This window comes from Flavisphingomonas formosensis, assembly GCF_009755815.1.
In the GTDB taxonomy this organism is placed as follows: domain Bacteria; phylum Pseudomonadota; class Alphaproteobacteria; order Sphingomonadales; family Sphingomonadaceae; genus Flavisphingomonas; species Flavisphingomonas formosensis.
This window is the reverse complement of sequence record NZ_WRPK01000006.1, coordinates 286870-344540: the sequence shown is the minus strand read 5'-3', so window position 1 is coordinate 344540 and position 57671 is coordinate 286870. Positions and strand designations below refer to the sequence as shown.

At 64.1% G+C, this 57671-nt stretch carries 51 protein-coding genes (2 of these 51 only partly in view); 11 read left to right on the top strand and 40 right to left on the bottom strand.

Features of this window, described 5'->3' with window-relative positions:
- From GQY20_RS18300 to GQY20_RS18205, 20 genes are all read right to left on the bottom strand, one after another.
- Window positions 1-1105, bottom strand: partial view of an NAD(P)/FAD-dependent oxidoreductase gene (locus GQY20_RS18300; protein ID WP_157218558.1) — the 5' portion only. Its footprint begins 221 nt before the window's first position; only the first 1105 of its 1326 coding nucleotides appear in the window; the start codon lies at window positions 1103-1105; the stop codon falls past the left edge of the window.
- Between the two features lie 26 nt (window positions 1106-1131).
- The gene (locus GQY20_RS18295) at window positions 1132-2589 is read right to left on the bottom strand and encodes an aldehyde dehydrogenase family protein (RefSeq protein WP_157218648.1); all 1458 of its coding nucleotides are present in this window, start codon (window positions 2587-2589) and stop codon (window positions 1132-1134) included.
- A gap of 7 nt (window positions 2590-2596) precedes the next feature.
- Window positions 2597-3772, bottom strand: a complete 1176-nt coding sequence (locus GQY20_RS18290; RefSeq protein WP_157218557.1) for a DSD1 family PLP-dependent enzyme — start codon at window positions 3770-3772, stop codon at window positions 2597-2599.
- Between the two features lie 30 nt (window positions 3773-3802).
- A complete protein-coding gene (locus tag GQY20_RS18285) occupies window positions 3803-4669 on the bottom strand; it encodes a GNAT family N-acetyltransferase (protein ID WP_157218556.1) in 867 nt (288 codons plus the stop codon).
- A 197-nt stretch (window positions 4670-4866) separates the two neighbouring features.
- Entirely contained in the window at window positions 4867-5577 is a 711-nt protein-coding gene (locus GQY20_RS18280) for a cupin domain-containing protein (RefSeq protein ID WP_157218555.1), read from the bottom strand.
- Window positions 5574-6242: a haloacid dehalogenase type II gene (locus GQY20_RS18275; RefSeq protein WP_157218554.1), complete on the bottom strand. Its 669-nt coding sequence runs from the start codon at window positions 6240-6242 to the stop codon at window positions 5574-5576. Before GQY20_RS18275 ends, GQY20_RS18280 begins: the two co-directional genes overlap by 4 nt.
- Window positions 6243-6391: 149 nt before the next feature.
- Window positions 6392-7306, bottom strand: coding sequence for an ornithine cyclodeaminase family protein (locus GQY20_RS18270; protein WP_157218553.1), 915 nt, complete (start codon window positions 7304-7306; stop codon window positions 6392-6394).
- Window positions 7307-7470: 164 nt separating this feature from the next.
- A complete protein-coding gene (locus GQY20_RS18265; RefSeq protein ID WP_157218552.1) occupies window positions 7471-8079 on the bottom strand; it encodes a hypothetical protein in 609 nt (202 codons plus the stop codon).
- A complete protein-coding gene (locus tag GQY20_RS18260) occupies window positions 8076-8780 on the bottom strand; it encodes a HupE/UreJ family protein (RefSeq protein WP_157218551.1) in 705 nt (234 codons plus the stop codon). Before GQY20_RS18260 ends, GQY20_RS18265 begins: the two co-directional genes overlap by 4 nt.
- Window positions 8777-9145 (bottom strand): hypothetical protein, encoded by a 369-nt coding sequence (locus GQY20_RS18255; protein ID WP_157218550.1) that lies wholly within the window; start codon window positions 9143-9145, stop codon window positions 8777-8779. Before GQY20_RS18255 ends, GQY20_RS18260 begins: the two co-directional genes overlap by 4 nt.
- Before the next feature lie 24 nt (window positions 9146-9169).
- Window positions 9170-9910 (bottom strand): DUF4198 domain-containing protein, encoded by a 741-nt coding sequence (locus GQY20_RS18250; protein WP_157218549.1) that lies wholly within the window; start codon window positions 9908-9910, stop codon window positions 9170-9172.
- Between the two features lie 208 nt (window positions 9911-10118).
- The gene (locus tag GQY20_RS18245) at window positions 10119-11912 is read right to left on the bottom strand and encodes an ABC transporter ATP-binding protein (protein ID WP_157218548.1); all 1794 of its coding nucleotides are present in this window, start codon (window positions 11910-11912) and stop codon (window positions 10119-10121) included.
- Window positions 11909-12736, bottom strand: coding sequence for an ABC transporter permease (locus GQY20_RS18240; protein ID WP_157218547.1), 828 nt, complete (start codon window positions 12734-12736; stop codon window positions 11909-11911). The genes GQY20_RS18245 and GQY20_RS18240 overlap by 4 nt, the downstream gene beginning before the upstream one ends.
- Complete coding sequence (locus GQY20_RS18235) at window positions 12733-13713, bottom strand: ABC transporter permease (protein ID WP_408641123.1); 981 nt, start codon at window positions 13711-13713, stop codon at window positions 12733-12735. Before GQY20_RS18235 ends, GQY20_RS18240 begins: the two co-directional genes overlap by 4 nt.
- Window positions 13710-15254, bottom strand: a complete 1545-nt coding sequence (locus GQY20_RS18230) for an ABC transporter substrate-binding protein (RefSeq protein WP_157218546.1) — start codon at window positions 15252-15254, stop codon at window positions 13710-13712. Before GQY20_RS18230 ends, GQY20_RS18235 begins: the two co-directional genes overlap by 4 nt.
- 189 nt (window positions 15255-15443) lie before the next feature.
- On the bottom strand, window positions 15444-15671 hold the full coding sequence (locus GQY20_RS18225) for a hypothetical protein (protein WP_157218545.1): 228 nt from the start codon (window positions 15669-15671) through the stop codon (window positions 15444-15446).
- Window positions 15672-15836: 165 nt separating this feature from the next.
- Window positions 15837-16226, bottom strand: a complete 390-nt coding sequence (locus GQY20_RS18220) for a four-helix bundle copper-binding protein (RefSeq protein WP_157218544.1) — start codon at window positions 16224-16226, stop codon at window positions 15837-15839.
- 557 nt (window positions 16227-16783) lie between these two features.
- On the bottom strand, window positions 16784-19366 hold the full coding sequence (locus GQY20_RS18215) for a TonB-dependent receptor (RefSeq protein WP_157218543.1): 2583 nt from the start codon (window positions 19364-19366) through the stop codon (window positions 16784-16786).
- A 293-nt stretch (window positions 19367-19659) separates the two neighbouring features.
- On the bottom strand, window positions 19660-20523 hold the full coding sequence (locus GQY20_RS18210; RefSeq protein ID WP_157218542.1) for a cupin domain-containing protein: 864 nt from the start codon (window positions 20521-20523) through the stop codon (window positions 19660-19662).
- 190 nt (window positions 20524-20713) lie between these two features.
- Window positions 20714-22369, bottom strand: a complete 1656-nt coding sequence (locus GQY20_RS18205) for an AMP-binding protein (protein WP_157218541.1) — start codon at window positions 22367-22369, stop codon at window positions 20714-20716.
- A gap of 406 nt (window positions 22370-22775) precedes the next feature.
- Here GQY20_RS18205 and GQY20_RS18200 point away from each other — a divergent pair, with 406 nt between their 5' ends.
- Window positions 22776-24179, top strand: coding sequence for an aldehyde dehydrogenase family protein (locus GQY20_RS18200; protein ID WP_157218540.1), 1404 nt, complete (start codon window positions 22776-22778; stop codon window positions 24177-24179).
- Between the two features lie 57 nt (window positions 24180-24236).
- A complete protein-coding gene (locus GQY20_RS18195) occupies window positions 24237-24875 on the top strand; it encodes a glutathione S-transferase family protein (protein ID WP_198351048.1) in 639 nt (212 codons plus the stop codon).
- A gap of 380 nt (window positions 24876-25255) precedes the next feature.
- Here GQY20_RS18195 and GQY20_RS18190 read toward each other — a convergent pair whose 3' ends face one another.
- A complete protein-coding gene (locus tag GQY20_RS18190; RefSeq protein ID WP_157218539.1) occupies window positions 25256-26104 on the bottom strand; it encodes a cupin domain-containing protein in 849 nt (282 codons plus the stop codon).
- 218 nt (window positions 26105-26322) lie between these two features.
- Window positions 26323-26820, bottom strand: coding sequence for an antibiotic biosynthesis monooxygenase family protein (locus tag GQY20_RS18185; protein ID WP_157218538.1), 498 nt, complete (start codon window positions 26818-26820; stop codon window positions 26323-26325).
- 181 nt (window positions 26821-27001) lie between these two features.
- Between GQY20_RS18185 and pdxR the strand changes: the two genes are divergently transcribed.
- Window positions 27002-28495 (top strand): MocR-like pyridoxine biosynthesis transcription factor PdxR, encoded by a 1494-nt coding sequence (pdxR, locus tag GQY20_RS18180; protein WP_198351047.1) that lies wholly within the window; start codon window positions 27002-27004, stop codon window positions 28493-28495.
- Window positions 28496-28713: 218 nt separating this feature from the next.
- Here pdxR and GQY20_RS18175 read toward each other — a convergent pair whose 3' ends face one another.
- The 8 genes from GQY20_RS18175 to GQY20_RS18140 all read right to left on the bottom strand — a co-directional run bounded on the left by GQY20_RS18175 (window position 28714) and on the right by GQY20_RS18140 (window position 40199).
- Window positions 28714-29502 (bottom strand): SDR family oxidoreductase, encoded by a 789-nt coding sequence (locus tag GQY20_RS18175; protein ID WP_157218536.1) that lies wholly within the window; start codon window positions 29500-29502, stop codon window positions 28714-28716.
- A 30-nt stretch (window positions 29503-29532) separates the two neighbouring features.
- Window positions 29533-30879, bottom strand: a complete 1347-nt coding sequence (locus tag GQY20_RS18170) for an amidohydrolase family protein (protein ID WP_157218535.1) — start codon at window positions 30877-30879, stop codon at window positions 29533-29535.
- Window positions 30873-32174, bottom strand: coding sequence for a CoA transferase (locus tag GQY20_RS18165; RefSeq protein ID WP_157218534.1), 1302 nt, complete (start codon window positions 32172-32174; stop codon window positions 30873-30875). Before GQY20_RS18165 ends, GQY20_RS18170 begins: the two co-directional genes overlap by 7 nt.
- Window positions 32175-32293: 119 nt before the next feature.
- Entirely contained in the window at window positions 32294-33313 is a 1020-nt protein-coding gene (locus tag GQY20_RS18160) for an AraC family transcriptional regulator (RefSeq protein ID WP_198351046.1), read from the bottom strand.
- Between the two features lie 153 nt (window positions 33314-33466).
- Window positions 33467-34576: an amidohydrolase family protein gene (locus tag GQY20_RS18155; RefSeq protein WP_157218532.1), complete on the bottom strand. Its 1110-nt coding sequence runs from the start codon at window positions 34574-34576 to the stop codon at window positions 33467-33469.
- A 310-nt stretch (window positions 34577-34886) separates the two neighbouring features.
- Entirely contained in the window at window positions 34887-36686 is a 1800-nt protein-coding gene (locus GQY20_RS18150) for an acyl-CoA dehydrogenase C-terminal domain-containing protein (protein WP_157218531.1), read from the bottom strand.
- A gap of 52 nt (window positions 36687-36738) precedes the next feature.
- On the bottom strand, window positions 36739-39063 hold the full coding sequence (locus GQY20_RS18145) for a 3-hydroxyacyl-CoA dehydrogenase/enoyl-CoA hydratase family protein (protein WP_157218645.1): 2325 nt from the start codon (window positions 39061-39063) through the stop codon (window positions 36739-36741).
- A complete protein-coding gene (locus GQY20_RS18140; protein ID WP_157218530.1) occupies window positions 39063-40199 on the bottom strand; it encodes a thiolase family protein in 1137 nt (378 codons plus the stop codon). The genes GQY20_RS18145 and GQY20_RS18140 overlap by 1 nt, the downstream gene beginning before the upstream one ends.
- Window positions 40200-40407: 208 nt before the next feature.
- Between GQY20_RS18140 and GQY20_RS18135 the strand changes: the two genes are divergently transcribed.
- From GQY20_RS18135 to GQY20_RS18120, 4 genes are read left to right on the top strand one after another with little or no spacing between them, the layout of a single operon-like run.
- The gene (locus tag GQY20_RS18135; protein ID WP_408641125.1) at window positions 40408-40803 is read left to right on the top strand and encodes a DUF2147 domain-containing protein; all 396 of its coding nucleotides are present in this window, start codon (window positions 40408-40410) and stop codon (window positions 40801-40803) included.
- Between the two features lie 52 nt (window positions 40804-40855).
- The gene (locus GQY20_RS18130) at window positions 40856-42181 is read left to right on the top strand and encodes an OmpP1/FadL family transporter (protein ID WP_232476137.1); all 1326 of its coding nucleotides are present in this window, start codon (window positions 40856-40858) and stop codon (window positions 42179-42181) included.
- Window positions 42181-43893, top strand: a complete 1713-nt coding sequence (locus GQY20_RS18125; RefSeq protein WP_157218529.1) for a long-chain-fatty-acid--CoA ligase — start codon at window positions 42181-42183, stop codon at window positions 43891-43893. The genes GQY20_RS18130 and GQY20_RS18125 overlap by 1 nt, the downstream gene beginning before the upstream one ends.
- Complete coding sequence (locus GQY20_RS18120; RefSeq protein WP_157218528.1) at window positions 43883-44281, top strand: MerR family transcriptional regulator; 399 nt, start codon at window positions 43883-43885, stop codon at window positions 44279-44281. Before GQY20_RS18125 ends, GQY20_RS18120 begins: the two co-directional genes overlap by 11 nt.
- A 92-nt stretch (window positions 44282-44373) precedes the next feature.
- Here the strand turns inward: GQY20_RS18120 and GQY20_RS18115 are convergent, their stop codons facing one another.
- Window positions 44374-44610 (bottom strand): DUF5818 domain-containing protein, encoded by a 237-nt coding sequence (locus GQY20_RS18115; RefSeq protein ID WP_157218527.1) that lies wholly within the window; start codon window positions 44608-44610, stop codon window positions 44374-44376.
- A gap of 16 nt (window positions 44611-44626) precedes the next feature.
- Window positions 44627-44797, bottom strand: a complete 171-nt coding sequence (locus GQY20_RS18110; protein WP_157218642.1) for a DUF1328 family protein — start codon at window positions 44795-44797, stop codon at window positions 44627-44629.
- A 279-nt stretch (window positions 44798-45076) separates the two neighbouring features.
- Here GQY20_RS18110 and GQY20_RS18105 point away from each other — a divergent pair, with 279 nt between their 5' ends.
- Window positions 45077-45883: a TorF family putative porin gene (locus GQY20_RS18105; RefSeq protein ID WP_157218526.1), complete on the top strand. Its 807-nt coding sequence runs from the start codon at window positions 45077-45079 to the stop codon at window positions 45881-45883.
- A gap of 58 nt (window positions 45884-45941) precedes the next feature.
- Here the strand turns inward: GQY20_RS18105 and GQY20_RS18100 are convergent, their stop codons facing one another.
- The gene (locus GQY20_RS18100) at window positions 45942-46340 is read right to left on the bottom strand and encodes a glycine zipper domain-containing protein (RefSeq protein ID WP_157218525.1); all 399 of its coding nucleotides are present in this window, start codon (window positions 46338-46340) and stop codon (window positions 45942-45944) included.
- Between the two features lie 232 nt (window positions 46341-46572).
- Here GQY20_RS18100 and GQY20_RS18095 point away from each other — a divergent pair, with 232 nt between their 5' ends.
- Entirely contained in the window at window positions 46573-46878 is a 306-nt protein-coding gene (locus GQY20_RS18095) for a hypothetical protein (RefSeq protein ID WP_157218524.1), read from the top strand.
- Between the two features lie 28 nt (window positions 46879-46906).
- Here GQY20_RS18095 and GQY20_RS18090 read toward each other — a convergent pair whose 3' ends face one another.
- Window positions 46907-47866 carry a CorA family divalent cation transporter gene (locus tag GQY20_RS18090; protein ID WP_157218523.1) on the bottom strand — a complete coding sequence of 320 codons (960 nt, stop codon included), beginning with the start codon at window positions 47864-47866 and terminating at the stop codon, window positions 46907-46909.
- Window positions 47867-48278: 412 nt separating this feature from the next.
- On the opposite strand from GQY20_RS18090, the gene GQY20_RS18085 reads away from it, so the two are divergent.
- Window positions 48279-48788, top strand: a complete 510-nt coding sequence (locus tag GQY20_RS18085) for an EF-hand domain-containing protein (protein ID WP_157218522.1) — start codon at window positions 48279-48281, stop codon at window positions 48786-48788.
- A 252-nt stretch (window positions 48789-49040) separates the two neighbouring features.
- On the opposite strand, the gene GQY20_RS18080 is transcribed toward GQY20_RS18085, so the two are convergent.
- The 4 genes from GQY20_RS18080 to GQY20_RS18065 all read right to left on the bottom strand — a co-directional run bounded on the left by GQY20_RS18080 (window position 49041) and on the right by GQY20_RS18065 (window position 52322).
- Window positions 49041-49535 carry a hypothetical protein gene (locus tag GQY20_RS18080; RefSeq protein ID WP_157218521.1) on the bottom strand — a complete coding sequence of 165 codons (495 nt, stop codon included), beginning with the start codon at window positions 49533-49535 and terminating at the stop codon, window positions 49041-49043.
- Entirely contained in the window at window positions 49510-50367 is an 858-nt protein-coding gene (locus GQY20_RS18075; RefSeq protein ID WP_157218520.1) for a hypothetical protein, read from the bottom strand. The genes GQY20_RS18080 and GQY20_RS18075 overlap by 26 nt, the downstream gene beginning before the upstream one ends.
- Before the next feature lie 2 nt (window positions 50368-50369).
- Window positions 50370-50849 carry a hypothetical protein gene (locus tag GQY20_RS32205; protein ID WP_198351045.1) on the bottom strand — a complete coding sequence of 160 codons (480 nt, stop codon included), beginning with the start codon at window positions 50847-50849 and terminating at the stop codon, window positions 50370-50372.
- A gap of 120 nt (window positions 50850-50969) precedes the next feature.
- Window positions 50970-52322: a UDP-glucose dehydrogenase family protein gene (locus tag GQY20_RS18065; protein WP_157218519.1), complete on the bottom strand. Its 1353-nt coding sequence runs from the start codon at window positions 52320-52322 to the stop codon at window positions 50970-50972.
- Between the two features lie 286 nt (window positions 52323-52608).
- Between GQY20_RS18065 and GQY20_RS18060 the strand changes: the two genes are divergently transcribed.
- Window positions 52609-57141 (top strand): beta strand repeat-containing protein, encoded by a 4533-nt coding sequence (locus tag GQY20_RS18060; protein ID WP_157218518.1) that lies wholly within the window; start codon window positions 52609-52611, stop codon window positions 57139-57141.
- Here GQY20_RS18060 and GQY20_RS18055 read toward each other — a convergent pair.
- Window positions 57131-57541 (bottom strand): GtrA family protein, encoded by a 411-nt coding sequence (locus tag GQY20_RS18055; RefSeq protein ID WP_232476146.1) that lies wholly within the window; start codon window positions 57539-57541, stop codon window positions 57131-57133. The two genes, GQY20_RS18060 and GQY20_RS18055, sit on opposite strands and share 11 nt — an antisense overlap.
- Window positions 57542-57546: 5 nt before the next feature.
- Window positions 57547-57671, bottom strand: partial view of a glycosyltransferase family 2 protein gene (locus GQY20_RS18050; RefSeq protein WP_157218516.1) — the end only. 886 nt of this gene lie beyond the right edge of the window; the window shows 125 of its 1011 coding nt (coding positions 887-1011); its start codon lies off the right edge, out of view — the gene reads right to left on this strand; it ends in the stop codon at window positions 57547-57549.

Here is a 57671-nt window from a genome sequence, read left to right as displayed (position 1 = left end):
CGAACCCTGCCCAGCTGGCGACCATCGGCATGCCTGCAAGCGCCGGGACCAGCTTGCCAGCGCGCTTGAGCGTCAGGCGCACCGTCGTGGGATCGGCAACGGGATCGAGGATACGCATCGCCTCCATCGGCGTCGGCCTATCGAGCCGCCAGCGCGACAGGGTCTCGTGGCCGGCACGAAATCCGTGCAGGCCGCCCGGCGACACCTTCTTCCAGCGCTTGCGAAACATGGGGATGAATTGGCGGTTGAAGCGGAGAAATTGCAGTGTCGGATCGACCTGGGCCCGGCCGCTTATCGCCAGCGTGTGGGCCCCTTCGCCGCGCCGGGTGATCGAAATCGAATCGCTGTAGAAGGCATCGGGCAGCGTCAGCGGGCCGGTTCCCACTGCCAGGATGGTCTGGCGCACCGTCGCCTGGGGAAAGCGGATCCCGAGCTGGTTGAAGAACGACGACGCCCAGGCGCCTCCGGCATGGATCACCTGTCGCGTGCGGATCGTCCCGCGCTCGGTGATGACCGCGCTGACCGCGCCGCCAGTGGTCTCGATGCCGCGCGCCGCGCATGCCTGATGCACGGTGCTGCCCAGCGCCATCAGCGCCTTCGCCACCGCCGGCACGGCGCGGCCGGGATCGGCGATCCCGTCATTGCTGGAATGCACGCCGCCGCGCCAGCGCTGGCCGGTGAAGGCGGCATGCTCGCTCGCCTCGTCGCTGGTCAGCATGCGCGTCTTGACCCCGACCGAACGGGCATATTCGCCCCAGCGCGCCCAAGGCTCGAGTTCCTCGTCGAGATTGCTGACATAGAAGAGCCCGCAGCGGCGAAAGCCGGTATCCTCGCCGCTTTCCTTGCCGAATGCGGCCCACAGATCGAGCGCCTTGGTCGCCAGCGGCAATTCGCGCTCGTCACGGTTCTGCTGGCGGCACCAGCCCCAGTTGCGGCTCGACTGTTCGCCGCCCACCACGCCTTTCTCGACCAGCGCGACCTTCATTCCGCGCCGGGCCATGTAATAGGCCGTGAACGTGCCGATGATCCCACCGCCGATGATGACGGCGTCCGCTTCGTCCGGGAGCGTGGGCGTGGAAGCGATGAAGCGCAGCGGGGCGGGCATGGTGACAGATCTCCAGTGACGGGCGGTCAGGCGAAGCCGAGGATGGCCTTGACCTCCAGATATTCCTCGAAGCCGAAAGCCCCATATTCGCGCCCGTTGCCCGAGCGCTTGTAGCCGCCGAACGGCGCATGCGGGTCCCAGGCGGGATTGTTGAGGTGGACCTGCCCGGTGCGAATCCGGCGTGCCACGTCGCGAGCGCGGTCGATGTCCTTGCCGTGGACATGGCCGCCGAGGCCGAAGATCGTGTCGTTAGCGATCGCAACCGCCTCGTCGACATCATCATATGGGATGATGACCAGCACCGGGCCGAAAATCTCTTCCTGCGCCACGCGCATGCCGGTTGCGACGTTCGAAAAGATTGTGGGGCGCGTGAAGAAGCCGCGCTCGAGCCCGTCGGGTTGTCCCGGTCCGCCGCACACCAGCACGGCGCCCTCCTCGATCCCGGCCGCGATCATCGCCTGCACGCGTTGGAACTGCGCGCGGTTAGCGATCGGGCCAAGCACGGTCGCATCCTCGCCGGGATCGCCGATGACGATCGCCTCGACCGTCCGACGCGCGATCGCTTCCACCTCCGCCAGCCGGTCGCGCGGCACGATCATGCGCGTCGGGGCGCTGCACGACTGGCCGACATTGCGGAAGGCCGCCATCACGCCGAGCGGCACCACGCGATCGAAATCGGCGTCCGGCAGCAGGATGTTGGGCGACTTGCCACCCAGCTCTTGCGTCACGCGCTTGACCGTCGGCGCGGCGGCCTGCGCTACCAGCACGCCGGCGCGGTTCGATCCGGTGATGGAGATCATGTCGATGTCGGGGTGCGCGGCCAGCGCGGTGCCGACCTCGGGCCCGGTGCCGTTGACGAGGTTGAACACACCCGCGGGCGCGCCGGCATCGTGCATGATCTGCGCGAACATCAGCGCGCTGAGCGGAGACAATTCGCTCGGCTTCAAGATCACGGTGCACCCCGCCGCCAGCGCGGGCGCGACCTTGGCGGTGATCTGATAGAGTGGCCAGTTCCATGGCGTGATCAGCGCGCACACCCCGATGGGCTCGCGCACGATGGCGGTGGTCCCCCGCATCGTGAGGAAGTCATAGTCGCGCAGCACGTCGATCGCCGCCTGAACATGCGCCGCCGCCAGCGGCACATGCGCGGCACGGGCATGACTGATCGTCGCGCCCATCTCGAGCGTCAGCGTGCGCGCGAGCGGCTCGGCGCGCTCGAGGATCAGCGCATGGATCCGCTCGAGCAGCGCGATGCGATCGGCGACGGGCGTGGCGGCGAAGCCGGGGAACGCCGCGCGCGCGGCCAAGGCCGCGCGATCGACATCGGAGGCGGTGCCACCCACAATCTCGGCCACCTGTTCGCCGCTCGCCGGATCGATCACCGGCAGCCTTTCGTGCCCGGCAACCGGCACCCATTCGCCTCCGATATAGGCACGATCGAGCTTCTCGAAGACGGCGTACCGCGCGTCGGCCACGTTGGTCATCATCTCCTCACCAGCCCCGCATGCGCGGCCAGACGGCGGTCACGTCGCGGCTTCCGGTCACGATCACGTGATAGGCGTCATGCTGCGCGCCGGTGGCGCAGGCATGGTTGGGAAGGATGCGGACGCGCGTGCCGAGCGGCAGGTCCGGGAGCGTGGCGCCGCTGCCCGGGCGTGCCTTGATGATGCCATGCTCCTGGCTCGCGTCGCCGATGATCAGGTCGGCAAAGGGCTTGCCGTCGATGTCGCACACCAGGCCATATCCCTGGTCCACCGGGTGCCGCTGGGTCCCGCGATCGCGCGACATCGCCATCCAGCCCGCGTCGGTCAGAATCCAGCCCTTCTCCGGGCGGTGTCCGATCACCGTCGCCACCACCGACAGCGCGATGTCGTCCAACTCGCACACGCCGATACCGTGCATGACCAGATCGAAGAACATGAACACGCCGGCGCGCACCTCCGTCACGCCGTCGAGATTCTTCGCGAAATGCGCCGTTGGCGTCGATCCGACGCTGACCACAGGCAACGCATGTCCAGCGCCGCGCAGCTTTTCGGCCGCGAGCACCGCCGCCGCGCGCTCCTGCTCGGCAGCTTCCGGCAGACCCACACCGCCCCGCGCGGCATAGGATTCGCCAGCGTGAGTCAGCACCCCGCGCAGATCGACCCCTCCGTCCTTCAGCGTGCCGGCGATCGCCACAAGTGCCGGATCATCGGGCAGCACGCCGCCGCGATGACCGTCGCAATCGATCTCGATCAGCACGCCCGGCATGACGCCGCCGTCCCGCGCGGCCTCGACCAGCGCGCGCGCCTGGTCGAGCGAGTCGATCAACACCGACAGATCGATGCCGCGCGCCACAAGCTCGCGCGTGCGGTGGATCTTGTCGGGTGACAGCCCAACCGCATAGGTGATGTCGGTGAAGCCGGCAGCGGCGAAATAATCCGCCTCGGCCAGCGTCGAAACGGTGATCGGCCCCACCCCTTTCGCGAACAGCCGCCACGCCACGTCGATTGACTTGGCGCTCTTCACATGCGGGCGAAAGGCGACGCCGAGCGCGTCGAGATGCGCGCGCAGCCGCGCGACGTTCCGGTCGAGCTTCGCCACGTCGAGCACCAGCGCAGGCGTCTCGACCGTATCGAGACTTGGGGCTGCATCGGCTTCAGCCGGTTGGAGAAAGGTCTGGATCATGGATCAGCTCTTCCGGGCCTCGATTTGGGTTCAACCGAGCGATTGATTGGAAAGCGCGAATAACGTCGCATCCGGATCGCCTTGTGGCGGCGCACCACGCGACATGGCAACCACGCGATCGGTCTGCGGCAAGCCGACGGTGCCGAGCCACGGGCCGAGCCCGCTCGCCTCCGTCACGTCTATCCGCACGAAATCGCCGACATGACGCGCGGCGAGCGCAGCTATCAGCGCCTTGGCGTCGCGCACGTCGCGAGCCGCCACCGGCCCGACCACAAAACCTCGCCCCCAGCGGCGCACGCAGCCATAGCCCATGAGACGGCCATCGCGCTCGATCACCAGCACATCGGCGACGCCGAAAAGCGCATCGAGCAGAGCACCCCGGTCCATTCCCGAAGCGGCCCGATCAAGCGCATTCAGCGCTGCGCGATCATCGGGCCGCGCAGCGCGCAGCGACACGCCCGCATCGATCGTCGGCGCCGCTTCCAGCACGGCCTGGTGTTGCTGGACCACCCCGCAGGGTTCGAAATCCAGCCGCTGATAGAGTCTCTCGCCGTCGAGAGTCGAATTGAGGATGATCGTGCGCCCGGCTGCATCGGCGAGCAGCGCGTCCATCAGCCGGGCGCCGATGCCACGGCGCTGGGCATTCGACGCGACGATGATCATGCCGGCCGAGGCATAGTCGTCGCCATAGGGCCACCACAAGGCGGTCCCGACCAGCCGGCCATCCAGCTCGACCGCGAAACCACGCCCCAGCGCCAATGCAAAGGCCCAATCCTCGGCGCGATAGGGCCATTTGAGCGCCTGCGACAGCGCGAGCGCCTGCGGGATGTGGCCAGCGTCCAGCGGCACGACGTCACCCGGAGCGGAAATCGGAGCAGTGTGGGCGGAGCTGGACATCGAAGCACTCATCCATTCGATTTCGAGACGTCGCAACAGGGCGACCGCATCATTAAGCCCGTTTGCGTTGGCAACACCTTCCAAAAGTCATGGCGGAGTCGCGTTGTCATGCGGCGATCGGCACCAGTCGCGGCAGATACTGCCGCGACTAATGCCGCCAACGTGCACGCCGAAGGCGCGCAATCGCGGCAATCCGCTCATCCCGCCGGCCGCTGGTTCGCGTAGATCTTCCTCACATATTCCTCGCTCAGCCACGCGCAGCCATCGCCGCGCACGAACAGGCAGACATCTCCCGCCGAGAAACTGACGCTGCCATGCGCGTCGGCGAAGCTGACCTTGCCGTCCAGCAGGTACATGAGCTCGACCTGTCGATAGGGTATCTGGCGGCGATGGTAAGGGGTCGAATCCCAGATGCCGCACGCGAACTCGCCATTGGCCGAGATATAGTCGCTATGCGATCGGCAGGCGGGCGTTGGCCCGATCAGATTCTCGGCCAGCGGCGGATTGGACGGGGCAAGCGGCGCATCATGATCGATCGCGAGCGGCTTGGTGGCGTTTCCGGGAGCGGTGGTCGGCGCCGAATAGATCACCGCCAGCAGATCGTCCGAAGCGCGCCAAGCGAAGCTGCTGCCGATGGGCAGCACGGCGCCGGTTCCGGCATCGACCGGCAGCGTGCCGGCTTCGCCTTCGATTTCCAGACGGCCTTCGAGAATTAGCACGAACTCGTCCGCGGGAAGCGCCTGTACCCGACCCGCCCCCCGCAGCGCGATCGCCGCGACCTGGGCATCGCGATCGGCGAAGGCCGGGGCGGCACGGCCATCGAACCAGTCATCCGAAGGGTTCGTTCCCGCCGCATACGCGCGGACGTCGACCACTGCCGCCACGGCCTGAGTCAGTGCGACCCTCACAGCCCGACCAATCCGGGCAAGCCGCCCAGGCTCCGGATCTCGTTCACCTCATAATAGCTGTTGAGCGGCTCATGCCCGCGATTGACGAATGCCTTGTCCTTGATGCCCAAGTCATAGGCGGTCATCAGGTCGTAGCGAAAGCTGGACGAGCAATGCAGCACGTCCTCGGGCCCGCAGCCGAGCGTATCGAACATGAATTCGAATGCCTGCATCCGCGGCTTGTAGGCCTGCGCCTCCTCGGCCGTGCAAACCGTGTGGAACGGCACCTGCAAGTTCTTCACGCTATGCGGGATGAGATCGACCATCGAATTCGACAGAATGACCAGCGGAATCTTGTCCGCGATCCGCTTGAGCGGCTCGACCACGTCGGGATGCGGCTGCCAGCTGGGAATGGCGTTGTAATGCGCCTCCCCGTCTCCCTCGCGATAGTCGATGCCCGATCGCTTGCAGGCGCGCTGAAGCGCCTCGGTCACGACGTCGAGATAGGGGCGCCATGCGCCGAGCACGCCATCGAGGCGATAAGCCGAGAAATAATCGCAGAAATCGTCGAGCGCCTTGCCCGACAGCCTGTCGGCATAGACCTGCCGGGCCACCGGCGCCATCTCAAAATTGATGAGCGTACCGTAGCAATCGAAGGTGATGAACTTGGGTTTGAGTATCGGCATGCAAGGCCCCCTTCGCTTGGCGTGTTCGAGTCAAACTAATCCCAGCCACACAGCCGAAATCGTCATTCTTGCGGAAGAACTGGCATCGAAACGCCAGTCGCAGGCTTGCGGGCGGCATGATCTACCGCAACCATCCCTGCCCGGCGAAGTCAGCGACGAGCCGCGACGAGCCGCCGGGCAATCGTCAGATCCTGCAATGCGATACCGGAACTGTCGAACACCGTGATCTGCTCGGGTGAGACGCGGCCGGGCACGCGTCCCTGAAGGACGTCGCCGATCGCCACGATCGCGTTCGGATCGCCGTCAAAATGCTGCAGGTCACCCATCACGACGGCCTGCGAAGGCAGGTCGCAGAACAATGCCGCCCGGTCGAACAGGGAAGGTGGCAGCTCCTGCTTGCCCGCCGCGTCCGACCCCATGCTGGCGACATGCGTGCCCGGGCGGATCCAATCTGCGTCGAACAAGGGCGCGCGCGACGGCGTCGCCGTCACGACGATGTCCGCGCATTCGCACGCCGCGCGCGCATCGGCACGAGCCGCCGTCAGCCCCTCCGCCTCCAGCGCCTCGGCAAAGGCTTCACCCTTCGCGGCATCGCGCGCAACCACCAGTATCTGCGTGATCGGCCGTACTCGCCCGATCGCTACGCATTCGTACAATGCCTGGTTGCCCGCGCCGAAGATGGTCAGCACCGAAGCGTCCGGACGCGCCAGCGCGTCCGCCGCGACGGCGTCGGCCGCGGCAGTGCGATAGGCGTTGACCTTGCCGCCCTCGATCACCCATTCCACCTGGCCCACACTCTGGTCGAACAGCAGAATCGCCGAGTTGTGCCGTGGCAAGCCGCGTTCGGCGTTGCCTGGCCAGAAGGAACCGACCTTCAGTCCGGCGAAATCGGGCGTAGAGGCCGACTTGATTGAGATGCGATTGGTGGGCGACGAGCCGTGGGCGATCACGGCAGGAAAGATGGCGGCGTCCCCGGCCGCGGCGATCAGCGCCTCCCGCGCCGCCTCGAACGCCATCTCGTGCGAAACAAGCGCGGCGGACTCCGCTTCGGACATGAACTTCATCGCGAACCTTCCCTGTCGCCGCCGCCGATCAAGCGGGTTTGGATCATATTCAGCGCGCTTCTGGCCTGCCTAGCGTGTGTGCCACCGAAGCGAACCGCCGGCATCCTCGGGCATGAACGATTGGGCCGATGACACCCCACCCGAACGGCAACGCCCGATCCCGGTCACTTCCGTTCAAACACGTCTTGATAAAAGCCGTCGAGCTTCGCGGTGATGGTGATCGGCACCTCCTCGCGATTCTTCCAGTACCAGCCATGCGTGCCGGCGAACGGTGCGGTGAAGCTGCCCTGCCCGCTCCGGATGTCCTTCTGCTTCCAATAGTCGGTGAACTCGTCGTCCTTTCCGCCCGCCGGTTCGCCATGCATTTCGGAACGCAGCGGGCCGGTCGAGGTCCAGCGGAAGTTGAACGTATCGCCCGCCTTCATGTGCGCCTTGAGTTCGATGCCGGTGTGCGGCGCGAGCGTGATCGTCTTTTCATCGATGCGATAAGGCGTCTTCTTCTCGATATTGGCCTGGGTCTGCACCGGCACCGCGAACGTGGCCGGGGCGGCCGGCGCCGCAGCCGTCTGTGCCGGCTCCGCCGCGTCTTCGCCGGCGGCCATTCGCGTCAGGCCGATCGCGTTGCCAATTCCGGTGGGATCGATGCCATATTCGGCGGGTAATACGAACAGCACAAGGATCGCGGCGCCAGCGGCAAGTGCGGCGATCGAAGCACGGGCGAGGGTGGCCCGCGACGTCTGATACGGCACGTTCGTCGAGGAAGTTGCAGTCATGCTGTCTGCTCCGTCATGTATCCGGCAAGTTGATATCCGGTCAGCACGATACCCGCGCACATCAGCAGGGCGTTGGCGACGACGACATTTTTCGTGAACGAAGGCGTACGCCGCCACAGCGTCATCAGGATGAGAATGACGCTCAGCGCCATGAACTGACCCGTCTCGACACCTAGGTTGAAGCTGACCAGATTGGCGATCAGCCCGTCGCGAGAGGCGATCAGATCCTGCAGCTTGGTCGCCAGACCAAAGCCGTGGAACAGGCCGAAGACGAAAACCGCCGCTTTCTGATTGGGCTGGAATCCGATCAGCTTGGGAAAGGCGCCCAGATTGTCCAGCGCCTTGTAGACCACCGACAGGCCGATGATCGCGTCGATCACGAACGGGTTCGCATGGATGTTGAAATAGACCCCGGCCAGCAGCGTGGCGCTGTGTCCGACCGCGAACAGCGTCACATAGCTGGCGACATCCTTCAGCCGATACAGAAAGAAAATGACGCCGAACAGGAACAGGAGGTGATCGTATCCGGTCACCATGTGCTTCGCACCGAGATAGAGATAGGGGACGACGTTCACGCCGGGATTGTTCTGGATGAACGCCTTGTCCCCTTCGGCGACGCCGTGCGCCGCGGCGACCTCGTGGAGGCCGACCGCCAGCGCGACGCCGAGAATGGGCAACAGGACGTCGCGCCGCGTCCTCATTGGATGTTGAACGTCGCCGATTGGCGCGCCTGCGTCTGCGTGTTGATGATCAGCACGCCGACGCGCGAACCAGCCGGAATCTTGAGCCCCTTGGCAAAGGACTGGCTGTCCTTGCCCGCGACCAGCGGAACCTCGCTCTTCTTTGCGCCAGTAGTAACGATCAGCTTGGCGGTCAGTGCGCTTGCCGGCACGTCGTCGCCATCGTCGCGAATGTAGAGCGAGACGCCGGCCGGCGCGCGGACCAGTTCGAAGGCGGTTTCGCCGACTTCCACGACCTGCCCGCCGTGGCGCGGCTTGGTATCGCTATGGGCGTAAGCCGGCGTGATGGCGAGCGCCGAGGCGAGCGCGAAATGCATGAACTTCATGATGCTTCTCCGGTATCGGCAGCTTTATTCGGGCTTGTGCGGCAGCGTGAAGGCAAGCGTCGCCGTATGTTCGTAGCGATCGGTCTTGGCCGGATTGTCCGTCGGCGTGACATGCACGGCGCGGATCACGTTGAGCCCCTGGTTGCGCACCGGGAACGTCACCGTGCCATCGGCCTTGGTCTTCACTTCCACCGCATCCGGATCGTTGACCATGTCGTTGATCACTCCGGCACCGGCGGCCGGCTTGCCCTTCCACGTCACCCGATAGGTCAGCGGCTCGCCCAGCTTATCGGGAATCTTGCCAACCGGAACGATTTGCAGCGCCTGCGCCGGAATCAGTGGCACCGGCTTGGTCAACGGACCCTGGATCGACACCGCATATTTGATCGTCGTCTCGGTCTTGGTCGCGTTCGGTACCTCGTCCTTGGTCTTCTTCACGATCTCGCCGTCGGGCAGCCACGACCAGGTGCCATTCTGAAGCACCGCACTGACGATCGACGGCGGCGCGTCGGTATCGACCACCACCAGCGAGCCGTCCGCGCGCAACTGCGCGTTGACCGGGTTGAGGTCGGCGTCCCAGGCTTGGACGTTCTCCATGCCGGGTAGACGCTTGACCGACTGCAGGTCATCCGCGCCGATCCCATAGATGATCGCGATCTGCTTGGCGCGCTGCGCGAACCAGATGCCGTGCGCCTGGGCAAGCGCTGGCGCCAGGACCGCCGTAGCGGCTGCGGCCGTCCATGCTAGAGTCTTCAACTTCGCCACCTGACCACTCCTCTGAGGTTGCGGAGGAGAGGCTATGATGCGGTTCCAGCAGATATTGCCAATCTTGCCGGGTGCGCAGCATGAATCACCGAAGCAGCCGATGCTGCGAGCAGATCGGCGATACAGTATCGCAATCCACGGTTTCCGGCCCGATCAGCCGCAAGCAAATCCGGCGCGCCAGCCCATTCTATTTATGACTCAAAGCAGCTCAGCCGATCAGTTCGGCCTCGGTGCGATGACATAGCAACATGTGGCCGGCGCTCGTCTTGCGAAGCGGCGGGGCGATCGCGTCGCAGCGGCCCGATATCGCGAGCGGGCAACGCGGCAGTAAGCGGCACAGATGGGTCGACTCGGGCATATGCGCGAACGGTGCCGCGGCCTGAACGGTCTCGTCCGCCAGCCAGCCCGGCCGAAGTTCCGGCACCGAACGGATCAGCAGATCGGTGTAGGGGTGAAGAGGCGGCGTATCATAGCTCTCGCGTCGCCCGCTTTGAACCGTCGTGCCCTTGTAGAGCACGACGATCTCGTCGCACAGTGCCTTCACCGTCGCGATGTCGTGGCTGATGAACATATAGGCGACGCCAAGATCGCGCCGTAGGTCGGCCAGCAGGTCCAGGATCGCACCACGAACGACCGTGTCCAGAGCCGACGTCACCTCGTCGCACAAGATGAGGTCGGGATTGGCGGCGAGAGCGCGCGCCAGGTTGACGCGCTGTTTCTGGCCGCCCGACAGCTCGTCGCAACGACGCTCGGCGACGGCCGCCGGCAATCGGATCAGGTCGAGCAGCTCGGCGACGCGGCGTTGCGCGTCAGCGCCGCGCAGATCGTGGTAGAAGCGCAGCACGCGCCCGAGAATGTCGCCGACACTGTGCGCCGGGTTGAGCGCGACATCGGCATTCTGGAACACGATCTGGACGCGGCGCAACTGCTCGCGCGTGCGGCCCGAGACGGTCGGCGCGAGCGGTTCGCCGGCCAGCGAAACCGTGCCGGTGACGGGGGCGAGCAAGCCAGCGACGACACGCGCCACGGTGGATTTACCCGAACCGGATTCGCCGATTACCCCGACAGCGGCGCCGCGCATGATGGTCAGGCTGACGTCGCTCAACACCGGCAGCGTTGGCCGGCCTTCGCGATCGATCGGCCCATAGCCGGCGTGAAGGCCCGCAATCTCGAGCAGCGGTTCGGGCTTGGCCGGGACCGCCGCTTGCGCCTTCACGTGCGGATGCGCCGCCGCAATCAACAGCTGCGTATAGTCGTCGGCGGGCGCAGCAAGCAGTTTTCCGGTGCGATTATGCTCGCGTACCCGGCCGCGGTTGAGCACGAGGATCTGGTCGGCCATCTGTGCCACCACGGCCAAATCGTGCGACACATAGACACCGGTCGCCCCCTGCTGGCGGACGACGCGGCGAAACGCCTGAAGCACGCTTACCTGAGTGGTCACATCCAGCGCGGTGGTCGGCTCGTCGAAGATGACCAGATCAGGCCGGGTGATCAGCGCCATGGCGGCCATCAGCCGCTGGAGCTGCCCGCCCGACAATTCGTGCGGATAGCGGCTGCCGATCGTTTCCGGGCTGGGCAGCCCAAGGGCGCGGAACAGCTCGACGGCGCTGGCACGCGCGTCGCCGGACGATGCGGTGCGATGGATCAGCGCTGGCTCGATGACCTGATCGATGACACGGCGCGCGGGATTGAAGGCCGCGGCAGCGCTCTGTGCGACATAGCTAATCTGCCGCCCGCGTTGCGCCGCGAGGCTTGCGCCGCCGCCGTCCAGAGTGGCGTCGCCGACCCGGATCCGGCCGCTGATCGCCGCTCCGCCACGGCCATAACCCATCAGCGCGAGCGCAATCGTGGTCTTGCCGGATCCGGATTCGCCAATCAGCGCCAGCACCTCGCCCCGCGCCACCTCGAACGACACATCGTCGACGATCCGTAGCGGCGCGCCATCGGGGCCGGGCACGGTGACTATAAGGTTGCGAACCTCGACATGGGGTGCCGGGTTCATTGCACTTTCCCCTGCGTTGCGGCGTCGATCAGCAAGTTCACGCCGACCGTAAGGCTGGCGATCGCAAGCGCGGGAACCAGGATCGCGAGCGCGCCCTCGCCAAGACCGTTGACGTTTTCACGCACCAGCGATCCGAGATCTGCGTCCGGTGGCTGGAGGCCGAGGCCAAGGAAGCTCAGCCCCGACAACAGCAGCACGATGAACACGAATCGCAGACCGATATCGGCGAACAGCGGCCGGATCATGTTAGGCAGGATCTCGACCAGCGCGATATAGGGCCGCCCCTCGCCCCGCGCCCGCGCCACCTCGACATAGTCGAGCCTCGCCAGCCCGACCGCGAGCGACCGTGCGATGCGGAAATTGCCGGGGACATAGGTGATCGACACGATCAGCGTCAGCAACAGGATCGACGATCCGAATGCGGCGACCAGCACCAGCGCGAAAATCTTGCTGGGAATCGAGATCAGCGTATCCATCGCTCGCGACAACAATTCGTCCAGCCAGCGCGGTCCGACCGCGGCCGTCAGCGCGAAGCCTGTGCCCAACGCGACCGCGATCGTCACGGCGACCGCCGACAGGCCGACGGTGAATTGCGCGCCGACCAGCAGGCGGCTCAGCACGTCGCGGCCCAGAAAGTCGCTGCCGAACCAGAATTTGCCGCTTGCCCCCGCGAACACTTCGTAGCTGACGAATGCGCCGGACGGATAGGGCGCGATGAGCCGGCCCACGAGCGCGATGGTGATCCAGAAGAGCACGAGCGCCAGCCCGAGTTTGCCAGACCAGGGGAACGCGCGGATGGCGCGGGCAAGATTCCCCCGCTTCATGCCTGGCGCAGCCGGGGATTGGCGAGGATCGCGATGGTATCGGCGATAAGCACGAGCAGGAGATAGGCAGCGCAGAAGATCATCGCGCAGGCCTGAAGCAGCGGCATGTCACGGGAGGTGACGGCGTTCACCATCAGGCTGGCGAGGCCGGGGTAGTTGAAGATCGTCTCCACGATGATAGCACCTCCGAACAGGTAGGACAGGCTGAGCGCCATCGCGTTGACGATCGGGCCGACCGCGTTGGGCAGCACATGGCGGAATATGAGGCGCAGCGGCCTCACGCCCTTCAACAGCGCCATCTCGACATAGGGCCGGTCGAGTTCGGTGATGATCGCGGCGCGGATCATCCGGCTGAGCTGGGCGACGACGCCGACCGCGAGCACCATCACCGGCATCGCATAGGCGCGTACATATTCAGCGAACGTCGGGTTCTTCGGCACGATCGTGATCGACGGCAGCCATAATAGTTCGACCGCGAAGACCAGCACCGCGATCGTCGCGACCAGGAATTCGGGAAGCGCGACCATCGACAGCGTCGCGATGTTGAGCGCTCGGTCGAGTTTTCGGCCACGGGAAACCGCCGATGCGATCCCGATAAGAAACGCGAACGGGACCGAAACCAGCGTCGCGAGCGCCGCCAGCGTCAAGGTGTTCGGCAACCGCTCGGAAATGATGTCGGCAACGGGCTTGTTCGCGACCAACGACTGTCCCGGATCGCCTCTCACAATGTCCGCCAGCCATTCTGCGTAACGGACCGGTGCCGGCCGATCGAGGCCCATTTCATGGCGGAGCGCGGCGATCTGTTCGGGCGTAGCTCCCCGCCCCAGCACTTCCTGTGCGGCATCGCCGGGCAACAGCCCGCTGATTGTGAAGATGACCGCCGAAACAAGCAGCAGCGTGACGAGCGCCAACCCGACCCGCTTGACGATCAACCGCCCGGCGCCGCGCCACAGCGAACGCCTATTCGCAGCGCTCATGCGTCCCACCATGCATATTCGGCGAAATTATAGCCCATGAAGCCGCCCAGCGGGATCGGAAACAACCCCTTGAGACGGCGATCATAGCCGTCGAGCAAGCTGATGAAGGCAGGAATGGCCAGCCCGCCATATTGATGCACGATCCACTGCATCTCGCCATAGATCTGCTTGCGCAACACCGCGTCGGTGGTGTTGCGCGCTTCCAGAAGGAGGCGGTCGAAACGCGGGTTGTTCCAGCCGGATTCGTTCGACAGCGCCTTCGACTGAAAGAACAGGCTGAACATCATGTCGGTGGTCGGCCGCTGGTTGTTGTTGCCGAAGGTCATCGGGTGCTTCATCCAGTGCGTCGCCCAATAGCCATCGCTCGGCATGCGATTGACGGCGAGCTTGAGGCCGATCCGCGCGGCATGCTCCTGCAGTACCGATCCCATGTCGATCGACGCGTTGGCGGCCGGCGCGGCATAGACCGGCAACCGCACGCCCAGCAGGCCGGAGCGCTTGAGCAGGAATTTTGCCCGGTCCGGATCGAACGGCCGCTGGGGGATGTCGGGATTGAAATTGGGGTCGACAGGCGAGATCGGATGATCGTTCGCGATGGTCGCAAAGCCGCGGAACAACGCCCGTTTGATCAGCTCGCGGTCCTGCAGATACTTCATTGCGAGCACGAAATCGGGATTGGCCGTCACCGGATTGTCGCGGCGCATGATCAGGTCGGTGAACAGCCCCGACGGGATCTCCATGATCGAATGGGTCGAGGTCGCGCGCACGCGCTTTACCGAGCTGGGGCCGACGGCATTGACCATCTGGACATCGCCGGAGAGCAGCGCATTGACCCGCGAGATTTCGTCGGGGATCGCGATCAGTTCGATCTCTTCGAGATAAGGACGGCCCGGCTTCCAGTAATTGGGATTGCGGCGCACGATCGTGCGAATGCCCGGTGAGAATTCGCTGCAGCTGTACGGACCGGTGCCATTGGCCCGACCGAAGTCGCGACGCCCATTTTCGACGATCAGGAAGTGCGACACGGCTAGGATCGCGGGCAAATCCGGGTTCGGCCCGTTCAGGCGCAATTGCAGGTCAAGCGGGCCAGTACGCTTCGCGCTGGCGAACTGATCGGCGACCGCTTTCACCATTGACCCCGCGGCAGGATCGCGATGGCGCATCAACGAGAAAATGACGTCGTCGACGGTCAGCGGCTTTCCGTTGTGGAAATGCACCCCGCGCCGCAGGCGGATGTTCCACACGATATTGTCCTGCGTCTCGATCCGCTCGGCCAGACCGGGCCGGCCGCGCAAGCGGCCATCGAACTGCGTCAGGCCGCTGTAGAGCATATAGTGGCGGATATAGTCGGTCGCGGTACCGCCCTTGGCCGGATCGAGCGTATCCGCCATCGAGGCGGACGTGCTGGCGACGCGGATCCGACCGCCGACGCGCGGCTGCCCCAGCGCCGTACCGATCCCCACCCCGTTCACGACGAGCCCCGCGGCAAGCCCGCCCAGCAGCGTTCGTCGAGAAACATGGGTGGAGATTAAATCGACCATGCGGCGTCTTCGCCCCTCTGTTTATTCGATTCGCAGACCTTGCACACATTGTTCAGCGTAATCCGCAAACCCGCATTTCGCTGCCGATTCACCGGGCGATGCTATCTGTCCGCAACGTCTGTGAGCAAATGAACGGCAGATTATGCGGCCCTCGCCCTTGCCGGTGTTCCCCATCCCGGCGCCATCATATTACGCTGGCGCGCCGTCGGAAATATTCGAGCCAGACGATAGCGCGGCGTACCGGACGAACATCCAGTCGTAATTGTCGGGCGCGAAAATCTTACCATGTGCCCGCCCCCAGATCACGAGCGCGGTGGGATAGAGGATGCGCAACACGAGGAGAGGCAGGATATAGAAGAATATCAGGGTGGTGACCGGACCCGACTGGCGGATCCGCCCGAACAGGACGAGCAGCAACGCGCCACCGCTTGATGATTTCGATGCCCGCTTTCCGGTCCAGCGCGGACGATCGTGGCGTAAACGCGGCCGCCATAAAGCCGGCGAGAATGAGACGCGTCAGGCCGCGGACCCGGCATCTATGCGGCTGAGCACGTCCGCGAAGCTGAGAGCCGTCGGCTCTGGTTACTGCACGGTCGGCACCGCTGCGCGGCAATCAGCGGCGCATTCGCGGCACATCTCCGCGCAAAGCTGGCAATGGCCGTGATCGTGGCGCGCGCACTCCTCGGCGCACAACTCGCAGACGCGGATGCAGGTCTCGAGCATCGCGCGCAGCACCTCGACATTCTGCGCGGTTCTTCGCACCGCGAGCTTTGCGGTCGCGGCGCAGACATCGGCGCAGTCGAGGCAGGAACGGATGCACTGGCGCATATCCATGTCCTCGGCGACACAGGCATCGGCGCAACTGGTGCACATCTCCGCGCAGAACATCGCGTGCCGCGCGGCGGTGGCTAGCAGTTCGTTGAAATCATCGCCGACGTCGGGATGAAGCGCGATCATTTTGGCGATCGACATGAGAGGACACTCCAGCTGGGATAGCTGTTCAATCGAACGGGGCCGGCCGGCGTTCCTCACCATCTGCCCAAACGCCCGCGAAAGCCGACAAATCGGAGATCCAGCTAACCTGCTTTAGCGTATCGCCAGTTCAGGGGCGCCATTTCCCGTCCCGGGCTCAGGCATTTGCCGGCGCAGCGGCAATGCTCCGTGCCCTCGTAAGGTTCCTTAGGAAACTTGCGAATGCTCGCGGATTCGCAACATGTGCAAAGCCGTCCGGACACCGGATGGAGCTTCGCATGGACGCCGCTATACCTGACACATCGCCCGAAACGTCAGCGCTCGACGACCAACCGCGAGCGGCGGTGGTGAAGGCATTGTTTGTCCGCCTCAGCGCGAAGCAGGGTAAAGCCGAGGAGGTCGAGACCTTGCTGCGGAACGGTCTCCTCGTGCGCTTCCTCTCATCCGTCCTCTCGATAGGCCGGACTCTAATCGCAACTGGAGGAAATTACCGGGGCAGGTGACATGTGCTGCGCTCAAAAGACGGGGACCTCAAGACGCGGTCCCCGTTCCCTCGTTCAGAACCTGAAGGTTCCCTCTACCCCATAGGTGCGAGGCAGGGCGCGCACGATGTAGCCCGCCCCTGTGATGCCCTCATTGGGATATCCCGCCGGATAATAGAGCTTGTCGGTGAGATTCTTGCCCCAAACGGACAGGGTGAAGCGGTCAGTCACATAACTAATGCGGCTGTTGAACACCCAATAATCGCCTTCTCCCTGCGTGTAGCGCCCGCTGGCGAGATTGGGCAGAACGCCCCGGCTATAGTCCTTGAAGGTGTCATAATAGAAACGGCCGGTATAGGCGGCGTCGCCGTGCACCTTGATCTTGCCCTCGCCGATATCGACCGCGTCCCAGTCGAAGGCGAGGTTGACCGATGTCTTGGGCGCGTAGGGGAAGGGGTTGCCGCCGACACTGACGTTCCCCGCTCCCGACTGCACGCACGATCCGTTCTGCGCCGGGAATAGGCCGCTCAGATTGAGCCCGACGCACTTCGCCTGATCATAGCCCTTATATTTGCTGTCCAGAATACCGAGCGAGGCGCTCAGCGTCAGACGGTTGGTTGCGGCGAACTCGACGTCGAGTTCGAGGCCCTTCATCGTCCCATCGAGCGTAATGATATTGGCGGTCACGCTCGGATCGACGACCTGGCTCTGCTGGTTTTTGTAATCATAATAGAAGAAGCTGCCATTGATCTGCAGGCGGTTGTCGAGGAACCGGGTCTTGAAACCCACCTCGAAGGCGTTCACTTCCTCGGGCTTGACGAAATACACCTGCGGCGAGCTGATATAGGCCAGGCCGTTGAAGGTCCCGGCGCGATAGCCACGGCTGTAGCTGCCATAGAGCATCACGCCGTCCACCGGCTTCCAGTCGAGGATCGCGCGGCCCGAGATACGGCTCGTCTTGCCGCTCTTGTTGATGCCCCCAGGGTTCGGAGCGGCAGTCGCGGGGATGACGACATTACCGCTCTCGTTATAGACAGGCGCCAGAAAATAGGGCGCACCATAGGCCGACACCGCCAGCAGGCGCGGATTGCCGGCATCGTCATAATAGGTGGTCAGACCGTCCTTATAGTCGGTCGTATCGGTAGTGTAGCGCAGGCCTGCCGTAAATTTGAGCGTAGGCGTGATCTCGTAGCTGCCCTCGCCATAGATGGCCCAGCTTTCCCGGTTCTGCTTGAAATGCTGTTTGCCGCGGACGCCGGTCGGAACCGAGCCGGCCGAGAGCGCGGTGCCGTTGAAGCCGCCGGCCGGGTTGAACCAGGTTGCGGGCAGGCCGACCGCGGCGCGCACGTCGCTCAGGAAATTAAAGATGTCGATGGTGTTATCGGATGTGATGCTGTCCCAGCCATAATAGGCACCCACGATCATCTTGAATGGGCCGCTGCTATAATCGAGGCGCAGGTCCTGATTGAAGGCCTCGAAGGATGAGCGGTAGCCGTTGGAGCACAGGCGGAGCGGGCTGCTGTCGCAATCTGTCGCGGTCTGGAGATAGAGGCCGGAATCATAGCCGGTGATCGAAGTCAGGTTGAGCTTGTCCGCAAGCTCGGCCTTGACCGTCAGGACAACGCCCTCGGCGCGCGTCACGGCCCGGCCGATCGTATCCTGCTCGATCTGCTTGTCGGACAGGCCCGCCCGGCTGTAGCTGCTGGGCAGCAGACCGGCGCCATTGTCGCCGAGCAACTGGAACAGCGGTGCCAGCGGGAACGCCGGGTTTTCATAGTTGAACACCGCAGGGTTCGTGCGCGACGGACCCGCGCCCAGCGACGCGGCGACGCCGCCGGTCGACTTGGCTGCATAGCCCTTCAAGGTGGCATCGAGCGTATCGGTCGGGGTGAAGCGCAGAGTTCCGCGGATACCGTAGGTCTTGTCCCCATTGGGATCGCGGCCGGTGGCAAAGTTGAGACCCGACGCGCCGCCCGCTGCCGTGGTGTTGAGCCCGGCGGGCATCAGATTGTGGATGTAGGGATCGGACTTCACATAGGTGCCGGCGATGCGAATGCCGAGCTTATCTTCAACCGGCGTCAGTTCGATGGCGCCTTCCGCACTCTTGCGGTCGTAATTGCCGTAGCCGAGCGTCAGATAGCCGGTGTTGCCCTTCATCCGGGGCTTTCGCGTGATGAAGTTGATCGCACCGCCCGTGGTATTGCGCCCATAGAGCGTGCCCTGAGGGCCTCGCACCACCTCGACCTGCTCAAGGTCATAGAGTTGCTGGCCCTGGCTGGCACGGAAGGTCTGGTAGACCTCATCGACATAGACGCCGACGGGCGAGGCCGCGCTGGCGCTCAGTTCCGTGCCGACGCCGACGCCCCGCAACGTGAAATTGGGCTGCTGCAAGCCATAGGCGGACGATACCTGAAGGTTCGGCATTGAGGCGTTAAGGTCCGATGTATCGAACACCCCCTTGGCTGTCAGCGCCGAGGAGGAGATGGCCGAAACGGCTACCGGCACGTCCTGGAGATTTTCCGACCGCTTGGTCGCGGTCACGACGATCTCTTCAAGCCCCCCGGATTGGGCCTGCTCGTCTGCCGCCTGCTGCGCGAATGCCGGCGTCGCAAGACATGCCGCGATGGCAAGAATGCTGATGCCTCCAACCCTGTTCATAGAAAGCTCCCTGATGAGGCCACTGCATCTCGGTGCATTCGTGACCCGTTGCGCCAGGACGGTGGGTCGGTTGGAGCGGCTTGCTCGCTTCCCGACTCCCACTGTCAAGATCCAACGTGCAGGAGAACTGAGCCACCTCTTAGGACCTGTTCGGCGCTTTTTGATGGAGCCAGATAGAGGCGCTGGTTTTGTTCGGGATGGCAGACAGCTGCCATATGGAACAGCGGGCGGACCTGTCACGATCTCCCTGTCTTCATCTGCGGCCCAGCCCGACGAATGGTGGGGCCAGACACTTAAGCAGGAACGTCAGCGTTTGCTATGAGCCAGAATTTCTTGGCGAAGGGGGATTTCGACGACCAGGAGAGCCGGGTGCCGCGCGGCATCGCGAGGACGTCGCCGCCCTTGAGTTCATGTGTCTCACCTGTGTCTTCGTTGACGACCCTGTAATGGCCTTCGAGTAGCAGCTCGATCTCATCGCCTAATGGCGAGGTGTAGGGAATTGAGGTCGATCCATCAGGCCCGCAGCCGGGGATGCCGACGCCAGCGCGCCAAAGACCGCAGAGCAGGGCTCCCGTGCTTCCGGTCGCGCGCAGTTTGAACAATTCGCCGCATACCATGGATCCATGATCCGGCTCTTCCCAAGCAAAGGGCGCCCAGCTCTCGGGATTATCGGTGATATGGCCGACATAAACATCGTCTTCCTTGATGCCGGCCAACGGCGAATCCCATAGAATCCAGAATTTCTTGAGGAAGGGCGGATCGATGTCCCAGGTGAGCGCCACGTCCTTGGGATGGCTGATGATCGTGCCCGCCTCAAGGCGATACTGCTTGCCGGTCGCCACGATCCTCACGGTCGCGGTGCCCTCGAGGATGACCATCGTCTCGTCGCCCAGGGGCGCCGAATAGTCGACATGGCAGGAACCATCCTCATTGCATCCCGGAATGCCTTTGCCCGTTCGCCAGAGGCCGAGCTGCAATGATCCGCTCGTATGCTCGAACGCGATCGGCGCGACTTCGCCCTTGACCTGGGGACCGAACAGAGGGTCATCCCAGGCGAAAGGCGTCCACTGCGCCGGATTGCTGTTTCGATTGCCGACGCCCAGAGAACGGCTTGATTTCGATGCTGTGCTGCTCTGGATAGTGGGTTCGCTGACCATGGAACTCTCCTTGCTCGCATTGTCTCCCGAGGTCCGCGCCCCGCGCCGTGCGAGTAGACCTGCGGGAGCTATGTCCGCGAGCCTATGGAGAGGACGAGTGCCGCCCTAGGGCCTGGCGGGCCATTTCTGCTGGTGCCAGATCCCGCAGGCGGCGCTCGCAGCGCTATCGGGGCCGAACGCCATCTCCTGGCTAGATGTTCTTTTCCATGGCCCGCAGGATGAAGCGCTGGATCTTGCCGCTGGGGGTTTTCGGCAATTCGGACATGAAAGAGATCAGCCGGGGATAGGCGTGCGCGGAGAGACGGGTCTTGACATGAAGCTTCAGCGCTTCAGCGAGCCCGGCCGACGCGGCATATCCCTGGTTGAGGACGACGAAGGCCTTCACCAGTTCAGTGCGTTCGCGATCGGGCACGCCGACAACCGCCGTCTCCATGACGGCAGGATGCTCCATCAGCGCACTTTCCACGTCGAAGGGACCGATGCGATAGCCTGCGGAGGTGATGACGTCGTCCTGGCGGCCAATGAAGCTGATGCTGTCATCAAGCTCCTGCTCGACCGTGTCACCGGTCCGGTAATATCGGCCGTCGATCGCCGGAGTCTCCGTCTGCCAATAGCCGTCGAACCAGAACAGCGGGGAGTTGGCGATGTCGATGGCAAGTATTCCCGGTCGGTTGGGTCCCAATTCCTCTCCTGCCTCGTCGAGAACGACGATGCGATAGCCGGGCATGGCGAGGCCGGCCGAGCCGATGCGCACAGGATGATCGAGGCCATGATGGTTGTTCACCACCATGCCGGTCTCGGTCTGGCCGTAATGATCGTGGACGGGAACGGCGAGATGGGCGTCGAACCACCGAATGACCTCGGGGTTGAGCGGCTCGCCCGCGCTGCTGACGACACGAAGCTGGCCGCTGACGGGCGCGGCCGCCTCCGCCCCCGCCGCCATTAGCAGGCGATAGGCGGTGGGCGATCCGGCCAGATTGGTAATGCCAAGGCGCCCGATCAGGGCATAGGCCGTCTCGGCGCTGAAGGGGCCATCATATAGGGTGATGGCATGACCCAGCAGCAGGGGCCCTGTAATGCCGTAATAAAGCCCATAGGCCCAGCCTGGGTCCGCGATGTTCCAGAACATGTCCCCCGGCTGGAGGTCGATCGCCCAGCGCATATAGGCCCCGATCGCGAGCAGTCCTTTGAGGGGCACACCCACGCCTTTGGCGAGACCAGTGGTGCCCGATGTCGACATCATCAGGAACAGGTCGTCGCTGGCGCGCAGGACCGGCACGAAGTCGGCGGGCTGTGCCGCCACCGCGGGGCGAAAGTCGATGTCGCCTTCCGGCGCTCGGTCGCCATCCACCATGACGGTCGCTATTTGCGGGCAGTCGGCGATGCCTTCCAGCTTCGCGCGGTTAGTGCTGTCGGTGACGACAAACAGCGCGCCGCTCAGCGCCAGACGATGCTCGATCGCCTTGGGGCCAAAGGCGGTGAAGAGCGGCTGATAGACAGCGCCGATCCGCCAGCTACCCAGGATCGTTGCGACCAGATCGGGCGTGCGCGGGAGAAGGCCGGCAACGACATCGCCCGGGCCGATACCCTGGCTTTCGAGCAGATTGGCAACGCGGGCGGACTGATCGCGCAGCGCCTCGAAACTATAGTTTTCGGTTCGCCCGTCGGCCGACACCCAATATAGAGCGGTAGCGCCGGTGCCGACATACCGATCGCAACATTCGATGCAGGCATTGAAGCCCGTTTCCAGGCTGCCGCTGAGCCGCGCCTCTTCGGCCTCGATGCTGAAGCTCGCGCGTGCATCGCGATAGGTGGGACGCACGACCGACGCGGCTTCATGCTTCATGTTCTTGCTTTCCTCTCCACTGGCGCGTCTTCCTGCGCCTTCATAGCGGCGCTGCATGGACCACTCGCCATCGACAGCGTCTGTCTGCCGAAGGCCCTGGCAAAGGCATAGTTCCATTCCGGCTGTTTCTGATGGGACCAAAAACCCGCAAAGACAGTGCGAAGTCTGCGGATCGAGAGGGGTTCATCCGCTCCCAGAACCTAGCGTCTACACGAAGTCCTCCTATCGCACCTTCAACCTTAATGTTGGTCACGGAGGCGAATCGGTGCCGCCAACTGGCGCCATCAAAAATGCAAAGACAGGATCTTTAGCGCGACAGCCGAGGGCCTAGCCTGTCCTCTCTGACGGCCGCCCTGGATCTTCGCCCGGGACGGAGGGGCGGAAGAGCTTAATGGAGGGGATGAACATGAGCGACTACAAGCTTTTGATCGATGGTGCGCTGGTCGATGGAGCATCGACCATGGAGGTCATCAATCCGGCGACCGAAGAGGTGCTGGCGATCTGTCCGCGGGGCTCCGAGGCGCAGCTCGACGCGGCCATCGCGGCCGCTAAGGCCGCCTATCCCGGTTGGGCAATGGTAGCGCTGTCCCAGCGCCGCGATCTCATCCTCAAGCTTGCCGATGCGATCAGCGCCAAACGCTTTGAACTGGCCCGGCTTCTGACTCAGGAGCAGGGCAAGCCGTTGCCCGAAGCGGAAGCGGAAATCACCTTTGCCGAGGCGTTCATCCGTCAGCTCGTCGTGCACGAGCTTCCCGTGCGCGTGCTCGAAGATAGCGAGAGCAGGCGCGTGGAGCTGCATCGCCGCCCGCTGGGTGTGGTCGGCGCGATCATTCCCTGGAATTTTCCGGTCTGGCTGACGCTGTTCAAGCTGCCGCTCGCCTTGCTCGCGGGCAATACGATCGTCCTCAAGCCTGCCCCCACAACGCCCCTCACGACCTTGCGCCTGGGTGAGATGATGGCGGGGATTTTCCCGGCCGGCGTCGTCAACATCGTCACCGACCAGAATGATCTGGGCGAGCGCCTGACCACGCACCCCGATGTCGCCAAGATCAGCTTCACCGGCTCGACCGAGACCGGCCGTAAGGTGATGGCAAGCGCGGCAGGCACCATCAAGCGGGTCACGCTGGAACTGGGCGGCAACGACGCGGCGCTGGTGCTGCCCGATGTCGATCCGGCCAAGGTGGCGCCGGCGATCTTCGATGCCGCTTTCGTCAATGCCGGGCAGGTCTGCATCGCGATCAAGCGCGTCTATGCCCATTCGGCGATCTATGACTCACTCTGCCGCGAATTGGCTCGGCTTGCCGAGGAGGTCGTGGTGGATGACGGTCTCAAGCAGGGTGTGCGCATGGGACCGCTTCAGAACAGGGCGCAATATGAGAAGGTGAAGGACTTCCTGGCATCCGGCCACGCCGACGGGACGATCATCGCCGGCGGCGTGGTAGAGGATCGCCCGGGCTATTTCATCCGGCCGACGATCGTGCGCGATATCAGCGATGGGGCGCGGCTCGTCGATGAGGAGCAGTTCGGGCCAATCCTGCCGATCATCCGCTACGACGATCCTGACGAGGCGCTGGCGCGCGCCAACAATAGTCCGATGGGACTGGGTGGCTCGATCTGGTCATCGGATCGCGAAAAGGCGCGCGACCTCGCCAAGCGCATGGAAAGCGGCACGGTCTGGATCAACAAGCATCTCGATCTCGATGCGGCCATTCCCTTCAGCGGCGCCAAGCAATCGGGGCTCGGGATGGAGCTGGCGGAGGAAGGCTTCCACGAATTCACGCAGGTGCATGTGATCAACGAGGCCCGCTAGATGGCGCTCTGTTTCTATGTTTTTCCATTCATGAAAGCACAACAAATAGAAATGTGATTGAGTTTTCCGAATCATTTCAGCGAGGAAATCACCGTGAGATTATATGACTTCTCCTGGTCGGGAAATTGTCACAAGATTAAGCTGTTTACGTCGATTATTTCGCTGCCTATCGAAATAGTGCCAATCGATCTGCTTAATGCGGAACATCTGCGTCCACCGTTTCAGGATCTCAATCCTCTCTGCGAACTGCCCGTATTCGAAGATGGTACCACGGTTTTACGCGATTCAGCCGCGATCCTCGTTTACCTGGCTCGCCGATATGGTGGTGAGGCTTGGTTTCCCACCGAACCCGAAGAAATGGCGCAGATTTGCCAATGGTTCGGGACGGCAGCGGCCAACGTGAATTTCGGACCCGCATTGGCTCGCGGCGCCCGACATTTCGGCTATCCCGCTGACAATGCGATGGTCACGCGCGTTTCGGATCGGTTGTTTTTGGCACTGGAAAAGCATCTTTCTTCGCGAGAATGGCTCGAACTTCGTCGTCCGACCCTCGCCGACGTTGCGATGTTCCCCTATATGGCGTCGGCTCCGGAAGGCGGCCTGTCGTTGGAACCATATGAGGCGATCCGGCACTGGATCGGACGTGTGGAAAGCCTGCCTGGCTATATCGCCATGCCGTCTGTCGTGGCTGCGTGATCCGTACAGCCATTTCCCGTTATTCTGGTTAGGGCCAATAGCTGGCGCCTTCCCGCGGCCGAAAGAGACTGACCGGTCTGTCCATGAGATCCCGCATGGACGGCATTACCCAGATCGCCCACTTCCCGGAACATCACTCTAAAGGCGGGCGAAGGCCATTCTGATCGGATTACAGTCAGGACTGTGGGGACGGGAGGAACATCGGCCCGGTGCCAGCGGTCGTGAATAGACCATGCCGCCAGCGCTTCTTGCGCGAAGGCCTGAAACATCGACTCACGCCCGCATTGGCTGGTGCGGAGACTGCCCGACTCCGCTTCGAGCTGTGGCGACAAAAACCCCTCGGTTTAGCCGAGGGGCTACAGTCGCGGTAGGATGATCGATTATGCTGGAAGTTCGTCGCGAGTGATGACCCAGAGCTTCTTCGAGAAAGGCCCCTTGGATGTCCAACTGATGTGCATGCCCGAGGACAAGCCGATCGTGTCACCAGCCTTGAAATTATGGGTCTTGCCGGTTTCGGTCTCGACCACCTCGACCTCGCCTTCGAGCAACAAGATCGTCTCGTCGCCCAGCACGCCGGTATAGGGGGTCACGAGTGTCCCCTTCCCGTCGACCTGGCTGCCGGCGATTCCCTTGCCGGAACGCCACACCCCGCTCAGCATCGTACCCGACGAGCCGCCCGAACGGATGAAATAGAGTTCACCCGCGACCTGCGCACCTTCGAGCGGCTCCTCGAAATGATACTCCTGCCAGTCGTCAGGGTTGTCGCTGGCATGGGTGATCAGCAGATCCTGCGCCGGATTGGCGGTAGCGTCGCTGCCGTTCCAGATGCACCACCATTTCTTGAACGCGGGGCTTTGGATGTCCCATTGCACTTCGAGGCCCCTAGGCGAGCTGATGATCGAGCCCGGCCCCACTTCATATCGCCGGCCTGTCGAAATGACCGTCAGGATGGCCGTGCCGTCGATCACGCAAGCGGTCTCATCGCCCAGCGGCGAGGAATAGACGAGGCTGTGCGATCCGTCCGAGGCCGCGCCAGGCGCCGTAGGGCCAGTGCGCCAGAAGCCTGCCGATAGCGAACCCGACACGCCGTGCGGGCGGGTCACTACATATTCGCCGTGGACCTGTGCGCCGAAGCGCGGCTCGAGCCACTCGAACGGCACCCATTTCTCATTGGGTTCATTCTGGACGCCGCCATGAACGATATGGCGCGAAAGTGTTGCTGTGGTCATCCCCTTGTCTCCTTTGCTTTGTCCTCGGCGCGTACCGTTCCGGAGAGCTGCTCAGCGGGCCACGTCGAAGGTGCGGCATCACCGTTCAAGTCCCAAGCGCCACTCCGCGCCTTTTTGATGGTGCCAGATCAGGGAGATCATTCTACCTGCGGAAACAGACCCACAAAGCGGCCCTGTGTGCCTTCAGGCTGTTTTAGCCGGTTGCCGCCATTTGCTGATCAGGTCGCTGGAAGGCCTTCTGGCGCACCGGCGACCTTCGGCACATCCTTGAAGACAGCAAAACTGCTCGGCGTGCTGGGCATGACGGGGAAGTTGAAATTGCACTGTGGGCATGGTTCGGCGAGAACTTTCTGCTCCTCCTGAAGTTCAAACGCCTTGTCCTCGACCAGCCCGCAGCACGGGCATACGCGCAGCAACCGTGTGTTGGTCAGTTCGAAATTGGTGATGATATCTTCCATGATGGCCCCGCGCGCGGCCCATTCCTTAGCATGTTTATGATAGATATTCATGTGCCAATCCTTGAGCGACGCGCGGTCGACCCAGAAGCTGACCTCGTTGAACCAGGTCGGGTCCTCGGGGTGGACCCACCAGGTAAGGTGGAGGAAACCCGGCATTTTCATGAGGTGGTTGCGTGTGTCGGCAAAAATCACCTTGAACTTCTCATAGCCGTCCGGGCTTGAAAAGCGCACGCGCTGCATGCTGAGATAGATGGACATTGTGGTTCTCCGCTCCGTGAGTCCAGCCCGACGAGCTGTGGAAGCAGGATTAAGAGTCCCGTGGCCTGCCGCTAGGACCAAAGCTGGGAAACCTTATGGTGCCAGATCGCTATATCCCTGGCTTTGGAGAGGCAGTGCGATAATATCGGTAGCAGCACAAGTCGGGGAGCGCGCCGCCACGATGTCGATGAACCTCATCATCAGCATTGATCGCAACGATGAGCGGTCGTTGCAGGTGCAGCTCTACGAGGCGCTACGCGATCAGATCCTCAAGGGCAGCCTGCCGGCCGGCAAGCGTCTACCTTCCACGCGCAGCATGTCTTCACAATTGGGCATAGCACGCAACACCGTGGTCCTAGCCTATGAGCGGCTTGCCGCTGAAGACTATATCACTTCACGGGCCAAGGCTGGAATCTTCGTCAATGACAGGTTGCCTGACGCCACCGTGCTGCTGCGCAACGGCCATTCAGCGGCCCCACCTGTTCGCAAGCGAGTTCGCCTCGGCCGCAATCCGAGTTTCACGGGCCGCTCGCCTCAACTCTGGCACGAGAAGCGTGCGCGGCCGCAGTTCGACTTCTTTGTCGGACGTCCGCATCCAGCCGGCTTCCCGACCAGCTTCTGGCAGCGCGCGATTGCCAAGCATCTCGCCTATGCCCGTGGCGCCCAAACGGAATATGGCGATCCCCGAGGCTTGTCGACACTGCGCGAAGCCATAGCAGCCCATCTTGCCGACACGCGTGGTATCAGCCCCGGAGCCGATCAGATCATGATCACCTCGGGTATCCAGGGGGCGCTCAATCTTTTGGCGCGCATATTCCTGACCGGTGCTCCCAAGGCAAGCGTAGCGGTCGAAAATCCCTGCTATCAGGGCGCCGCCTATCTGTTTGGCAGCTACGGGGCCAGCATCCGACCGATAGACGTCGACGAACAGGGCATCGTTGTCTCGCAGCTTGAAGGATTCATGGGCAATCTAGTCTATGTTACGCCCTCACATCAATTTCCAACCGGCAGCACACTCAGCCTTGACCGCCGGCTTCATCTCCTCGACTGGGCCTATCAGACCGGCAGCTATGTTATTGAAGACGATTATGACAGTGATTTTCGTTACGATGGACCGCCTCTAACCGCCCTTGCAGGGCTCGATCGCAACGGCCATGTCATCTATCTTGGTACCTTCTCCAAGTCGATCGGCGCCGGGCTTCGGATCGGCTATGCGGTGCTGCCACGTCATCTTCTCGATCAGGCAAGGATCGTCAAATCCCTTACCGACAATGGGGCACCCTGGCTTGAACAGGCAGTGATCGCGGATTTTCTCAACGAGGGGGCATTCCTGCGACATCTCCGGCGAATACGCCGCTCATATATGGCTGCGCGAGACGCCGTGGTCGAAGCCGTCGAAAGGCATTTTCCAGGCGGCGCGCTCCTTGGTCAGGAATGTGGCATGCACATGATGTGGACCTTGCCACCAGACCTGCCCAGCGCAGATGAGATGCAGCGGCTCGCAAAGAATTGCGGTGTAGGACTTTATCCCTTTCAGGGTGCTGCCGTGCATGAATATGGCAACCCCGGGCGCTTTCGTGCCCGTTCGCTGGTGCTTGGTTATACGGGCCTGGATAAAAATGATATTCGTGAAGCCTTCTCACGGGTGGCGGACTTGCTGGCCCGGAGCGCTTGATTGCACCCTAAATTCCGCGCTCTGTTCCTAACTGTCGCGCTCGCGTTAAAAGCCGCTTTGCTAGCACTACTTTGGCAGATTGATGCCGGAGGGGATTCCCAGAGTGGATTCCGTTGATCCATAGGGAACCGGCTTTTGCAGGGGCTGCCGAGCTTCGGACACTGTAGCGTCCCCCCGCGTAAAGGGCAGGGGACCATGCAAGCCCGCATCGCGCACGTTCAACCATCGATCCGTATATTGAGCGCAGCATTGACGACGCCGCCGTCGACGCACAGCACCTCCCCGACCACATAATCGCCCCCGCGGCTGGCGAGGTATATGGCGGCCGCAGCCATATCTTCGGCGCGCCCGATGCGGCCCGCAGGCACCGCCTTCGCCACTATATCCCCATGATCGCGTGCGGCCCGGTTCATTTCCGACGCGAAGGCGCCGGGTGCGATCGCGGTGACGTTGATGCCGTCCCGGATCATCAGGGCTGCGAGCCGGCGCGTCAAATGATGGATCGCCGCCTTGGATGCATGATAGCTGTAGGTTTCCCACAGGTTGAGCTGCAATCCATCGATCGAGCCGATGTTGATCACCTTGGCCGGCCGATCGGGCTTCGCCGCGTTGCGCAGCGCACCGTGCAGCGCCTGTGTCAGGAAGAAGGGCGATTTCACGTTGAGGTCCATCACCCTGTCCCATCCTTTTTCCGGAAAGGTGTCGAACGGCTGACCCCAGGCGAAACCGGCATTGTTGACGAGAATATCGAGCGCCGGCTCCTGCTCGCCGAACTGCGAGGCAAGCAGGCGGCAACCCTCCACCGTCGATATGTCCATCGGCAGGGCAATGCAGGAGGCGCCGAGCGCGGCAGCCGTCTCGGCGCAAGCATCGGCCTTGCGCGAGGAAATGTAGACGCGTGCACCCTGCGCGATGAAACCCTCCGCGATCATCCGTCCGATGCCTCGCGAGCCGCCCGTTACCAACGCAACCCTTCCTTCGAGAGAGAAGAGGCTATGCGTATCCATCAATCGGCTCCTCTATCCGCTCCGGCGCGATCACAATGGCGCTCCGAGCGCATCGCCACCGTGCACGATCCGGCCACCCACCAGCGTCGCGCGGACCCGGACGGCAGCCAGCGCGCCACGGGCTTCGCGCCATGGCCGATCGATCAGGCAAAGATCCGCCGCCTCCCCCACCGCGACCCGCCGCGCCATGCCGCCGGGATCCTCCGCCTGCCCGGTGAACAGCGCGAGCGCCTGTTCGGGCGACAGTCGCTCGTCCGCGCCGAACGCCGCCGGCCGATCGACCGCGGCGGCCATCGCTCGCCAGGGGTCGATGCCACCGAACGGCGCGTCGCTACCCGCCGCCAGGCGGATCCCCGCATCCACGAAGCCGCGCAGGCGATAAAGCCATGCGCGCAGTTCCGGCTCGACATCAGTGCTATAGGCTGCGCCCCGCTCCACGATGAAATGCGGCTGCGTGACGACTGTCAGGCCGAGCGCGGCGATCCATTCGACGCAGGGCGGTGTCGTGATCGCTGCATGCTCAATGCGGTCTCCGCGATGCGGGCCGGCCGCCTCGATCGCGGCCAGCGTCAGCATGAGTTCCGCCTCGGTGACGCAATGGGCCGCTACCGGCCGGCCGGCGTCATGCGCCCGTGCGACTTCGGCGGCCAGCCGATCCAGCGCGGGCAGATCGTGGTCATGATAATGCAGCTTCACGGCGCCCCGTCGCGCCAGCCCGAGCGGCGCGGCGTCGTCCAACTCCGCCCGCCCCATGATCAGCAATCGCTGGGGCAGGCCCGCCTCGGCATAGCGGCGATAATCGGCCAGTCCGTTGCGCGGCGTCACCTCGGTCAGGCCGGTAATGCCGAAGCCGGCCAGTTGCGCGCCGAGCGGCACCAGGTCGACGCCCGCGGAGCCCATGCGCTCGCGCAGCCAGTCGTCGCGGTCGAGCAGGCGCCCGTCTGCGGGTAACGCAGTGCCGATCATCTCCTCCGCCCGGCTGTTCAATATCCACATCCGGCCGCTACGATGCTGGATGCGGATCGGCCGCGCCGGCCCATGCCTGTCCAGCCAGGCGCGGTCGACATCGACACCGATGCTCGGATGATAACCGATCCCGCGCAGCCAGCCGTCACCCGGTGCCGTCTCGAGCGCGGCGACCAGCGCCGCCTCGTCCAGTATCTCGGGCGGCCCGCATCGCACCGACTGGAGCGCGGCGGCGGTAGCGTTGAGATGGATGTGATGATCGGTGAGCCCCGGCAACAGCGCCGCACCGGCAGCATCGAGCACGCGCTCGTCTAGCCGGGGCGGCAGCTCCGGCGCGATCGCGGCAATGCATCCGTCAGTAATCCGCACGTCGCAGCACGCGCCGTCGATCTCGGCGCCGCGGATCAGCATCGTGCCATTACCGTTTCGGTGTCCGCCCCCGGCTCGCGCGCGGCATCTGCGGGGCGGCGGAGCGGATAGAGCGGCGCTTCGTCTGCCTCGGCCAGCGCCTGCCAAGCAGACAACGCCTCCCCCTCCGCAATACCGGCGCGCATCGCGTGCGCGACGCTGCCGGACAAGGAAAGGCGGATCAGCCTCCCTTCTCCGGCGCGCCATGCTGCCCAGCCGGCGAGCGCTGCATGCAGGCCGGTGAGCGGATCGGCGATCGCATCCCCGACGAAGCTGGCTTCGCCGCAGGCCCGTTCCATCAGCGTCGCGACGCCAGCCTCAATCGCGGCATCATCGCCGAAGCCGACACGATCCTCCTCGGGATGTGCGGTCAGGCTCAGCCAAATCGTGCCGCGCGCCACTGCCGTGTCTCGATCGATGCCGAGCCGGCGCAAAGCGCGCGGTCGCGATCCCTCAATGACGACGTCGGCGCGATCGATCAGCGCCTGCAGCCGGGCAAGATCCGCACGCGCGGAGAAATCGAGCATCACCGCATGTTTGCCGGCGTTGAGCAGGTCGTAAAAGCCGCGATGCCCGAAGCGCGCACCGTCCGGTCGCGCCCGGCTCTCCACCTTGACAACCTCCGCTCCGGCCATGCGCAGCAGCGACGCGGCGAGAGGCCCCGCCCAGAGCGACGAAAGGTCCAGGACCAGCGGTGCCTCGTGGCGGTGCGGACGAGCGGCCGCCACCGGTTCGAACAGGCGCTCGGTCGGCGCAGGCGGCCTGTCTCGGGCAATCGGCAGGCCGAGCTCGACGCCGAGCGCGAGCAGTTCGTCCGTCGATTGCCCGGCCACGCCCTGCTCGACATCTGCCCAGCTCCCGGTCTCGCGTCCCGCCAACAACGCCGCGAGCGGCCGATCATCGTCACGCGCGAGATTGAGCGCGATGCGGCCGTCGATCGTATCGAGCAGCCGGCAGGAACCATTGGCCGAAACCCTGCCGCGTCGCGCGAGACCCAGCAGCCGCGCCCGCTCGCCGAGCAGCAAGGCGCCGCTGGCCGGCAGACGCGCCGGGTTGGGCACCAGCGCCTTCATCGCCAGCAACGCCCCGTCCGCCGCGCTCGCCAATGCGGCGGGACAGATCCGCCCGGTCGCATCGGCCGCTCCCGTCACCGCCATAAGCCCGGAGCGGCGCCAGGCCAGCGCCGGGTGATCGGCAACGCCCTCGATCACTCCGGAAAAGCCGAACTGCGACAGCAGCGCTTCCCCATAGGCGCGAGCCGTTGTTCCTGCGCTCTCGTCTCTTTCGGCATTCGACATGGGAGGCCGTCTGCGGCAATGTGGCTCGAGCGCTGTCATTGTCGACAACAGACCATAGTCCGTGACGGCGAACAACGTTCTTCGCCCAAGCGCCTGCGGATCGTCCCCATCTCGTCACTTCAGTGCAGCGCATCGTCGTCGCGCTGCGGCATGGCGTGCTTGCGATATTGGGAGGGCGTGAGGCCGGTCCACGACTTCATCGCGCGAACCAGCCCGTTGGTTTCGGCAAAGCCCGCCATCAGCGAGATCTGACCGAGCGTGAGTTCCTCGTTGCGGATGCCTTCCAGCACCATCTCGCGCCGCGCCTCGGCCTTGAGCTTGCGATAGCTGGTACGCTCCGCCTTGAGCCGCCGCCGCAGCGTCTGGCCGCAGACGCCGAATTCCTCCGCCAGCTTCTCCATTGTCGGTATCGGATTCATCCGCGCCATTCGAGCGCGCAAGGCCGCTTTCAGCAACTCCTTCCAGGCCCGATAGATGTCCGGCTCGGTAAATTCCGCGGCGCGACGGCGCACCCAATCGCCTTCGATGTTCTTAAGCCGGCGGATCACCTTGCGGCTGAGATAATGGATTGAAAAGAAGAAGCGGGCCGTCTGCTGCGAGAAGTGGATATTGTGACCGAACACCTCGGTATAGTCAGCGAGGGCCGTCTGCATTGCATGCGGAAAATCGACGCGTTCCAGGCTGATCTCCTCGCCGATCAGCCACTGGCAGAGCATGTACCAGCGCAGCATGGTCCATTCGGTAAGGAAATGCCCTTCGTCACACGCCGGCTCGGCGAGCATGATCTCGAAGATGGCCATCTCGCCGCTTTGGACCAATCGCAGCCGCAATCCCTTCGACGCGATCCGGTAGAAGCGGCAGGACCGCTGCAGCGCATCGCCCAGATCCTCGCTGAGCACCAGCATCTCGATGCCGAGCTGGGCCGTCCCCGGCGGGCAGCGATCGCTGGCCAGTCCGAAATATTCGTCCTGCAGCGCGTCCCCGACGCGGTACAGAAAATTGTAGAAATCCTGTCCGTGCCATTGCTCGTCGCCAGCGAGCATCCGGCCATCAGTCAATAGACACGGATCGAGCCCGCGCCGCGCCGCGCAGTCGAGCAGCGTCTGCGCGAAATGATGGGTCATCCGGTTGCCCGTCATGATCCTCCTCCTGCCGGCCTCAGGCGCCCCGGCTCTCCGGCGGGACATCGCTGAATGCGCGAGCGGCAATATGGTAAAGCCGGAATTCTTCCGTTTCCAGCATCTCTTCCTTCTCATCCTCCTCCGTTGGGGGGAGGGAGGATGAGAAGGCCCTCAATTCGTGGCGAACATCCGAAGCCCGTTGTCGCACACGATCTTGCGCCGATCCGTCTCCGGAATGCCGGCAGCGGCGAACTGCTTCTCCATCAGCTCGCGCGAATTCGGCCACGAGGTCGCTGGATGCGGGAAGTCGGTCGACCAGTAGAGGCAGTCCGGCCCGAAATATTCATAGCAATATTTGAGGCCGACCGGCTCGTACATGAAGGTCGCGCCCATCTGCCGCTTGAAATATTCGCTCGGCAACATGCTGAGATTGGGGAATTTATAATGCCCCTGCACGATGCGGCCGTCGAGCACGGTGTCGAACAGGAAGGGCAGCCAGCCGAGACCCGGCTCGACGAACATCACCTTGAGCTTGGGGAACTTCTCCATCGTGCCCGGCAGGATCCAGAAGCAGATCGTCTCGGCGAGCTGCAGCGACGGCAGGCCCAGCGCGATCGCACGCTGCGGCGTCGGGTCGCGCGCGATATGCTCATAGCTCTTGGCGCTGTTGTCGAGATGGTTGAGGATGGTGAGGCCGGTCTCCTGGATCACGCCCCACAGCCGGTGATACTCCTCATGATAATAGTCCTTGAGGCCGAGCTCGGTCGGAAAGGGCGGCAGCTGCACGCAGCGCGCGCCGCGCTTCGCGACGCGCTCGACTTCCTTGATCGAGGCGTCGATATCGAACGGCAGCAGCTGATAGGCGCACATCAGCCGCTCGGTATCCACCGACGAGAAATCGGCGATGGCGTCGTTGAAGCCGGACAGCATCTCCTTCCACTGATTGCCCATGATCGACGGCGAGCAGACCTTGGCGCCGCCCACCTCGGGGAAGATCACCTCGGCGAACACGCCGTCGCGGTCCATCGCCTTCAGCTTCGCGTGCGGCTCATAATGGCCCGCATCGTTCCAGGCATAGGGATCCATGATGTCGACGATATCGGGCGTCCAGCCGCCGCGCCGGTCGACCTCCTGCTGCTGGAACGCTTTGTTGCCGTCGATCCACTGCTGGCGCAGGCGCTGCGGCAGGCGGGCGGTGACCCATTCGTCGGTGAAGAAGACGTGGGAATCGACCGAGACGAGCTTCTCGGCGGGATCGAATGTGGATGCTGCGCTAGCCATTTCTACTCCGTTGATCGCGGCTTTTCGGGGAGGATGGCTACTGCCCGCGCGTCTCCCGCAGCAATGTCGGATTGAGACGCGGAGCTGACGCAAAATATTACAGGCGCAGACGGGACGCACGGAAGCACGGGCTTTTCCCGACGGATGTTGTCCGAATCGTTGACGATATGACCGTCATCCTGACGAAAGTCAGGATCCATTAGCCGCAGCGTTGCGTCTAAGGGCACCGCTGCGGCGAATGGATCCCGGATCAGCGAAGCGACCGCTGAGCCGGGATGACGAAGAAGAAGGCGACGAGCGGCTCAACCCCTCAAAACGCTTCCGCCTCCAGCGCCATCAGCGAGCGCTTGCCCGATTTGATCGCGAGGAAGGCGGCGGTCGCCTGCGGCAGGATGCGATCGAAGAAGAAGCCTGCGGTCGCGATCTTCGCCTTGTAGAAACCTTCATCCTCGCCCGCGCCCTCGGCCAGACGCGCATGGGCGATCCGCGCGGCGCGCAGGAAGCAATAGCCCATGCCGACGAGCCCCATCAGGCGCAGATAGTCGGTCGCCGCGGCGCCGGCCTCCTCGGGATCGGCGAGACCCTTCTGCGCGATCATGCCGGTCGAGAGCTGGAGCGCGCCGAACGCCTGTTGGAGGCCGCCTGTGAAGGCCTTCAGCGCCTTGTCCTCGACGCCCGCCATCTCCTCGCACAGGCCCGACACCGCATGGAAGAAGGGCCGAAGGTTGCGCCCCATATGCGCCGGCAGCTTGCGGCCGACGAGATCGAGCGCCTGCACGCCATTAGTGCCTTCATAGATCTGGGCAATGCGCGCATCGCGCACGAACTGCTCGACGCCATGCTCGCGGATATAGCCGTGACCGCCGTAGACCTGCACGGCGAGATTGGCCGCATCGGTGCCGAAATCGGTGAACAGCGCCTTCACGACCGGCGTCACCAGCGCGATGAAGTCGGTCGCCCGCGCGCGGACCTCGGGATCCTCGCTGTGCTTCTCCGCATCCAGCGCCCGTGCCGCCCACATGCCGAGCGCGCGGCAGCCCTCGGCATAGACGCGCATCGTCATCAGCATGCGCCGCACGTCGGGGTGGACGATGATCGGATCGGCGGGAAGGTCCGGACGCTTCGGGCCGGAGAGCGAGCGGCCCTGCAACCGCTCCTTCGCATAGGCGACGGCCGACTGATAGGCGATCTCGTTGATGCCGAGCCCCTGCACGCCGACCGAGACGCGCTCCGTGTTCATCATCGTGAACATCGCGGCGAGGCCCTTGTTCGGCTCGCCGACCAGCCAACCGGTGGCGTCGTCGAAATTGATCTGGCAGGTGGCCGAGCCCTTGAGCCCCATCTTATGCTCGATGCCCGCCACCGACACGCCGTTGCGCGCACCCGCGCTGCCATCCTCCTTCGGCAGATATTTGGGCACGAGGAACAGGCTGATTCCCTTCACGCCCTTGGGCGCGTCGGGCAGCCGGGCGAGCGCGAGGTGGATGACATTCTCGGTGAGGTCGTGATCGCCCGCCGAGATGAAGATCTTGGAGCCAGTAAGCTTGTAGCTGCCGTCCGCCTGCGGCTCCGCCTTGGTGCGCAGCAGGCCGAGATCGGTGCCGCAATGCGGCTCGGTGAGGCACATGGTGCCCGACCAGACGCCGCTTACCATCTTGGGCAGATAGGCCTGCTTCAGATCCTCGGTGGCATGTCCCTCGATCGCGGTGGTCGCGCCATGGGTGAGGCCGGGATAGAGGCTGAACGACACATTGGCCGCGCAGATCATCTCCTCGACGAGCTTGTTCACCGTCTCGGGCAGCCCCTGCCCGCCCCATTTGGGATCGGACGCCAGCGCGGTCCAGCCGCCCTCGCGGAACTGGTCGTAAGCCTCCTTGAAGCCCTTCGGCGTGCGGACGATGCCGTTCTCGTAGGTGCAGCCTTCGAGATCGCCCGAGGCGTTGAGCGGCAGCAATATGTCCTTGGCGACCTTCGCCGCTTCTTCCAGCACCGCATCGAGCAGATCCGGCGTGAACTCCTCGAACGCCTTCAGCCCGCCATAGCCATCGTCGGCGAACAGCTCGTGCAGCACGAAGCGCATGTCGCGCAGCGGGGCCTCATAGACTTGCATCGATACTCTCCCTCACTTCATCCTCCCCGCGCAGGGGAAGGATGAAACAGTCTCAATTCCGCAACGGCTTGCCCGTCTCCAGCATCGTCTCGACCCGCGCGATGGTGCGTGGGTCCTTGATCGCCGCGACGAACGCCTTGCGCTCCAGCTTCAGCAACTGATCCTCGGTGACCGTATCGACCAGATCGGCCTCGCCGCCGGTGATCACCTCGGCGAGGCGATCGGAGACGACGAGATCATAGTCGGTCGCCAGCCCCTTCTTGTGGAAATCGCGCGCGGCGAGATCCAGGCCGGTGCGGCCGCTGGCGCCGGGCAGGCGGAAGCTCGGCGGCTCGGGCGGCGCATAGCCTTCGACCAGGCTCAGCGCCCTGGCCTTGGCATCGGCGAGCAGGCGATGGCGGTTCATCGTGATGCCGTCGCTCCTACGGAGGAACATGAGCTCCTTCGCCTCGGCGGCGGACTTGCTGACCGTGGCGGTGGACACCGTCTCGAACACCTTGGCGACGGCCGGCATCGGCCCCTTGGGCAGCAGCCCGGACTTCGCCCAGCGATCGAGCATCTCGCCATTGCCGCCCCAGCCCGGCACCAGTCCGACGCCGCATTCGACGAGGCCGATATAGCTTTCGGCATGGGCCTGGATGGCATCGGCGTGGAGCAATATCTCGCAGCCGCCGCCGAGCGCGAGACCGGCCGGCGCCGCGACCACCGGGAAGGGCGCATATTTCAGCGCCTTATAGGCCTGCTGGCCGCCGGCGATCAGCTTCTCGATCTCGCCCCACGCCGCGATGTTCACCGCGAACAGGGCGAGGCCGAGGTTGGCGCCGGCCGAGAAGTTGCTGCCCTCATTATAGACGACGAGCGCCTTGTAGCTGGCCTTCACCAGCGGGATCGCCTGCTGGATCAGCGCGACCACGTCGCCGTCGAGCGCATTCATCTTGCCCGTGAATTCGAGCACCACGACGCCGTCGCCGGCATCCCAGAGCGCCGCCGAGCCGTTTTTGGCAAGCGGCTGCGACGCGCGCTTGATGTCCTCGAGCAGCAGCACGCCCTCGGCATGCGGCACATCGGCATAGCTGCCGTCCACGGTCAGATATTGGCGCTTGCCGCCTTCGACCCGGTAGAAGGGCTTGTCGCCGGCCGCCTCCAGCAGCGGCGGCACCGGGCGGCCTTCCGCCTTCAGCCGCTCGGCGAGCTTGCCCGGCCCGAGCCGGTCGATCAGCTCGAACGGGCCATAGCGCCAATTATAGCCGAGCTTCATCGCGTCATCGATCGCGACGATGTCGTCCGCCGCCTCGCCGACCAGCTTGGCGGCATAGGACAGCACATTGCCGAGGATCGTCCAGGCGTAGCTGCCGGTCTTGCCGGGCGCGGCGATCAGCGCGCCGAGATCCTTTTCGAGGCGCGACGGCAGCGGCTCCGGCTTGCGCTCGGGCCGATAGTCGCCGGTGGCGAGATCGAGCGATTCCTTGGCGCGTTTTCCCCCCGCCTTGTTCAGCCGGTAGAAGCCGCCCTTGCCCTTGCGGCCGGTATAGCCCTCGGCGATCATCGTCTCGACGAGCGGCATCGGCCGCACCGTCTCGAAATAGGGATCGCCCTGCGGCAGGGTGGCGGTAAGGCTCTTGGTCAGGAGCGGCATCAGATCGACGCCGACCAGATCGATGAGGCCGAAAATGCCGGTCTTGGGCACGCCCATCGGCTTGCCGCCGATCTGGTCCGCCTCCTCGATCGTCAGCCCCTGGTCCATCGCCGCATTGACCGCCACGGCCAGCCAGTAGGTGCCGATGCGATTGGCGATGAAGCCCGGCGTATCCTTGGCGTGGACGACATGCTTGCCCATCGCGCGATCGGCGAAATCCTCGACCCGCGCCGCCAGCTCCCGATCGGTCTCCGGCCCGGTCACGATCTCCAGCAGCCGCATGTAGCGCGGCGGATTGAAGAAGTGGGTGATCAGGAAATCGCGCCGGAACAGGTCCGAGCGCCCCTCGATCAGATGACCGAGCGGAATGGTGGAGGTGTTGGACGACACCGCCGTGCCCGGACGCTTCACCGCCTCCAGTTTCTCGTAGAGCGACTGCTTGAGATCGAGCCGCTCGACGATCGCCTCGATCACCCAATCGCATTCCGCGACCTTGCCGAGATGATCCTCGATATTGCCGGTCTCGACGAGCTTTGCCGCGCTCTTCGACATGAACGGCGCCGGATCGGTCTTGAGCATACGCGCGACCGCACCCTTGGCGATGGCGTCGCGATCGCTGCCGTCCTTCGGCACGATATCCAGCAGCAGCACGGGCACGCCGGCGTTGGCTACCTGGGCCGCGATGCCCGCGCCCATCGTGCCTGCGCCGATGACGCAGACCTTGTTGATCGCACCCGTCATCATGCGCGCTCCAGCACGGTGGCGATGCCCTGGCCGCCGCCGATGCACTGGGTGGCGAGCGCATAGCGGCCGCCCTCGCGAGCGAGCAGCGCGGCAGCCTTGCCGACAATGCGCGCGCCGGTCGCGCCGAGCGGATGGCCGATCGCGATCGCGCCGCCATCGAGATTGACCTTGCTCTCGTCGAGCCCGAGATCGCGGATGCAGGCGAGCGCCTGGCTGGCGAACGCCTCGTTGAGCTCGACCACGTCGAGATCGGCGACGGTGATGCCGGCCCGCGCCAGCGCCTTGCGCGACGCCTCAACCGGGCCGATGCCCATGATCTCCGGAGCGCAGCCCGTGACGCCGACACCGCGCACATAGGCGAGGATCGCAAGGCCGTGCTTTCTGGCGAAATCCTCGGACGTCACCAGCAGCGCGGAGGCGCCGTCGGTGAGCGGCGAGGAGGTGCCGGCGGTGACGGTGCCGTCCTTGTCGAAGGCGGGCTTGAGCCCGGCCAATATCTCCACGGTGGTATCCGGGCGGATGATGCCGTCCTCGCTCACCGGGCCGGCCTTGGTCTCGATCGGCACGATCTCGTCGGCAAGCTTGCCGGCCGCGCGCGCCGCGGCCGCCTTCTGCTGGCTCTTCACCGCGAAGCCGTCCTGCTCGGCGCGGGTGATCTGGTATTTCTCGGCCACATTCTCGGCCGTCTCGCCCATCCCCATATAGGCGCCGGCGCGCTTCTTCGCGAGCGCAGGGTTGGGCAGCGGGTTGAAGCCCATCATCGGCACGCGGCTCATCGATTCGAGGCCGGCGCAGATGAACGCCTCGCCCGCGCCGATCGCGATCTGGCCGGCGGCGATGTGCACCGCGCTCATCGACGAGCCGCAGAAACGGTTCACCGTCATGCCGCCGACCGACAGCGGCAGATCGGCAAGCAACCCGATCAGCCGTGCGACGTTGAGCCCTTGCTCACCCTCCGGGAAGGCGCAGCCCAGGATGACGTCCTCGATCTCGGCCGGATCGACCCCGGTCCGATCGAGAAGGCCGCGAATCACCTGGGCGGCGAGATCATCGGGGCGAACGCGCGCCAGCGCGCCTTTGTTCGCAAGGGTGAAGGGCGAGCGGGCGTAGCCGGCTATGACGACGTCGGACATGCGATTCCTCTCCGTGAACACGGCCCGGAATATAGGACCGTAAGCGCTTTCCTTAAAGGTGCGATAATTTACCTATACGTCAATGGATTTTTGGTCCATAGCTTAAAACGCCGGTTGCCCAAGACGGGAATCGGTGGCCGCGACGCGACACCAGACCGCGCGTGGAGACAGGAAAGGAACTGCAAGGAGTGCTATCGTGATCACATCGATGATCGTCGCCTCGTTGCTGGGCGCCGCACCTTCCGCCGATTCGGTCATCGGCCAGTGGCGGACGGAAACCCGCAACGGAATCGTCGACATCCAGCGCTGCGGATCGTCGATCTGCGGCCACCTCGTCACCTCGGACGGGATCCGCGCCAATCCCACCCTTCAGGATGTCAACAATAAGGACGCGAAGCTGCGCGGCCGCGCGTTGAAGGGCGTCGCCATGCTGCAGGGTTTTTCCTGGAGCGGCGGCGTCTGGGACGGCGGCACGATCTACAATGCCGAGGACGGCAAGACCTACAAGGCGCGGATCACGCCGGTAGATGCCGATCACCTCGCGTTGCGCGGCTGCATCTTCGTGCCGCTCTGCAAGACACAGAACTGGACTCGCGTGCGTTAAGCGTAACGCGCGAAACCGCCCGTTTCGCGCAATGTAAGGGAAGCCGCATAAGATGAAAAACATCGTGACTGGAGGGGCCTGCAAGGCAGCCCTGTTCGCAACCTCGGCCATGGCGGCCGTCACCCTGGCGCAGCAGGCCCATGCCTCTGCCTTCTATCTGCAGGAACAGTCGGTGAAAGCCGTCGGCCGCGCCTTCTCCGGCGAAGTGTCGGACACCGGACCGGAATCGCTATGGTGGAATCCGGCGTCGATCGGCGGACTGCCCTCGGCACAGGCCTATTTCGGCGCGGCCGCTATCATTCCCCGCGCGGATTCGGTGAACACCGGCACGCTGGTGGTCCGGCCCGGCCAGGCGCCCTCGCCCGTGGGTGGCGACCAGCGGGAGAAAAATCCCGTGAACAATGGCGTGCTGCCGTCCGGCGGCTTCGCGATCCCGATCGGCGAAAAGTTCGCGGTCGGCCTGGTCGCGACGTCGCCCTACAGCTTCACCACCAACTATGCGAGCGACAGCTGGGCACGCTATAATGCCGACAAGACGCGACTGCGCACCTACGACATCCAGCCGACCATCGCCTTCATGCCGATCCCGGGGCTGTCGCTGGGTGCGGGGCTGAACATCGAATATGCCAAGGCGACACTTTCCAACCTGCTGCCGGATCCGATCTCGCCGCTGCTGCCCGATGCGGAGCAGACGCTGAAGGGCGACGGCTGGGATCTCGGCTATTCGCTCGGCGCGCAATATCGCAGCCACTTCATCGATCTCGGTGTCTCCTACAAGTCGAGCGTAAAGCATAAGCTGAAGGGCAGTTTCTCGATCGCCGGCAACGCCAATCCGGTGCTCGCCGGCGCGATCAACCAGTCGATCGACGGGGTGCATGCCACGTTCCGCACGCCTTGGCAGCTGACGTTCGGCGCCCGCGTGCATGCCACCGACCGGCTCACCATCAACGGGCAGATAACGCGATCCGGCTGGAACAAGTTCGACGCGATCACTCTGCTCTCGCCGCTCGACACCGCCATTCCCGAAAATTACAAGAACAGCATGTCGTACGCCGTTGGCTTTGATTATGCGGCAACGCCCAAATGGACGGTGCGCGGCGGCATCCAGCGCGATCTTTCGCCGATTCCAACCGGCGAACGCGATCCGCGCGTGCCGGACGGCGACCGCTGGAACTTCGCGCTCGGCACCAGTTATCAGCTGACCTCGCGCTTCACCATCGATGCAGCGGCCAGCTATGACAAGATCCACAGCGTCGACATCGACAAGGCCACTGCCGCCTATGCCGGCACCCCGCTGCAGACCGTGATCGTCACCTCCGGACGGCTGAAAAATGCCAGCGCGCTGATATTCGCGCTCGGCGGGCGCGTGACCTTCTGATGAGCAGCGGCGCCACGTTGGCCGGCGGGCAGGCGTTTGCAACGGGCGGGCGGGGATCACCCCCGCCCGTGATCCGCCAGCATCTCCTGACCGACCTGCTCGACGATGCGGTGCGGCGTTACGGCGATCGCCCGGCGATCGATTTTCTCGGCCGGGTGACGCATTATGCGGAGCTCGGCGAACTGGTGGACAGGGCCGCCCGCGGTCTCCAGGATCTCGGTGTCAAGCCGGGCACCCGCGTCGGCCTGTGCCTGCCCAACACCCCCTACTATCCGATCCTCTATTTCGCGACGCTGCGGGTCGGCGGGATCGTGGTGAACATGAACCCACTCTACGTGGTGCGGGAGCTGATCGCGCTGATCGAGGATTCGGGCGCCGAAGTGGTGGTGACCTGCGACCTCGCCCAGTTCCACGATCGCGCCGTCGCGACCCTGGCGCAGACGAGAGTGCGCCATGTCGTGATTTGCCCCATCGCGGATGCGCTCTCCCCGCTCAAGCGTTTCGCCTACAAGCTCTTCAAGCGCGGCGACATCGCGCCCGAACTGCAGGATCCGCGCGCGCTGCACTTCGCCGACCTGATCACCAATCCGGCGGCGCCCGATCCGGTCGCCCTTTCGCCCGAAGACGTCGCCGTCTTCCAATATACCGGTGGCACAACCGGCGTTCCCAAGGCGGCGATGCTGACCCATGCCAACCTGACCTCCAATGCGGAGGCAGAGCTGATCCATGTCGGCGGCGAACGGCCGGAGCAGGATCGGGTGGTCGGTGTGCTACCGCTTTTCCACGTCTTCGCGCTGACCACCGTGCTCAACTTCTCGGTGCTGGTCGGCGCAGAGATGGTGCTGCTGCCGCGCTTCGAACTGCACCAGCTGCTGGCCACGATCCGCCGGACGCGGCCGAACTATTTTCCCGCCGTGCCCACCATCTACGGCGCGATCAACGAGATTGCGGCCAAGGAGAAGATCGATTTCTCCTTCATCCACGCCTGCATATCCGGGGGAGCAGCCTTGCCGGCGGAGGTGCGGCAGAGCTTCGAGACGCTGACCGGATCGCGCGTGGTGGAAGGCTATGGCCTTTCCGAGGCATCACCGATCATAACCTGCAATCCGATCGACGGGCTGAACAAGGCCGGGTCGGCGGGCATCGCGTTCCCCGGCACGATCATCGAGATTCGCGACCTGGACGATCCGCACCGCGTGCTCGGCACGGGCGAGCGCGGCGAGATCTGCGCACGCGGCCCGCAGGTGATGAAGGGTTACTGGAACCGAGCCAAGGAGACCGAGGCGGTATTCGTCGATGGCGCGCTGCGCACCGGCGATGTCGGCTATCTCGACGAGGACGGTTATTTGTTCATCGTCGACCGGATCAAGGACATGATCCTGAGCGGCGGCTACAACGTCTATCCGCGTGTGATTGAGGAAGCACTGTACGAGCATCCGGCCGTGCGCGAGGCGGTGGTGATCGGCGTGCCCGATGCCTATCGCGGCCAATCGGCCAAGGCGTTCGTGACGCTGAACGAGGGCGCGAGCGCGACGCCGGAGACGCTGGCGGCGTTCCTCAAACAGCGGCTCAACGCGATCGAGCGTCCGCGCGAGATTGAAATTCGCGACAGTCTGCCCAAGACTTTGATAGGCAAGCTTTCGAAGAAGGAGCTGGTGGCGGAGGAGGCGGCGAAGGCTGCGACGCAGCAGGGGGATGGGAATGAGCAATGACGGCGACGATCTTCGGGGGATACAGGACGTTGCCCAATCGCTCGGCGTCACCACGCGCACGCTGCGCTTCTACGAGGATCGGGGGCTGATAGAGCCGCGCCGTGTCGGCACGATGCGGATCTACAGCAGGCGCGAGGTGGGCCGCATGCAGCTGATCCTGCGCGGCAAGCGGCTGGGCTTCTCGCTGCGCGACATCAAGGAATTCCTCGATCTCTATGACGCCGATCCGCAGCATGTGGAGCAGATGCGGGTGCTGGCGGCGCGCTGCCGCCAGCGGATCGACGAACTGACCGAACAGCGCGAAGCGCTGGACAAGACGCTCGTCGAATTGAGCCAGATGGAGCGCGAGGCGCTGGATCGGGTTCGCATGGCGCGCCGAAGCGCGTAGCATTACGACCAATGTCGCCGCGCCTCAGGGCAGGCGGCACTCATGTTTGGCGGAAGAAGCTTCTTTTTCGAATTCAGCTATCCCGACCCACCCTATGACCAGGGCTGGACGCCTTCCACTTCGACATGACCGTCGGCAAGACGGCGGCCGACCAGGCGCACGCGCTTGGCAACGAGATCGACCGGCACGCGATGCAGCTCCAGCATCAAGATGCCACCGAGGTCGCGGCGCAAGACGAAACCGGCACCCTGCCGGAGCAGCATGCCGGTCTCATCCACGCTGTCATTGTCGGTCACGGCGCGATGCTGCACCACATGCGGACGCCGCACCGTCCCTGACACGTTGCTAGATACGTCGCGCCGCGGTGACACCGAGAATGACGAACAGCAGGAACAGCGCGATGGCCACGAAGAACAGAAGCTTCGCGATGCCGACGAATGCGCCGCCGATACCGCCAAAGCCCATCGCGCCAAGGACCAAACCTGCGACGAGGAAGATGAGTGCCCATTTGAGCATGTGACTGTCCTTTTCCATTACAGCCGAGAAACTGCACCGATAACGTTTCGACGGCGGAAAGTTTCCGGTCATGCTGCGATGCATCGTTGCAACACCCGGGTCGCGGCGTGATCGGCCCGTCCTGCCAGCAATAATTTGTCACCATCGGGAAACCGCGCAGCAGAACGCCGCATCTACCCATGGCGAGCCCGTGAGGACGGACCCCGATGCCGCGGCATGAGAGAGGGAACGCCGGCGGGATGCGGGAGGAGCATTCTCTGACAAAAGGGGATCTCCTGTATGAAAATGTTCCTTGCCCTCGCGACGGCCCTCGTTGCGGCAACGCCGGCCTTTGCGCAACCGACCGAGCCCCCGGCCGAGTTCACCGTGTCCGGATCGGTCGGCCTGGTGAGCGACTATCGTTTCCGCGGCGTTTCGCAGAGCGACAAGAATTTCGCGATTCAGGGCGGCATCACCGTCAGCCACGCCTCCGGCTTCTATGTCGGGACATGGGGATCCAACCTTGCCGGCTGGGGCACCTTTGGCGGCGCGAACATGGAGCTCGACCTGTTCGGCGGATACAAGAGAAGCTTCGGCGGCGCGACGGTGGATGTCGGCCTCACCTGGTACATGTATCCGGGCGGCGCGGACAATACCGACTTCGCCGAACCCTATGTGAAAGTGAGCGGGACGATCGGCCCAGTCAACTTGCTGACCGGAATAGCCTATGCACCGAAACAGGAAGCGCTCGGCAATTTCTCCAACACGCCGCAGAGCCGCGGGCAGAGTCAGGACAATCTCTATATCTGGAGCGATGCCAGCATCGGCATTTCGGGAACGCCAGTGACGCTGAAAGGGCATCTCGGCTACTCCAACGGCAATCCCGGACTCGGCCCCAACGGCACCAGCGTGGCGCCCACCGGCGAATATGTCGACTGGATGCTGGGCGCGGACGCGACCTTCGGACGCCTGACCTTCGGTATCGCCTATGTCGACACCGACATCTCCAAGAAGGATTCGGCCTATCTGCCGACCTTCTCCTCGAGCAAGAACGGATCCTCGATCGCAGGCTCTACCGTTCTCTTCTCCGTAACGGCCGCATTCTGAGGTCGGCCTGAGCGGGCGGTGGGAGCGATCGGGTCGATCGCCCCACCCCCCATTCGATTCAATCGCAGACGTAGCCGTTCCTGCGATTCTGGTCTTCATCGTGATGCTGATCCAGATTCTTGCCGAGCAGCGCGCCGCCGCCGGCGCCAAGCAGCGTGCCCAGCGTGCTGCCGCCCAGCGCGCTGCCCAGCAGGCCGCCGCCCACGGCGCCGAGCACCAGGCCGGTCGTGCCGTTGCTGCGCTTGCAATAATAGCGCCCGTCGCTGCCGCGATAGACACGTTCATTGCGGTCGATCCAACGGCGATCATGGTCGCGATAATGCTGTGACGGATCCCAATTTCCGTCGCGATCGCCGTCCCAGCGATCATCGTAGGGCTGCGCAACGGCCGACGTCGAAAGGATCATGGGCGTCGTCGTCACCAGTGCTGCGAGAACGATAGTGAGTGGCTTCCTCATCTGGGTCTCCTTTTCGTCGCTGCCAAACGTCAGGCCAACGACTTGTTTCCCTTTCGAGGCGATTGTTACACGGGCTTAAGGATCAGGTGAGATTAGCCGAACCACGGAAGGGTGAGGCAATGCGGTGAGCCGAAGCGGGAAGGGTTGCGGTAGCAGTGGCCGCACCATATTTTATGTCCAGTTGCGTCACCGGGGGGAGGCATACGGTCAGCAGATGGGCATGAACGGGGCCATGACGATCATATTCCCCTGCGTTGGCGGGCTCGCCACGCTGACTGAGATCGAGGCCCGCGCCACCGAACTCTGGGCAAGCCTGGCATTCGACGAGACTGCAAAGGCCGCGCTGAAGCGCGACGGCTTGGCCCTGGACGCCATGCGCCTGACTGGCCCTTGTCCATTCCGATTCACGCTTGCCGATGCCGACGAGCATGCCCTGCTTTCCGTGCCCGATCGCTCCGATGCGGACGATCTGCTCGACCTGTGGCGGATCTATTTCCAGCGCCGGCTCGTGCCGATGACCGGTCGGGAAGCCGCCTGAGCGAAGGCCGCCCCTGCACCCATGACGATCAGATCCAGTCGCGCCATTTGAACCACAGGAGCGGCAGGACGGCAGAGAACAGGCACAGCATCAAAGCATAGGGATAGCCGTACCGCCAGGCGAGCTCAGGCATGACCTTGAAGTTCATTCCGTAGATGCCGACCACGAGCACCGGCGGCACGCCGACGACCGAGACGACGGTCAGCACCTTCACCACATCATTCTGCTCGATGCTGATGAATCCCGCCGCCGCATCTTGGAGCAGCTGGACGCGCCCGGACAGACTCGTCTCGAACTCGTCGAGTGAGACGATGTCGTGTCGGACGGCGGAAAATCGCTCGCGCAGCGCCTCTTCGATCTTTGGCTGGCAGCGATCCATAACGAAGGCCGCCATGCGATCTATGCCGAGGAACATGTAACGTACCCGCGAGGCACGATCATTGGCACGGCCGATCTCGAGCATCGCTTCGCGCAGCACGGCTGTCTTGTGGCTCAGCCGGTGGCGACGCTCTGGCTCTTCGAAGAAAATCTTCTGGGACGCCTTGGCGACGATGGCGGACGCCCGCTCGAGATGATCGGCCGCGCGATCGACCACCTCCTCGAGAAGGCGCACGAATATTTCGGCGGGCACCATTTCGGATGCAGCCGCGATCTCGTCGAATATCATGTCGATGGCCTGGAGCTCAGCATAGCGCACGGTGGCGATGTGGCGCGGCGTGAGGATGAAGCCGGTGGGCGCGATCTTCCACCGTTCGGTCGACGTACCGGACAAGAGCGGCGCGCTCATATAGAGCGTGTTGCCATCGACCCGCAGGCGGCTGCTCGCCTCGATCTCCTGCAATGCCTCCAGCGTCGGCAGCACGATCCCGAACCGCTCTCGGATCCGTTCCACCTCCTCCTGCGTAGGATCCCTCACGTCGATCCACCGGCAGTCCGCTTCGCCGCCGTCGCCCGCCTCTGCTTCGACTTGCGGCAGATATCGTATCATCAAGGGCTCCGAAAGAAGGTCTCGCCTGCGGGATCATAGCCGCAAGCGGATACGCCTGCGCGACCGGATCGTTCCGCCGCGGGCCGGCCGGCAAGGAGACGGCATCGGCGGTGCCCACAAAAAAGGCCGCCTCACGGGCGGCCCAGGTTTAGGAGAGGATGCCTGAAAGGCCCCGCCTTCTTGCACCTGCGAACAAAATTCCGCAAGTGCGAAATAGCGATCAGAGAAAGTGAGGATTCCGATCATCCGCCCCGCCGCGGCGCTGGCCGATCGCACCTCCACCCGCACAAATGGGATCGCCCGATACAAATCGCGACAATTCCGTCCCCTCACCGGCAAAGTTACGCGACAGCCCGGCCGCATAGCTGTGCTCACGGGCGGCACAACGCCCCTCAGGACAAGGAGTTGACCAATGAAGAAGATGATTTTTGCCGCTGGTGCGTCGGTGCTTGCGCTGCTCGGCGCGGCGAGCGCGATCGCGGCGCCCGGCGACACATCCGGCCCCCGCAAACCGATGGCCGACATGAGCCGCGCCCAGCTCGTCGCAAAGCTCGACGCGCGTTTCGCAAAACTGGACCTCGATCGGGACGGCACGATCACCAGGGACGAAATGCAGCAGGCTCGCAAGGCACGCCACGATGCGCGCTTCGCCAAGCTCGATACCGACGGCAATGGCTCCCTCTCGCGCGCAGAGTTCGATGCGCCGCGCGGCAGTCTCCGCGGTCATCATGGCCATCGCCGCGGCCACGGCATGATGGATACCAACAAGGATGGCACCCTCTCCAAGGCCGAATTCGAGAGCCGGGCGCTTGCCCACTTCGACCGGATGGATGCCAACCATGATGGCGTGGTGACGGTTGCCGAGCGTCAGGCCGCCTGGTCCGCGATGAAGGCGCGGCATGCGCCTTCTTCGCGAAACTGAGGTTGAGCCGGAGAGGAAGGGTGGATCGATCCACCCTTCCTCTTTTCCTCTCGCAATCTTTCGATAGGAAACCGTACCCGCTCTTTCTCCAGCCGGAATCCTGCGTCGGTCGCGTAAAAGCCGGCCAGATACACCGCCACGGAACGAGGCCGGGACGAAGTGTAGGACGCTCTCTGCCGCCAGCCCGAGACGATCCGGCTCGATCGCGCGGCGCACGCCGCGCGGCGATGGCTGTTTCGGCCCGATAGGCCATCAGCGGAGCGAAGCATGGGCGGTAATGCCCGCCAGTATCGCACCCAATCCCTCGCAGCCTCCCCGCCAGGCTGCCGCGAGAACCGCCGGGCGCCCGACATGCAGTCCGATCCGCTCCACACTATCCTGCAGGGACCGTTCGATTATGGCGCGGCCCGGCGTCGAGCCGCGATGCCAATCCCCGCGATAGTGGATCTCCACCGGCCCCAGCCCGGCTGCCTGGATCGTGAAAAGATGGTTCAGCTCCCGGGCACGATCACCGTTGCGTACCAACAGCGAGCAGGAGCCGCGCACCGCGAACACCGCGGGCTCGGGATCGATTGCGTCGATCGTCGTCTTGAAGCCGGAATGGCGAAGCCGCCGTTCGACATCCGCATTGAGCCGCCCCAGGTCGAGTTGGGCCGCGCGCTCCTCGACCGCCAGCTTGGGCCCTACCGTCGCGATCAGCGCCGCGCCGAGCAGGGCGCTACTAGCGACGGCGCGCCGATAGGCCAAGGCCGACCACCATCACGACACCGGTTATCAGAAAGCCCGCAATGCCGAAAAACTGGGCGCCCGGGCCGGTATGGATATAATCGAACTGGGCCGGAAAGCGCGCCAACGTCGCCAGGCGCACCACATTGACCAGCGCCATTGCCCCCGCCGCCACGATGCCGACGCCGAGCCGGGCCAGGGTCAGGCGCAGACCGAGCAGTTGCATGAGCGTGACGAACAACAAGATAGCGAGCGAGATGTTGTGGATCGACGAGCAGCCGAGGGCAACATAGAGCATGCCGCGGCCGTCGGCGAACCAGACGACGTTGCCGCGCACCGGCAGCCCCGCGAAAAATGCGGCGATATGCGCGTCCACGCCGAGGATGCGCGGGCCGAAAAAGGCGAGCAGCAGCCGCCCCCAGATCAGCGGCCCGGTGAGCCCAAGCATCACGACCGCGATACGCCGGCTGCGGCTGCCGCGCTGCGCGGTGCGATAGAGATGCAGGCCGCCGAGCAGCAGCCCGGCGGATCCCGCCTGGTTGAAGGGCACCAGCGCCAGCAGCAGCATCACCGCGGCGATGGCGATATCGCCATGTTGGACCGGCTCCCGCTCGCCGCGCTCGGCCCCGATCAGCAGCAGGGCGCAGATGGCAAACCACGCGATGGCGCTGATGCCGCCGAGATCGAGCAAGGCCATGTCGAGCGGCTGCTTGTGCACCGCCTTGACAAGGCTGCCGGCAAAGCCGTTCACCGCCACGACCACGCCGCAACAGCCGATCAGCTGATCGCGGCCGATTCTGGCGGGCACGGCGCTGCGATGCTGCCGGAGGTTCGCCGCATCCTGCGTGCGCATGATCAGGTCCGAACGCGGCGTCTCAGCAAGCCATAGGCCCAACCGATCGCCAGCAGGGCGCCGAAGCCCAGGCCAGCAACCGGCGCCGGGCTGCCTTGCGCATGCCCGCCGCCGGTACCGCCTCCCGCTCCACCACCTCCGCTGGAACCCGTGCCGGCGCCGCCATCGCCGCCGGCATGGTGATCGCCATCCTTGGTCACCACACCGCCCGGATTCTCGATCGGGCTCGTCACTGTGCCCGCACCGTCGCCGACGCGGATCGAGCCCTCGCCCTGCGCGGGACGGATCGGATCGCCACCGCTGCCCCCGGACGACCGGCCGGGATCCGCTGCGCCGCCGCCGACCGGAGGTGCGCCGCCCTCGACCCTGACGGCAGCGCGATCGGCACGGTCGCCCGGGCGGCGATCTGCGATAGCCGGCCATGTCGCCGACACCATCAGCGTGGCTAAGATGATCGACGCATATCCGACTTTCCTTTTCATGGCGGCGCTCCCACTTCGCTGCTTTAAGTTATCATCTTATTCATAAAGGAGAGGCCGGGACATCGGCGCAGATTGTCTACCTCATCAGTATTCAGCCATCCTTTTTTCCGATGGCGGCATTCAGGCAACCGGGTCTGCCATTTTGACGAACGGCCGCGACTCGAAATCACCGATACCGACACCGACATATTCCAGCCCCGCGGCGACAGCTTCCCGGGCAGGATAGACATTGCGCAGATCGACCAATGTCGGCGTGGCGAGCAGCGCCGCGATCCGTTTCAGATCGAGCGCACGAAACGCATCCCATTCCGTGACGATGACGAGCGCATCCGCTCCATCGGCAACCGCATAGGGATCTGCCGCGAAATCGACGTCGCTGAGCATCGTCTTCGCCTGCTCCATGCCCTCCGGATCATGGGCACGCACGATGGCTCCGGCATCCTGCAGCGCCCGAATGATCGGAATGGCTGGCGAGTCGCGCATGTCATCGGTGTCGGGCTTGAACGTCAGGCCCAACAGACCGACCGTCTTGCCTCTGACACGACCGCCCATCGCCCTGATGATCTTGCGTCCCATGGCCCGCTTGCGGCTTTCATTCGCCGCGACCGTCGCCTCGACGATGCGCAGCGGGGAATCATTGTCGTCAGCCGTCTTGAGCAGGGCCAGGGTATCCTTCGGAAAGCAGGAGCCGCCGAAGCCCGGCCCCGCATGAAGGAACTTGCGGCCGATGCGGTTATCCATGCCGATGCCGCGCGATACGCCCTGTACGTCGGCACCGACTACTTCGCAGAGATCCGCAATCTCGTTGATGAAGGCGACCTTGGTCGCCAAAAAAGCATTGGCCGCATATTTGATGAGCTCGGCGGTACGCCGGCTGGTGAAGACGAGCGCAGAGGACTGGTTGAGCGATAGCGGCCGATAAATGGCGGCGAGCACGGACCGGGTGGGTTCGTCTTCTGCACCGACGATCACCCGGTCGGGCCGCTTGAAATCGCTAAGGGCTGCGCCTTCGCGAAGGAACTCCGGATTGGACGCGACGGTGATGCCTTTGTCGGGAGCGATTTCGCTGACGATCCGCTCCACCTCATCGCCGGTTCCGACAGGCACGGTCGACTTGTTGACGATGACCGCGGGCCCGTCGAGCGCAGCGGCCACTTCCCGTGCGGCGGCGAAGACGTAGCTGAGATCGGCATGGCCGTCGCCGCGGCGTGAGGGCGTGCCTACGGCTATGAAGACGGCCGATACATTTTTGACGGCAGTGGCGAGGTCATCCGTGAACGAGAGCCGACCCGCGCGGACATTGGTTTCGACGAGCATGTCGAGGCCGGGCTCGTAGATCGGCATGATACCATGGCGGAGTGCCGCGATCTTCGAGACATCTTTGTCGACGCACGTCACCTCATGTCCGAAATCGGAAAAGCAGGCGCCGGACACCAGGCCGACATATCCCGTTCCGATGATCGCGATACGCATGAACTCATCCCCCTATCTGCCGAAGATGAAGAAAACTAGCGTGTTGCGCGAAGCCAATAAAAAGGCGCTTCCGGATAGCGCCTTCGGGATAAGTCGAATCGACCGGCATCATGGTCGGACGAAAGAAGAGAACTCTCCGTAAGCATAGCCATTGCTATCCCGATGAACAGCCGGCACTCCCCATGATGCGTTTTCGCATGACCGAAGGCGATCTAGGGTTTCTGCTGCAGCCATCCCTCCATCAGCGATCGAGCGCTGCTGGCCATGGCTATCTGTGGGGATCGAGATGTCAAACGGCGCGTATAACACTCTCGGGAGTGAATTCCTCGTCAATACAACGAAGTCCGGTCAACAGACCGACGCCGCCATTACGGCCCTGGCGACCGGCGGCTTCGTACTATGCTGGACCGACGCGAGCGGCAGTGGCGCCGACAGCAGCGGATCAGGCATCAAGGCGCAGATCTATGATGCCAATGGTGGCCTCGTCGGCAGCGAGTTCCTGGTCAATAGCCAGACCGCCGGAGCGCAGACCCAGGCATCGGTCGCGACCCTGGCGTCCGCCAACTTCGTCGTGACATGGACCGACGCCAGCGGCGTGGGCCCGGATGCCAGCCAGCTCGGCATCAAGGCGCAGATGTTCTCGGCGAGCGGCGCGAAGATCGGCAGCGAATTCCTCGTCAATACGACGACCAACCTCAACCAGAACGCGCCGACCATCACGAACCTCGCCAATGGCGGCTTCGTCGTCAGCTGGGTCGATGCCAGTGCCACCGCACCCGATGCAAACAGCACGGGGGTGCGCGCCCAGATTTTCGATGCCAATGGCGCCAAGGTGGGCAGCGAGTTCCTGGTCAACACGACAACGCTCAGCGCGCAGAATTATCCGGCGCTCACCAGCCTGTCCTCGGGCGGTTTCGTGGCGACCTGGGTCGACAGCAGCGGGCTAGGCGGCGACAATGCGGCGCCGGGCATCAAGGCCCAGCTTTTCTCCGCCACAGGTACGAAGATCGGCGCGGAATTCCTGGTGAATTCCACCATTGCCGGATCACAGGATCAACCCACCATCACCTCGCTCGACAATGGCGGCTTCGTCGTCGTCTGGCGCGACCAGAGCGGCGTGGGCGATACGAGCGGATCGGGTCTCAAGGCGCAAATATTCGATGCCAATGGCGGCAAGATTGGCGCAGAATTCCAGGTCAACACCACCGAGCTCAATGCGCAGGATCAGCCGATCGTGACCGCCATTGCCGGCGGATTCGCGGTGAGCTGGCGCGACAACAGCATGCTCTCGACGGATTCGAGCGGCTTTGGCATCAAGATGCAGGTTTTCGACGATGCCGGCCATAGGCTGGGCAGTGAGTTCCAGGTCAACAGCAGCATCTACGGCACGCAGGAGATGCCGACCATCACGGCACTGGCCAATGGCTCGCTGGTGGTCGCCTGGAACGATTATAGCGGCACCGCCGGCGACACGGACGGTGGCATCAAGGCGCAGGTCTTCACGCCGACGACGGGGGCGATCAGCGCCCTCACGCTCTCCAACACGGTGATTTCGGAAGCCACGGTCGAACATACCGCGGTTGCCAGCATCGGCGCGACGGGCGCGCTCAACGCCAGCTACAGCTATCAGATCGTCGACGATTCCACCGGCGGCGCCTTCACCATCGACGGCAGCACGCTGGAAGTGGGCAACAGCCTGCTGCTCGATTATGAAACAGCGCAGACCGCCACCGTGACGGTGCGCGCCACCGATACGTTCGGCAACAGTTTCGACAAGGTGTTCACCATCTCGATCACGGATTCGGTCATCGAAAGCCGTTATTCGGGCGGAACCGAGATGCTGGCCAATACGGCGATCGCCGGCAACCAGCAGCAGGCGACCGTCACCGCCCTCTCGAACGGCCATTATCTGCTGACCTGGAGCGACGGCAGCGGTGTCGGTGGCGACACCAGCAGCTATGGCATCAAGGGCCAGATCGTCGATTCCGCCGGCAACGACATCGGTGGCGAATTCCGGGTCAACACGCAGACCGTGAACAGCCAGGACAGCTCGGCCGTCGCGGCGCTCGCCTCGGGCGGCTTCGTCGTCACATGGACCGACAATAGCGGCGTCGGCGGCGATCCCTCGAGCTCCGGCATCAAGGCGCAGATCTTCGATGCGAACGGTATTGCCGTCGGTTCCGAGTTCCTCGTCAACCAGACCACTGACGGCGCGCAGAAAATGCCTTCGGTCGCGGCGCTCTCGTCGGGCGGTTTCGTCGTCACTTGGACCGACAACAGCCTGCAGGGCGGGGACACCAGCGTCTCCAGCGTCAAGGCGCAGCTTTACGATGCATCCGGCGCCAAGGTCGGTTCCGAATTCCTCGTCAACACCAACACCGCCAACGGACAGGATACGCCCGTCGTCGCATCCCTGTCCGGCGGCGGCTTCGTCGTCAGCTGGCACGACAGCAGCCAGATCGGCGGCGATCCCAACAAGGACGCCGTGAAGGCGCAGATCTACGATGCGTCGGGCGCCAGGGTGGGCAGCGAATTCCTCGTCAACACCCAGACCGCCAGCAATCAACAGCAGGAGACGATCACCGGCCTCGCCTCTGGCGGCTTCGTCGTGGCCTGGGCCGACGCCAGCGGCAAGGGCGGCGATGCCGACAATTACGGCATCAAATTCCAGATCTACGACGCGGCCGGCAATAAGGTGGGCGTCGAGACGCTGGCCAACAGCACGACCGCGGGCGCGCAGCTCGCCCCGAGCGTGGCCGCGCTTTCCGACGGCAGCTTCATCGTAAGCTGGGCCGACTATAGCGGCCAGGGCTCCGAAATGGGCACGGCCGGCATCAAAGCGCAGATCTTCGCCGCTGACGGCACCAAGATCGGCGGCGAATTTCTTGTCAACACCCAGGCGCTGGGCAGCCAGACCGATCCTGCCGTCATCGGCAATGATCATGGCGGCTTCGCGATCGCCTGGACCGATTTCAGCGGGCAGGGCGGCGACGATTCGGGCACGTCGATCAAGTTCAAGCTGTTCGATCCGCTCGGCAGCCAGGGCGGGCCGCCGCCGCTGGTCGCGACCGCCGACACGCTGACCGGCACCGAAGATATCGTCTCGATCTATTCCGGCGCGACCCTGCTCGCGAATGATGTCGACGCCGCGGGCCAGCCATTGACCCTGCAGAGCATCTCCGCCGTCTCGGGCGGCACCGTCTCGCTGGACGCCAATGGCGCGATCACCTTCACGCCCTTCGCGAATTTCAGCGGGGCCGCGTTGTTCACCTATGTGGTGACCGATACGGATGGCCATAGCGCCACGGGACGCGTGACGATCAACGTCGCGCCGGTCAACGATGCGCCGACAGCCAATGACGATCACATCACCGTATCGGAAGACGGCAGCGTGATTCCGGGAAGCAGCCTGCTCGCCAACGATGTCGATCCCGATCTCGGCGACACGCTGACCATCCATCTCAATGCCGCGACATCCGCGGCCGGCGCGCAGATCTCGATCACGAACGGCATCATCAGCTACGCGCCGGGTAGCCTGTTCCAATCGCTCGCCGCTGGCCAGACGGCAACCGACAGCTTCACCTACACCATCGTCGATTCCGACGGCCTGAACTCGACCGCGACGGCCTATCTGACCGTCACCGGCGCCAACGACGCGCCGACCGCCATCACGCTCGCGGGCAGCGCGGTGGACGAGAATGCAGCCAACGGTACGGTGGTCGGCACGGTGAGCGCGCAGGACGTGGACCGGGGCGACACGCTGACCTACAGCCTCACCAACACTGCCGGCGGCCGTTTCGCCATCGATGCGCATACCGGCGTCATCTCTGTCGCCAACGGGACGCTGCTCGATTATGAGACAGCGCAATCCCAGACGATCGTCGCACGCGCCACCGACAGTTCCGGCGCCTATGTCGAATCCAGCTACACCATCGCGATCAACAACCTGCCCGAACCGAAGAGCTGGACCGGCGACAATGGCGTCAACGTGTTCACCGCGTCGAGCAACGATCTGTGGACGATCAACGGCCTCGGCGGCAACGACGTGCTGACCGGCAATGCCAGCCACGACGTGATCTACGGCGGCGCGGGCGCGGACACGCTGGATGGCGCGGGCGGCGCGGATACGTTGGCCGGCGGTATCGGCAACGATATCTATTATGTCGATAATGTCGGCGACCAGGTGATCGAAAACACCGGCGAAGGCACCGACACCGTCTATGCCTCGGTGAGCTACACGCTCGGCCCCGATATCGAGAATCTCATCCAGACGGGGACGCTGGACCTGTCCTTCGTCGGCAATGACCTCGCCAACACGGTGACGGGCAATTCCGGCAACAACGAGATGCATGGCGGGCTGGGAGGCGACCTGCTGACCGGCAATGACGGCAACGACACGCTGTACGGCGAAGGCGGCAGCGACTTCCTGCAGGGCGGCAATGGCAACGACACGCTGATCGGCGGCGCCGGGGCCGACGAACTGACCGGCGGCGCGGGCAACGACATGTTCGTGTTCGACAGCCTGACCACGTCGGCCGACCGCGACAAGGTGAAGGATTTCACCCCGGGCGAGGATATCATGGCGCTTTCCAAGGCCGTGTTCACCGCCTTCGCCAACCTGCCGGCGGGCGGCTTGCCAGCCAGCGCCTTCATCAACGGCACCCAGGCGCTGACCGCGGATCAGCACATCATCTACCAGCAATCGACCGGCAATCTCTATTATGATCCCGATGGCGTCGGCGGGCAGGCGCAGATCCAGATCGCGCTGCTCAGCACCAAGCCGGTGCTGACCGCAGACCATTTCACCATCATCGCCTGACCTGAGCGAAGATCCGATCTTCAAGGGGGAGGCGGCGGGGCGCGAAGACCAGCCAGCGCGATATGCAGAAATTCAGCGTCACGGTGATGCCGATCGCGCCGATCTTGGCGATGAACGGCCCGAACAGCGGCGTCAACGTCCACACCACGGCGGTCGACACGGTCATGCCGAACAGCACGAGCAGCGCGAAACGCACCGCCTGGCGGCCAGCCGGCCCGCCCGCGGACGCGAAGGTCCAGTGCCGATGGAGCAGAAAGGCCACGACCGCCGAGATCGAATAGGATGCGATATTGGCGATCGGCGGCGCAAGCCGGCCATGAACGAAGGCAGCATAGAGCAGGGCATCGGTCGCGGTGGCGCAGCCGCCCGACCCGAGAAAACGCAGCACCTGCCCGCGCACCTGGCTCAATGCCGGGCGCCCTCGCCGATGACGAGGACGGGCGGCCAGCCCTGCGGGCTTTCGCTATGCCCGTTCAGGATCGCCTCGACCACCGGTGTCGGGCGCTGCTTGGATTGGATGAAGACCCGGC

Excerpts from the sequence above, each read along its gene's own strand:
- GQY20_RS18130 (WP_232476137.1), top strand. The coding sequence starts at position 40,856 with ATGAAAAACATCGTGACTGGAGGGGCCTGCAAGGCAGCCCTGTTCGCA.
- GQY20_RS18140 (WP_157218530.1), bottom strand. The coding sequence starts at position 40,199 with ATGTCCGACGTCGTCATAGCCGGCTACGCCCGCTCGCCCTTCACCCTT.
- GQY20_RS18295 (WP_157218648.1), bottom strand. The coding sequence starts at position 2,589 with ATGACCAACGTGGCCGACGCGCGGTACGCCGTCTTCGAGAAGCTCGAT.
- GQY20_RS18105 (WP_157218526.1), top strand. The coding sequence starts at position 45,077 with ATGAAAATGTTCCTTGCCCTCGCGACGGCCCTCGTTGCGGCAACGCCG.
- GQY20_RS18290 (WP_157218557.1), bottom strand. The coding sequence starts at position 3,772 with ATGATCCAGACCTTTCTCCAACCGGCTGAAGCCGATGCAGCCCCAAGT.
- GQY20_RS18175 (WP_157218536.1), bottom strand. The coding sequence starts at position 29,502 with ATGGATACGCATAGCCTCTTCTCTCTCGAAGGAAGGGTTGCGTTGGTA.
- GQY20_RS18065 (WP_157218519.1), bottom strand. The coding sequence starts at position 52,322 with ATGCGTATCGCGATCATCGGAACGGGATATGTCGGCCTGGTGTCCGGC.
- GQY20_RS18165 (WP_157218534.1), bottom strand. The coding sequence starts at position 32,174 with ATGTCGAATGCCGAAAGAGACGAGAGCGCAGGAACAACGGCTCGCGCC.
- GQY20_RS18270 (WP_157218553.1), bottom strand. The coding sequence starts at position 7,306 with ATGAAGTTCATGTCCGAAGCGGAGTCCGCCGCGCTTGTTTCGCACGAG.
- GQY20_RS32205 (WP_198351045.1), bottom strand. The coding sequence starts at position 50,849 with ATGAAAAGGAAAGTCGGATATGCGTCGATCATCTTAGCCACGCTGATG.
- GQY20_RS18210 (WP_157218542.1), bottom strand. The coding sequence starts at position 20,523 with ATGGTCAGCGAACCCACTATCCAGAGCAGCACAGCATCGAAATCAAGC.
- GQY20_RS18150 (WP_157218531.1), bottom strand. The coding sequence starts at position 36,686 with ATGCAAGTCTATGAGGCCCCGCTGCGCGACATGCGCTTCGTGCTGCAC.
- GQY20_RS18110 (WP_157218642.1), bottom strand. The coding sequence starts at position 44,797 with ATGCTCAAATGGGCACTCATCTTCCTCGTCGCAGGTTTGGTCCTTGGC.
- GQY20_RS18090 (WP_157218523.1), bottom strand. The coding sequence starts at position 47,866 with ATGATACGATATCTGCCGCAAGTCGAAGCAGAGGCGGGCGACGGCGGC.
- GQY20_RS18200 (WP_157218540.1), top strand. The coding sequence starts at position 22,776 with ATGAGCGACTACAAGCTTTTGATCGATGGTGCGCTGGTCGATGGAGCA.
- GQY20_RS18095 (WP_157218524.1), top strand. The coding sequence starts at position 46,573 with ATGACGATCATATTCCCCTGCGTTGGCGGGCTCGCCACGCTGACTGAG.
- GQY20_RS18185 (WP_157218538.1), bottom strand. The coding sequence starts at position 26,820 with ATGTCCATCTATCTCAGCATGCAGCGCGTGCGCTTTTCAAGCCCGGAC.
- GQY20_RS18085 (WP_157218522.1), top strand. The coding sequence starts at position 48,279 with ATGAAGAAGATGATTTTTGCCGCTGGTGCGTCGGTGCTTGCGCTGCTC.
- pdxR (WP_198351047.1), top strand. The coding sequence starts at position 27,002 with ATGTCGATGAACCTCATCATCAGCATTGATCGCAACGATGAGCGGTCG.
- GQY20_RS18160 (WP_198351046.1), bottom strand. The coding sequence starts at position 33,313 with ATGACGGGCAACCGGATGACCCATCATTTCGCGCAGACGCTGCTCGAC.
- GQY20_RS18265 (WP_157218552.1), bottom strand. The coding sequence starts at position 8,079 with ATGACTGCAACTTCCTCGACGAACGTGCCGTATCAGACGTCGCGGGCC.
- GQY20_RS18190 (WP_157218539.1), bottom strand. The coding sequence starts at position 26,104 with ATGACCACAGCAACACTTTCGCGCCATATCGTTCATGGCGGCGTCCAG.
- GQY20_RS18230 (WP_157218546.1), bottom strand. The coding sequence starts at position 15,254 with ATGGTCGATTTAATCTCCACCCATGTTTCTCGACGAACGCTGCTGGGC.
- GQY20_RS18060 (WP_157218518.1), top strand. The coding sequence starts at position 52,609 with ATGTCAAACGGCGCGTATAACACTCTCGGGAGTGAATTCCTCGTCAAT.
- GQY20_RS18240 (WP_157218547.1), bottom strand. The coding sequence starts at position 12,736 with ATGAAGCGGGGGAATCTTGCCCGCGCCATCCGCGCGTTCCCCTGGTCT.
- GQY20_RS18075 (WP_157218520.1), bottom strand. The coding sequence starts at position 50,367 with ATGCGCACGCAGGATGCGGCGAACCTCCGGCAGCATCGCAGCGCCGTG.
- GQY20_RS18155 (WP_157218532.1), bottom strand. The coding sequence starts at position 34,576 with ATGGCTAGCGCAGCATCCACATTCGATCCCGCCGAGAAGCTCGTCTCG.
- GQY20_RS18255 (WP_157218550.1), bottom strand. The coding sequence starts at position 9,145 with ATGAAGTTCATGCATTTCGCGCTCGCCTCGGCGCTCGCCATCACGCCG.
- GQY20_RS18120 (WP_157218528.1), top strand. The coding sequence starts at position 43,883 with ATGAGCAATGACGGCGACGATCTTCGGGGGATACAGGACGTTGCCCAA.
- GQY20_RS18275 (WP_157218554.1), bottom strand. The coding sequence starts at position 6,242 with ATGCCGATACTCAAACCCAAGTTCATCACCTTCGATTGCTACGGTACG.
- GQY20_RS18135 (WP_408641125.1), top strand. The coding sequence starts at position 40,408 with ATGATCGTCGCCTCGTTGCTGGGCGCCGCACCTTCCGCCGATTCGGTC.
- GQY20_RS18285 (WP_157218556.1), bottom strand. The coding sequence starts at position 4,669 with ATGTCCAGCTCCGCCCACACTGCTCCGATTTCCGCTCCGGGTGACGTC.
- GQY20_RS18215 (WP_157218543.1), bottom strand. The coding sequence starts at position 19,366 with ATGAACAGGGTTGGAGGCATCAGCATTCTTGCCATCGCGGCATGTCTT.
- GQY20_RS18125 (WP_157218529.1), top strand. The coding sequence starts at position 42,181 with ATGAGCAGCGGCGCCACGTTGGCCGGCGGGCAGGCGTTTGCAACGGGC.
- GQY20_RS18205 (WP_157218541.1), bottom strand. The coding sequence starts at position 22,369 with ATGAAGCATGAAGCCGCGTCGGTCGTGCGTCCCACCTATCGCGATGCA.
- GQY20_RS18220 (WP_157218544.1), bottom strand. The coding sequence starts at position 16,226 with ATGTCGATCGCCAAAATGATCGCGCTTCATCCCGACGTCGGCGATGAT.
- GQY20_RS18245 (WP_157218548.1), bottom strand. The coding sequence starts at position 11,912 with ATGAACCCGGCACCCCATGTCGAGGTTCGCAACCTTATAGTCACCGTG.
- GQY20_RS18145 (WP_157218645.1), bottom strand. The coding sequence starts at position 39,063 with ATGACGGGTGCGATCAACAAGGTCTGCGTCATCGGCGCAGGCACGATG.
- GQY20_RS18260 (WP_157218551.1), bottom strand. The coding sequence starts at position 8,780 with ATGAGGACGCGGCGCGACGTCCTGTTGCCCATTCTCGGCGTCGCGCTG.
- GQY20_RS18100 (WP_157218525.1), bottom strand. The coding sequence starts at position 46,340 with ATGAGGAAGCCACTCACTATCGTTCTCGCAGCACTGGTGACGACGACG.
- GQY20_RS18235 (WP_408641123.1), bottom strand. The coding sequence starts at position 13,713 with ATGAGCGCTGCGAATAGGCGTTCGCTGTGGCGCGGCGCCGGGCGGTTG.
- GQY20_RS18170 (WP_157218535.1), bottom strand. The coding sequence starts at position 30,879 with ATGCTGATCCGCGGCGCCGAGATCGACGGCGCGTGCTGCGACGTGCGG.